At 45.0% G+C, this 57,671-nt stretch carries 42 protein-coding genes and 1 pseudogene (1 of these 43 running past the window's edge); 23 read left to right on the top strand and 20 right to left on the bottom strand.

The features are described 5' to 3' along the window. From AC04Q6_RS10180 to AC04Q6_RS10165, 4 genes and pseudogenes are all read right to left on the bottom strand, one after another. On the bottom strand, positions 1-137 hold the beginning of the coding sequence (locus tag AC04Q6_RS10180; RefSeq protein WP_028086462.1) for an AlkZ-related protein. It extends 595 nt beyond the left edge of the window; only the first 137 of its 732 coding nucleotides appear in the window; it begins with the start codon at positions 135-137; its stop codon lies beyond the left edge, outside the window. A 15-nt stretch (positions 138-152) separates the two neighbouring features. Next, entirely contained in the window at positions 153-791 is a 639-nt protein-coding gene (locus tag AC04Q6_RS10175) for a hypothetical protein (RefSeq protein ID WP_080656483.1), read from the bottom strand. A gap of 1 nt (position 792) precedes the next feature. Next, entirely contained in the window at positions 793-1,206 is a 414-nt protein-coding gene (locus AC04Q6_RS10170; RefSeq protein ID WP_028086460.1) for a hypothetical protein, read from the bottom strand. Beyond that, positions 1,158-2,890 (bottom strand): annotated as a pseudogene (locus AC04Q6_RS10165) (recombinase family protein); the annotation flags it as partial. The gene AC04Q6_RS10170 and the pseudogene AC04Q6_RS10165, both read right to left, overlap by 49 nt. Positions 2,891-3,054: 164 nt before the next feature. Here AC04Q6_RS10165 and AC04Q6_RS10160 point away from each other — a divergent pair. The 17 genes from AC04Q6_RS10160 to AC04Q6_RS10080 all read left to right on the top strand — a co-directional run bounded on the left by AC04Q6_RS10160 (position 3,055) and on the right by AC04Q6_RS10080 (position 21,569). Then, entirely contained in the window at positions 3,055-3,273 is a 219-nt protein-coding gene (locus AC04Q6_RS10160; RefSeq protein ID WP_002604486.1) for a hypothetical protein, read from the top strand. A 128-nt stretch (positions 3,274-3,401) separates the two neighbouring features. Next, on the top strand, positions 3,402-4,346 hold the full coding sequence (locus tag AC04Q6_RS10155) for a DUF6017 domain-containing protein (RefSeq protein ID WP_055143522.1): 945 nt from the start codon (positions 3,402-3,404) through the stop codon (positions 4,344-4,346). Between the two features lie 36 nt (positions 4,347-4,382). Beyond that, positions 4,383-4,856 (top strand): PcfB family protein, encoded by a 474-nt coding sequence (locus AC04Q6_RS10150; protein WP_006775667.1) that lies wholly within the window; start codon positions 4,383-4,385, stop codon positions 4,854-4,856. Between the two features lie 5 nt (positions 4,857-4,861). Then, entirely contained in the window at positions 4,862-6,637 is a 1,776-nt protein-coding gene (locus AC04Q6_RS10145) for a VirD4-like conjugal transfer protein, CD1115 family (protein ID WP_476389726.1), read from the top strand. Positions 6,638-6,700: 63 nt separating this feature from the next. Beyond that, positions 6,701-6,916: a Maff2 family mobile element protein gene (locus AC04Q6_RS10140; RefSeq protein ID WP_003431213.1), complete on the top strand. Its 216-nt coding sequence runs from the start codon at positions 6,701-6,703 to the stop codon at positions 6,914-6,916. A gap of 82 nt (positions 6,917-6,998) precedes the next feature. Continuing rightward, positions 6,999-7,850, top strand: coding sequence for a VirB6/TrbL-like conjugal transfer protein, CD1112 family (locus tag AC04Q6_RS10135; RefSeq protein ID WP_003431220.1), 852 nt, complete (start codon positions 6,999-7,001; stop codon positions 7,848-7,850). Positions 7,851-7,866: 16 nt separating this feature from the next. After that, positions 7,867-8,763, top strand: coding sequence for a radical SAM protein (locus AC04Q6_RS10130; RefSeq protein WP_007860209.1), 897 nt, complete (start codon positions 7,867-7,869; stop codon positions 8,761-8,763). A 1-nt stretch (position 8,764) separates the two neighbouring features. Then, the gene (locus AC04Q6_RS10125) at positions 8,765-9,157 is read left to right on the top strand and encodes a PrgI family protein (protein ID WP_007860207.1); all 393 of its coding nucleotides are present in this window, start codon (positions 8,765-8,767) and stop codon (positions 9,155-9,157) included. After that, positions 9,117-11,513 carry a VirB4-like conjugal transfer ATPase, CD1110 family gene (locus AC04Q6_RS10120; protein WP_055143062.1) on the top strand — a complete coding sequence of 799 codons (2,397 nt, stop codon included), beginning with the start codon at positions 9,117-9,119 and terminating at the stop codon, positions 11,511-11,513. The genes AC04Q6_RS10125 and AC04Q6_RS10120 overlap by 41 nt, the downstream gene beginning before the upstream one ends. Then, complete coding sequence (locus AC04Q6_RS10115; protein ID WP_055143064.1) at positions 11,510-12,466, top strand: DNA-methyltransferase; 957 nt, start codon at positions 11,510-11,512, stop codon at positions 12,464-12,466. The genes AC04Q6_RS10120 and AC04Q6_RS10115 overlap by 4 nt, the downstream gene beginning before the upstream one ends. Then, entirely contained in the window at positions 12,463-14,433 is a 1,971-nt protein-coding gene (locus AC04Q6_RS10110; protein ID WP_055143066.1) for a C40 family peptidase, read from the top strand. Before AC04Q6_RS10115 ends, AC04Q6_RS10110 begins: the two co-directional genes overlap by 4 nt. A 21-nt stretch (positions 14,434-14,454) precedes the next feature. Next, positions 14,455-14,721 carry a DUF4315 family protein gene (locus AC04Q6_RS10105; RefSeq protein WP_003508256.1) on the top strand — a complete coding sequence of 89 codons (267 nt, stop codon included), beginning with the start codon at positions 14,455-14,457 and terminating at the stop codon, positions 14,719-14,721. Next, on the top strand, positions 14,711-15,442 hold the full coding sequence (locus AC04Q6_RS10100; RefSeq protein ID WP_055143068.1) for a DUF4366 domain-containing protein: 732 nt from the start codon (positions 14,711-14,713) through the stop codon (positions 15,440-15,442). Before AC04Q6_RS10105 ends, AC04Q6_RS10100 begins: the two co-directional genes overlap by 11 nt. Next, positions 15,439-17,514: a type IA DNA topoisomerase gene (locus AC04Q6_RS10095; RefSeq protein ID WP_002584963.1), complete on the top strand. Its 2,076-nt coding sequence runs from the start codon at positions 15,439-15,441 to the stop codon at positions 17,512-17,514. The genes AC04Q6_RS10100 and AC04Q6_RS10095 overlap by 4 nt, the downstream gene beginning before the upstream one ends. Then, positions 17,511-17,879, top strand: coding sequence for a cysteine-rich VLP domain-containing protein (locus AC04Q6_RS10090; RefSeq protein WP_002584962.1), 369 nt, complete (start codon positions 17,511-17,513; stop codon positions 17,877-17,879). The genes AC04Q6_RS10095 and AC04Q6_RS10090 overlap by 4 nt, the downstream gene beginning before the upstream one ends. A 125-nt stretch (positions 17,880-18,004) precedes the next feature. Further along, positions 18,005-21,355 (top strand): YodL domain-containing protein, encoded by a 3,351-nt coding sequence (locus AC04Q6_RS10085; RefSeq protein WP_117471272.1) that lies wholly within the window; start codon positions 18,005-18,007, stop codon positions 21,353-21,355. A gap of 4 nt (positions 21,356-21,359) precedes the next feature. Further along, a complete protein-coding gene (locus AC04Q6_RS10080) occupies positions 21,360-21,569 on the top strand; it encodes a transposon-transfer assisting family protein (RefSeq protein WP_002584960.1) in 210 nt (69 codons plus the stop codon). A 201-nt stretch (positions 21,570-21,770) separates the two neighbouring features. Here AC04Q6_RS10080 and AC04Q6_RS10075 read toward each other — a convergent pair whose 3' ends face one another. The 3 genes from AC04Q6_RS10075 to AC04Q6_RS10065 form a co-directional block, all read right to left on the bottom strand. Continuing rightward, positions 21,771-23,105 (bottom strand): relaxase/mobilization nuclease domain-containing protein, encoded by a 1,335-nt coding sequence (locus tag AC04Q6_RS10075; RefSeq protein ID WP_055143071.1) that lies wholly within the window; start codon positions 23,103-23,105, stop codon positions 21,771-21,773. After that, positions 23,066-23,395, bottom strand: coding sequence for a plasmid mobilization protein (locus AC04Q6_RS10070; protein WP_002584958.1), 330 nt, complete (start codon positions 23,393-23,395; stop codon positions 23,066-23,068). Before AC04Q6_RS10070 ends, AC04Q6_RS10075 begins: the two co-directional genes overlap by 40 nt. A 201-nt stretch (positions 23,396-23,596) precedes the next feature. Beyond that, a complete protein-coding gene (locus AC04Q6_RS10065; protein WP_002584957.1) occupies positions 23,597-23,953 on the bottom strand; it encodes a helix-turn-helix transcriptional regulator in 357 nt (118 codons plus the stop codon). Between the two features lie 398 nt (positions 23,954-24,351). Between AC04Q6_RS10065 and AC04Q6_RS10060 the strand changes: the two genes are divergently transcribed. The 6 genes from AC04Q6_RS10060 (at position 24,352) to AC04Q6_RS10035 (ending at position 29,057) form a co-directional block, all read left to right on the top strand. Beyond that, positions 24,352-24,537, top strand: coding sequence for a cysteine-rich KTR domain-containing protein (locus tag AC04Q6_RS10060; protein ID WP_003431289.1), 186 nt, complete (start codon positions 24,352-24,354; stop codon positions 24,535-24,537). Positions 24,538-24,553: 16 nt separating this feature from the next. Further along, positions 24,554-25,537, top strand: coding sequence for a 23S rRNA (adenine(2503)-C(2))-methyltransferase RlmN (gene rlmN, locus AC04Q6_RS10055; RefSeq protein ID WP_002584956.1), 984 nt, complete (start codon positions 24,554-24,556; stop codon positions 25,535-25,537). A 473-nt stretch (positions 25,538-26,010) separates the two neighbouring features. After that, positions 26,011-26,448 carry a sigma-70 family RNA polymerase sigma factor gene (locus AC04Q6_RS10050; protein WP_002604474.1) on the top strand — a complete coding sequence of 146 codons (438 nt, stop codon included), beginning with the start codon at positions 26,011-26,013 and terminating at the stop codon, positions 26,446-26,448. Then, complete coding sequence (locus AC04Q6_RS10045; protein ID WP_002604473.1) at positions 26,432-26,674, top strand: helix-turn-helix domain-containing protein; 243 nt, start codon at positions 26,432-26,434, stop codon at positions 26,672-26,674. The genes AC04Q6_RS10050 and AC04Q6_RS10045 overlap by 17 nt, the downstream gene beginning before the upstream one ends. 458 nt (positions 26,675-27,132) lie before the next feature. Further along, positions 27,133-27,306: a transposon-encoded TnpW family protein gene (locus tag AC04Q6_RS10040; RefSeq protein ID WP_002604472.1), complete on the top strand. Its 174-nt coding sequence runs from the start codon at positions 27,133-27,135 to the stop codon at positions 27,304-27,306. Positions 27,307-27,383: 77 nt separating this feature from the next. Next, the gene (locus AC04Q6_RS10035) at positions 27,384-29,057 is read left to right on the top strand and encodes a recombinase family protein (protein WP_002604471.1); all 1,674 of its coding nucleotides are present in this window, start codon (positions 27,384-27,386) and stop codon (positions 29,055-29,057) included. Here the strand turns inward: AC04Q6_RS10035 and AC04Q6_RS10030 are convergent. The 13 genes from AC04Q6_RS10030 to AC04Q6_RS09970 form a co-directional block, all read right to left on the bottom strand. Continuing rightward, complete coding sequence (locus tag AC04Q6_RS10030) at positions 29,054-30,871, bottom strand: phospholipase D family protein (protein WP_242996963.1); 1,818 nt, start codon at positions 30,869-30,871, stop codon at positions 29,054-29,056. The two genes, AC04Q6_RS10035 and AC04Q6_RS10030, sit on opposite strands and share 4 nt — an antisense overlap. Then, a complete protein-coding gene (locus AC04Q6_RS10025; protein WP_073106984.1) occupies positions 30,864-32,066 on the bottom strand; it encodes a DUF6361 family protein in 1,203 nt (400 codons plus the stop codon). The genes AC04Q6_RS10030 and AC04Q6_RS10025 overlap by 8 nt, the downstream gene beginning before the upstream one ends. 12 nt (positions 32,067-32,078) lie before the next feature. After that, a complete protein-coding gene (locus tag AC04Q6_RS10020) occupies positions 32,079-35,156 on the bottom strand; it encodes a type I restriction endonuclease subunit R (protein ID WP_073106987.1) in 3,078 nt (1,025 codons plus the stop codon). Positions 35,157-35,159: 3 nt separating this feature from the next. Further along, positions 35,160-36,437 carry a restriction endonuclease subunit S gene (locus AC04Q6_RS10015; RefSeq protein ID WP_073106989.1) on the bottom strand — a complete coding sequence of 426 codons (1,278 nt, stop codon included), beginning with the start codon at positions 36,435-36,437 and terminating at the stop codon, positions 35,160-35,162. Then, the gene (locus AC04Q6_RS10010) at positions 36,434-38,167 is read right to left on the bottom strand and encodes a type I restriction-modification system subunit M (RefSeq protein ID WP_118062574.1); all 1,734 of its coding nucleotides are present in this window, start codon (positions 38,165-38,167) and stop codon (positions 36,434-36,436) included. The genes AC04Q6_RS10015 and AC04Q6_RS10010 overlap by 4 nt, the downstream gene beginning before the upstream one ends. Positions 38,168-38,191: 24 nt before the next feature. Next, on the bottom strand, positions 38,192-38,407 hold the full coding sequence (locus AC04Q6_RS10005; protein ID WP_028086451.1) for a helix-turn-helix domain-containing protein: 216 nt from the start codon (positions 38,405-38,407) through the stop codon (positions 38,192-38,194). A gap of 300 nt (positions 38,408-38,707) precedes the next feature. Beyond that, on the bottom strand, positions 38,708-41,458 hold the full coding sequence (locus tag AC04Q6_RS10000; RefSeq protein ID WP_119247874.1) for a YodL domain-containing protein: 2,751 nt from the start codon (positions 41,456-41,458) through the stop codon (positions 38,708-38,710). Positions 41,459-41,539: 81 nt separating this feature from the next. Further along, positions 41,540-48,871, bottom strand: a complete 7,332-nt coding sequence (locus AC04Q6_RS09995) for a DEAD/DEAH box helicase family protein (RefSeq protein WP_119247873.1) — start codon at positions 48,869-48,871, stop codon at positions 41,540-41,542. 3 nt (positions 48,872-48,874) lie between these two features. Continuing rightward, positions 48,875-49,183: a hypothetical protein gene (locus tag AC04Q6_RS09990; RefSeq protein ID WP_026648905.1), complete on the bottom strand. Its 309-nt coding sequence runs from the start codon at positions 49,181-49,183 to the stop codon at positions 48,875-48,877. 73 nt (positions 49,184-49,256) lie between these two features. Next, positions 49,257-50,357 (bottom strand): DUF5688 family protein, encoded by a 1,101-nt coding sequence (locus AC04Q6_RS09985; RefSeq protein WP_026648906.1) that lies wholly within the window; start codon positions 50,355-50,357, stop codon positions 49,257-49,259. A 6-nt stretch (positions 50,358-50,363) separates the two neighbouring features. Beyond that, the gene (locus tag AC04Q6_RS09980; RefSeq protein WP_164651566.1) at positions 50,364-50,504 is read right to left on the bottom strand and encodes a hypothetical protein; all 141 of its coding nucleotides are present in this window, start codon (positions 50,502-50,504) and stop codon (positions 50,364-50,366) included. Between the two features lie 72 nt (positions 50,505-50,576). Then, complete coding sequence (locus AC04Q6_RS09975) at positions 50,577-56,873, bottom strand: SpaA isopeptide-forming pilin-related protein (RefSeq protein WP_119247872.1); 6,297 nt, start codon at positions 56,871-56,873, stop codon at positions 50,577-50,579. Positions 56,874-56,941: 68 nt separating this feature from the next. Beyond that, the coding region (locus AC04Q6_RS09970; protein WP_476389671.1) for a DNA topoisomerase at positions 56,942-57,671 on the bottom strand (730 nt) is incomplete at its 5' end.

Raw genomic sequence — 57,671 nt, 5'->3', positions numbered from 1 at the left:
CCATCTATATCATTCTTAAATAATGGTAAAAAGCCAAATTCATTTATATACTTGATTGCTTCATCTACAGAATGGATACATTCCGGGTTGTCCCACTTCATGCCATGCATAATCCATTCACCTGATTCGTTTCCCATAATATATGTACCTCATTACTCAGCGTACTTGTCAATCCAATTTTCGCCATCATATTCATCAATCTGTTTTACTAATCTCGTAAGATAATCTTGTAACCGGCTATCTTCTTCACTTGCATACCACACATTTGCCCGTCCAAATCCATAAGCCCAACCATTTGATTTTCTTGGGACTTCCCATTGTACCTTTCTTGATCTGATCCCTGCAGGAAGTAAGACACAATCAGATGAGTTTGCAATTGCATTGTAATATTGTATATCTTCTGGAGCAAACACTGCCTCTTGATAATGTCTGTAAACTGTAGCATGTTTATACCATCCCACGACCGTCGTAAACTTATGTGCCGGATGCTTTGCACAATAAACAACAAGCACATCATCTACTGATTCTTCTTTTTTTAATAGTTCACAACCTGCAATATTCTCAATCCGCATTTGATTGACATCTTTACCATTATGTGATTTTGTCTCAAAAAATCCCAGACAATATAAGCCTTCCCTTCCCTCCATATTCACCGGTGTAAAATTATATTTTTCATGAGCATCTCCTGTCTCATCAACATAGCTTCCACCATTTAACGGAATATCCTTTCCATCTTCATTTCCTCGATACTCCTTCATCCACGCTATGTTACAAAAAAGTATTCTCATCATATCAACCTTCTTTTCCCTTTGAAAATGGACTCAAGTCGATAAACAATTTCTTCAATCCACTTGTTTCCTTGAACTCTTTGAATAAATACTCCAGAAGTTCTTCCTGCCTTGCCTGCCCTAATGTAAGCCGGTAAAGAGACAGAATCTTTATCAGCCTTTCATAATTAACCTCATCCTTACTCATAGGATACATTGGCACAAGCCTTTCTATTTTTACACTCTGATTTTTTCCGAAACACCAGAATGGTACAAGCTCTGACTGGTCATTCTGCTTTTCCGCTTTAGCAGCTTCAAACATTTCTGTCCATATGTCTCGCTTAAATGTGATACCATCTGCCTTACCATATTTATCAGCAACATTCTGTCTTATTGCCAGACACTTAAATCTATTGATTCTGCCTTCCCTTTGTTCCAAATCAGTCGGTCATTTTTTGCGGACAGTTCATACATGCTATCCTTTTCTGTTCTCTGCTCCTGCGTTTGCTCTCGTTTGATTTCTCCCTCCGTATCTTCTTGGCACAAGCAGGACAATACCTTGATGCACCAGAGCCCGGGACATATTCAACGCCGCACACCGTACAATTTTTAGCGGGCATTGCTGCCCACCGTTTTGTAGGTATGATATGTAATTCATCGACAAAGCCGATGAATTTATAGTAAATCTTGATTTCCTGCTTCACTGTTCCGTCTGCCATCTTCTCACGCTCCGAAACAAGTATCTTGTCTATGAGTGCGTTTATAACTGTTGCATCCAGTTCTTTTAAGCCTTGATAATTTCGGATAAGGGCGAGGAAGTCACGGATTCCCCGTGATTTCTCGTAGCTTTCATTAAGAGTTTCCGTCACCTCTTTCAGCCTTGCTTCAATTTCAAGCTGCTCTTTCTGGTATTTCCCCGACATCATCTCAAAATTCCGCTCGGTAATACGCTCCATGACCTTATCCTCGTAGAGAGAGGAAAACAGCCTGTCCAGTTCCGCAAGGCGTTTGTTCAGCTTCTTACGTTCTTTCTCTAATGCTTTCGCCCTGCTCTGGTCTGTTTCCGTGAGCCGCTTTTCTATGGCCCTGACCGCCTTTTCATCATTCACTGCCATATCCGCAAAACAGTTGATGTCGGCAAGAACGGCATTGAATAAATCCCTTGCTTCTATATTGTGGGCACTACACTCGCTTCTTCCGTTTCTTGCATAATTATTACATGAATACTGTACACAGTCGATAATCTCTGGGCGTTTCCTCCTGTGTACGTTCATTGCCCGCAGAGCACATCCGCAGTCCACACACTTGATAACGCCTGCAAAAATATTTACAAATCCTCCCTTGTTCTGTGGAAGCCTACGACTTGTAATAAGCTGTTGGACAATATCAAATTCCTCCTGCGTGACTATTCCCTCATGGGTATTGGGTATCACTTCCCATTCTTCGGGCAGCTTAGAGGGGCGTTTCTTGCTTTTCATATTGGCGGCAATCCGTTTGTAGCCTACAAGATTTCCCGCATATATCGGGCTTCTTAAAATGCTCCTCACGCTGTTCCCACTCCAAATATAGCGTTTGTCCTCGTTCCCCTCAAAATGACGTTCAAAGCCTGTTTCGCCACGCTCCGCCGCATAAGCGGCAGGGCGTAGGATATGCTGTTTATTAAGATGTCTGCAAATTTTGGCAACTCCATTCCCTTTTAATGCAAGGTCGAATATCTCTTTTACAACATGTGCCACTTTATCATCTATCAGCAGATGGTTGTGGTCGGCAGGGTCTTTGATATAGCCATAAGGGGCGGTAGTTCCCATGAATTTCCCCTGTTGAAACCTCGCCCGATATGCCGATTTTATCTTAACAGATATGTCAGCGGCATACATTTCGTTTAAAATGTTGCGGAAAGGCGTGATGTCCATAGCAGATTTATTCAAGGTATCTACGCCGTCATTGACCGCTATATACCTCACGTTATGCTCTGGGAAGAAAACTTCCAGATATAACCCACAATCAAGATAGTTTCTCCCCAGACGGGATAAATCTTTCGTAATCACGCAGTTTATCAGACCGCTTTCAATGTCTTTTATCATATTCTGGAAACTTGGTCTTTGGAATAATGAGGTGTGATAGCGATAGCGGCAAAAAGCTAATAAAATCAATGGTTTTGCGGACAGCGGATAGACAGGGAATGTGTTAAAAACTGAATACGCACACAAACGGCGTTACCTTAACCCCTTTGGGGGAGAAAGTAACGCCGTTTTTTTATGCCCGCAGGAAAGGAGGTGCAGCCGGAATGTATTTCACAAAGGGCAAGCAGCGGGCGTTTGAATTGCTCATGCAGCAGAAGCCGGGATTTGACCGCTATCAATCCGGTTGTGCCGGAGATGATGAAGATTGCGGCACTTGCCGTTTCTACCGCCCCGGGTGGAAATATGAGTTTTGCGTTTTCAAAGAGTGTCCCTATTGCCCCGGCAAAAGGACGCGGAAAACGCACGCCAGCATGGACAAATAGACGGGCAAAAGCCCTTGTGCCATGCGGCTTTGCAGACGCGAAAACGGCAAAGGGCATATTGCAATACCAAAACAGCCGAAAACGGCTTTCTAATTGTCCACGCATACCAAGAGAGGAAGTGAGGAAATATGGCAGTTTTCAGAGTGGAGCGAAATACGGGATATACCGTTATGAGCAACCACCACTTGCGAAACAAGGAATTGTCCTTAAAGGCAAAGGGCTTGTTGTCGCAAATGCTTTCGCTGCCCGAAGATTGGGATTATACCCTTGCGGGCTTATCCCATATCAACCGGGAGAAGATCGACGCAATCCGCGAAGCGGTCAAAGAACTTGAAAAAGCCGGATATATCGTCCGCAGCCGGGAACGCGACGAGAAAGGACGTTTGCGCGGTGCGGATTATGTCATATACGAGCAGCCGCAGCCCAAAGAGCCGGAAGCAGCTACCAGCAGCGAACAGCCGCCTACATCGGATTTACCTACATTGGAAAATCCAACATTGGATAATCCAACGTTGGAAAAACCTACGTTGGAAAAACCTACGTTGGAAAATCCAACGCAATTAAATAAAGATATATCAAGTAAAGAACAATCAATTACTGATTTATCAAGTACCCATTCCATTCCTTTCCATTCCCTAAATCCCTTGCCTTATGAGCAGGACGAAGCGGCTACGCCGCCGGAAAGGAAAAGAACGGAAGCGAAAACAAACAGCGCAATAGAGATTTATCGGGAAATCATCAAAGACAACATCGACTATGACATTCTCATTCAAGACCCCAAAATGGATAAAGACCGTTTGGACGAGATTGTAGAAATCATGCTGGAAACCGTCTGCACAGCCCGAAAGACAATCCGTATCGCCGGGGACGACTACCCCGCCGAACTTGTCAAATCAAAGTTTATGAAGCTGAATAGCAGCCACGTTGAGTTTGTTTTGGACTGCATGAGGGAGAACACAACCAAAATCCGCAACATCAAGCAGTATCTAAAAGCGGTGCTGTTCAACGCACCGAGTACCATTGACAGCTACTATACCGCCCTTGTCAATCACGACTTTTACGGCAGCAAATGAGCATAGCCGCAGTTTACCGGGAAAGGAGTTGATACCTTGCAGGAGGAAGTAACCCAAAAAACGATTGCCCTATCCGTCAATGTGGGAAAAGGCGCGGCAAGGCTTACCGAACAGGCGTTGCAGAAAGCAATCAAGAAGTTTTTGGAGCAGAAAAGCAAAGCCCCGCATGGGAAACAGACCATGCGGCAGCTTATGAAGCAAAATGCGGGTGTTTCCAACATCGAGATCACCGACAGCAATATCAAAGCCTTTGAGAGTACCGCGAAGAAGTACAACATAGATTTTTCGCTGAAAAAGGTTAAGGGCGAACAGACCCGTTACCTTGTGTTTTTCAAAGGCAGGGACGCGGACGTTATGACCGCAGCGTTTCAAGAGTTTTCCGCAAAGAAGCTGAACAGGGATAAAAAGCCCTCTATCCGCAAAGCCCTTGCCGCAGCAAAGGACAAGGCGAAGCAGCTTAACGCCGCCCGCGACAAGGTAAAGAAAATAGACAGGGGGCGCGAGATATGAAGCAGATGAACTACAAAAAGTTGATAATCCCGAATATCCCCTATGTGTTCTTTGTCTATCTCTTTGATAAGGTGGGACAGGCGGTGCGGCTTGCCCCCGGCGCGGATATTTCCGAAAAGATACTCAATATCACACAGGGATTTTCCGAAGCGTTTTCAAATGCCTTGCCGAGCGTTCACCCGTTGGATTTGCTTATCGGCATTGTCGGCGCGGTGGTTATCCGTCTGATTGTCTATGTCAAAGGGAAAAACGCAAAGAAATACCGCAAGGGCGCAGAATACGGCAGCGCACGTTGGGGCAACGCCGAAGATATAAAGCCCTACATCGACCCGGATTTTCAGAACAACATCATTTTGACGCAGACCGAACGCCTTACCATGAACAGCCGCCCGAAGCAGCCGAAATATGCGAGAAATAAAAACGTCGTGGTGATCGGCGGCAGCGGCAGCGGCAAGACAAGGTTTTTCGTAAAGCCTAATTTAATGCAGCTTCATTCTTCCTACGTCTTGACCGACCCAAAAGGCACCGTCTTAATCGAGTGCGGAAAGCTCTTGCAGCGCGGCGGCTACAAGATAAAAGTGCTGAATACGATAAACTTCAAGAAATCCATGCGATATAACCCCTTTGTGTATATCCGCAGCGAAAAGGACGTGTTAAAGGTTGTCAATACCCTTATTGTCAATACCAAAGGCGAGGGAGAAAAAAGCGCGGAAGATTTTTGGGTGAAAGCCGAGAGATTATTATATTGCGCGTTGATCGGCTACATTTGGTATGAAGCCCCCGCCGAGGAAATGAACTTTACAACGCTGCTTGAACTTATCAATGCAAGCGAAGCACGCGAGGACGACGAGGAATACCAAAGCCCCGTTGATCTGCTCTTTGCCGATTTAGAAGAACGCAGCCCCGACCATTTCGCGGTGAAGCAATATAAAAAATACAAATTGGCGGCGGGCAAAACGGCAAAGTCAATCCTTATTTCTTGCGGTGCGCGTCTTGCCCCTTTTGATATAGAGGAACTCCGGGAACTCATGTCCTATGATGAATTGGAACTTGATACATTGGGCGACAGGAAAACCGCGCTTTTCCTCATAATGAGCGATACCGACGACACCTTTAATTTTGTTATCGCTATTCTGCAATCGCAGCTTTTCAATTTGCTTTGTGATAAAGCGGACGACAAATACAACGGCAAATTGCCTATTCATGTCCGGTTTTTGCTTGATGAATTTGCCAACATCGGGCAGATACCCCGCTTTGATAAGTTAATTGCGACCATTCGCAGCAGGGAAATGTCCGCTTCTATCATTCTGCAATCGCAGAGCCAACTAAAAGCCATTTACAAGGACGCGGCAGAAATCATACTTGATAATGCCGACAGCACCTTGTTTTTGGGAGGACGTGGGAAAAATGCAAAGGATATTTCGGATAACTTGGGACGGGAAACAATCGACAGTTTCAATACTTCCGAAAATCGCGGCACGCAGGTTTCTCATGGACTTACTTATCAAAAATTAGGAAAGGAGCTGATGACACAGGACGAAATAGCAGTTATGGACGGTGGGAAATGTATTTTGCAGCTACGCGGTGTGCGTCCCTTTTTAAGCGACAAATACGACATCACGAAACACCCGAACTACAAATACCTTTCCGACTTCGACAAAAGAAACGCTTTTGACGTGGAACGGTATATGTCTACCCGTCCGGCAATCGTAAAGCCCGATGAAGCCTTTGACATATACGAAATAGATTTGTCCGACGAGGACGCAGCCGCCGAGGAATAACGGCGGCATTTTCATTTTCAACAACTTTTTTTGAGCCGCACAGCGGCAGAAAGCGAGGTTTATATGGAGTTTTTCAACAGCGCAGTTGGTGTATTGCAGACTTTGGTTATCGCGCTTGGCGCAGGTCTTGGCATTTGGGGTGCCATTAACCTCATGGAGGGTTACGGCAACGACAATCCGGGCGCAAAGAGCCAGGGCATGAAGCAGCTCATGGCGGGCGGCGGCGTCGCTTTGATCGGCGGCACCCTTGTTCCCCTGCTTTCTCAACTTTTTGGATAATGCCTAAAACAAATACCACCCGCCGCGCCCTCTCGGAAACGGGAGGGCGCGGGAAAGGAGGGATTAACTTTTGATATGGCAGATGATTGAAGATTGGTTTCGCGGCATTTTGACAGACGGGATTTTATCGAACCTTTCCGGCTTGTTTGACAGCGTAAATACAGAGGTTGGAGAAATCGCAACACAAGTCGGCACGACCCCCGCCGGGTGGAACGCGGGCATATTCAACATGATACGCAGCCTTTCGGAAAACGTCATTGTACCGATTGCGGGCGTTATCATTACCTTTGTCATGTGTTATGAACTAATCCAGCTTGTAATTGAAAAAAACAATCTGCACGATCTCGACACTTGGATTTTCTTCAAATGGATTTTTAAGACCTTTGTTGCGGTGCTGCTGGTAACAAACACTTGGAACATCGTCATGGGAGTTTTCGACGTTACGCAGAGCGTCGTCAATCAGAGCGCGGGGGTTATCATATCCGATACAAGCATAGACGTTACCACCGTCATTACCGACATTGAAGCAAAACTCGACGCTATGAGCGTGGGCGGTCTTTTGGGGTTATGGTTTCAATCCCTCTTTGTAGGGCTTACCATGAAAGCCCTGTCAATCTGCATTATGCTTGTGGTGTATGGGCGCATGATTGAAATATATCTTGTAACGAGCGTTGCCCCTATCCCTATGGCAACAATGGTAAATCACGAATGGGGCAGCATGGGACAGAATTACTTAAAATCTTTGCTTGCGCTTGGTTTTCAGGCGTTTCTGATCTTGGTGTGTGTCGGCATTTATGCGGTGTTGATACAAACAATCGCAGCGACCGACGACATTTCCGGCGCGATCTGGGCTTGCATGGGCTATACCGTCCTCTTGTGCTTTACGCTTTTCAAAACGGGAAGCCTTGCAAAGAGCGTCTTTTCGGCACATTAAGGGGGTGAGTTATGATTTGAAAATCGGTTTAATCGACGTTGACAGCCATAATTTCCCCAACCTCTGCTTGATGAAGCTATCCGCGTATCATAAAGCAAAGGGGCATACGGTGGAATGGTGGAACGCAAAGGGGCGGTACGACCTTGTATATAAAAGCCGCGTCTTTACGGACACCTATTCCAAAGACACGATAACCGTTACCAACGCGGAACAAGTTATTTTCGGCGGTACGGGCTACGACACGAAAAACCGCTTGCCGCCGGAAGTGGAACACAGTTACCCGGATTATTCTATCTACCCGCAGTTTTTCGGGATTGCCTACGGCTTTTTAAGCCGGGGTTGTCCGAGAAATTGCGGGTTTTGCATTGTCAGCAGTAAAGAGGGACGCAAAAGTGTTAAGGTTGCGGATTTGTCCGAGTTTTGGAAATGGCAGCCGGAAATAAAAATCATGGACGCTAATCTGCTTGCCTGTCCCGACCATGAAAATCTCATTGAGCAGCTTATACGAAGCCGCGCATGGGTGGATTTTTCGCAAGGGCTGGATATTCGCCTTGTGAACAGGGATAATGTCAGCCTGTTAAATCGGGTACGGATAAAAGCGGTACATTTTGCATGGGATAATCCCGACGAGGACTTAACCGGGTATTTCCAACGTTTTTTGGATTTGACCGCCATTAAGAGCAGCCGCCAGCGGCGCGTGTATGTTCTTACCAACTACGGCAGCACTCACGAACAGGATTTATACCGCGTGAACACCTTGCGGGCTATGGGCTTTGACCCGTATGTGATGATTTACGAGCGTCCAACCGCCCCGCCTGTTACCCGCCATTTGCAACGGTGGGTAAATAACAAACGGCTTTTCTATGCTGTCCCCCGTTTTGAAGATTACATTCCGGGCAGAAAGGAGGTTTGAAATGGCGTATGTAACCGTCCCAAAGGACTTAACAAAAATCAAAAGCAAGGTAATGTTCAACCTTACGAAACGACAGCTAATTTGTTTCAGCGCGGCGGTAGCAATCGGACTGCCGCTGTTCTTTTTGGTAAAAGACAGCGTTGGAACAACCACAGCGGCATTGTGCATGGTGCTTGCCATGCTGCCTATGTTTTTGCTTGCCATGTACGAGAAAAACGGGCAACCGCTGGAAGTGATTATTCGGCAATTTGTGGAAGTGAAGTTTCTTCGCCCCAAAGAGCGACCTTATCAGACCAACAATTTTTATGCCGCCCTTGCGCGGCAAGAGCAATTAGATAAGGAGGTACGGGCGATTGTCAAAGGAAAAGAAAAACACCCAAAACGAAAAGCGTAAACTTTCCCGACAGGAAAGAAAACAGATAGATACCCTTATCCGACAGGCAAAGGGCGACGGGAAGCCCCATACGGCGCAGGACAGCATACCGTTTGAGCGAATGTATAAGGACGGGATTTGCCGCCTTGCAAACGGGCGGTATTCCAAGTGCATTGAGTTTGAGGACATCAACTATCAGCTTGCGCAGCCGGACGACAAAACCGCCATTTTTGAAGCCCTTTGCGATATGTATAACTCGTTCGACGCTTCTATCAGCGTGCAGCTTTCCCTAATCAGCCGCCATGCGAACAAGGACGATTTCAAGAACAGTATCACGATTGCGCCGCAGAATGATGACTTCGACAGTATCAGAGCAGAATACACCGAAATGCTTAGGACGCAGCTTGAACGCGGAAACAACGGGCTTATCAAGACCAAGTTTCTCACCTTTACCGTTGAAGCAAAGGACATTAGATCGGCGCGGGCGCGTCTTGCCCGCATTGAAACGGACACCCTCAACCATTTTAAGGTGATCGGCGCGGCGGCGCGGGTATTGGACGGGAAACAGCGTCTTGAAGTGCTGCATGGGATTTTCCACCCGGACGGGGAACGCTTTAACTTTGCGTGGGAATGGCTACCCGCAAGCGGTCTTTCTGTCAAAGACTTTATCGCGCCGTCCTCTTTCCGATTTGGCGACGGGCGAATGTTTCAAATGGGCGGCAAGTTTGGCGTAGTTTCCTTTTTGCAGATCGTCGCGCCGGAACTCTCCGACCGTATGCTTGCCGACTTCATGGACGCGGAAAACGGGATTATCGTCAATCTGCACATTCAGAGTATCGACCACAACGAAGCAATCAAGACGATTAAGCGCAAGATTACCGACCTTGACCGTATGAAAATCGAGGAACAGAAAAAAGCAATCCGCAGCGGCTACGACATGGATATTATTCCGTCCGACCTTGCCACCTACGGCGGGGAAGCAAAAAACCTACTCCGCGATTTGCAGAGCCGCAACGAAAGAATGTTTCTGCTTACGCTGCTTGTCTTAAACCTTGCAGATACCAAGCAGAAATTGGATAACGAAGTATTTGGAGCGGCGGCAATCGCGCAGAAATACAACTGCATTTTGACCCGCCTTGACTACCGGCAGGAACAGGGGCTTATGTCCTCTATCCCGTTGGGGGAAAACCTTATCCATATCCAGCGCGGCTTGACGACCAGCAGCACCGCCGTTTTCGTTCCCTTTACGGTGCAAGAGCTGTTCCAAAGCGGCGAAGCATTGTATTACGGCTTAAACGCCCTTTCCAACAACATGATTTTGTGCGACCGAAAGAAGCTGAAAAATCCCAACGGCTTGATACTCGGCACACCGGGCAGCGGCAAAAGTTTTTCTGCAAAACGCGAAATCACAAACGCTTTTCTTATCACGTCCGACGACATTATCATTTGCGACCCCGAAGCCGAATATTACCCCCTTGTCGGACGTTTGAAAGGACAGGTTATCAAGGTTTCGCAGAACAGCACGCAGTACATTAACCCTATGGATATTAACCTCAATTACAGCGAGGGCGACACGCCCATAGCCTTAAAGAGCGATTTTATCCTTTCCTTTTGTGAGTTGATTATGGGAGGTAAAAACGGGCTGGAAGCTGTCGAAAAGACCTTGATTGACCGCGCTGTTATCAGCGTGTACCGCAACTACCTTGCCGACCCGAAGCCGGAGAATATGCCGATTTTGGGCGACCTCTACGACGAGATCAAGAAGCAGCCGGAAAAGGAAGCGCAGCGTATCGCGGCGGCATTGGAACTCTATGTAAACGGCAGCTTGAACATTTTTAACCACAGGACAAACGTTGACATTCATAATCGCCTTGTCTGCTTTGATATTAAGGAACTCGGTACGCAGCTTAAAAAAGTCGGTATGCTTATCGTCCAAGACCAAGTATGGAACAGAGTAACGGTAAACCGCAGCGAGGGCAAGGCGACGCGGTATTACATCGACGAATTTCATTTACTCTTGAAAGAGGAACAGACCGCAGCATACAGCGTCGAGATTTGGAAGCGTTTTAGGAAGTGGGGCGGTATTCCGACAGGTATCACGCAGAACGTCAAAGACCTTTTGACGAGCAGAGAAGTTTCAAACGTTTTTGAAAACAGCGATTTTGTCTATATGCTCAACCAAGCACAGGGCGACAGGGAAATCCTTGCAAAGCAGCTTAACATTTCGCAGCAGCAAATGACCTATGTAACCCATTCCGACGCGGGCGAGGGGCTTATTTTCTACGGCAACGTGATTTTGCCCTTTATTGACCGTTTCCCGCAGGATACGGAACTGTACCGCGTCATGACGACCAAACCCGGCGAGGTGTCGGCATGAGGATAGAAACGGACAAAATCTATTGCGGCGACAGCTTGCAGGTGCTTCAAACCTTGCCGGAAAACGCAGTTGATTGTTGCGTAACGTCCCCGCCCTACTATGCCTTGCGGGACTATGGCGCAGACGGGCAGATCGGACGGGAAGCAACGCCGGAAGAATATGTTTCCCGCATTACGGCGGTATTCCATGAGGTAAAGCGGGTGCTTACGCCGGAGGGGACTTGTTGGCTGAATATCGCGGACACTTATTGCGGCACAGGCAGCAAAGCCGACCACCAAGACCCCAAATATCCCAAAGGCAGGAACGGGCAGCAAGTGGCGTTCAACCACCGCGCCCCCGGCTGTAAGCCCAAAGATTTAATCGGTATTCCGTGGCTTGTAGCCCTTGCCTTGCGGGGCGACGGTTGGTATTTGCGCAGTTCTATCATTTGGCACAAAACAAACCCCATGCCAGAAAGCACGCGGGACAGGCCGACCCGCTGCTATGAATATGTGTTTCTGCTTACCAAGTCAAAGAAGTATTACTACAATTGGCAAGCAGTAGCCGAGCCGATAGCCCCCACAACGGCGGGGCGGCTGAAAAGCGGAGTTAGCAAAGGAAACAAGTATAACGTTACTGTTCCGGGGCAAAACCAGCCGCAGAAAATCAACCGCCCCCGCGAAAAGGGCGCATACGCCGACGAGTTGATTTGTCCCGTCCGCAGCCGTCGCAACGTTTGGCAGATCAACAATGTCGCGTATCATGGCGGGCATTTCGCAGCATACCCGCCCAAACTTGCGGAAACGTGCATTTTGGCGGGCTGTCCCGTGGGCGGGATTGTCCTTGATCCGTTTTTAGGCAGCGGCACCACCGCAGCGGCGGCAAAGCACCTTTCCCGCCGCTATATCGGCATTGAGTTAAACCCCGACTATTGCACCCTTGCAAAACAGCGGATTGGAGGTGATGAAGATTGAGCAAGGAATGGAAAGCCCCCGACAAGGTAACGCAGAAAATGACCCGCGACGGGGCGGTTGCGGAAAACCTCACGACGGGCGAAACAACGAGTATCAGCGAAAGGCCGCAGGAGGAAAACTATTCCCAAGCCCCTACCGCAGCGGCAGAAAAGGCTGTTGACCGTATCGGCGCAGAGGTTGAACGGCAAGCGGCAAAGGGCGCAGGGAAAAAAGCCCTTGACGCGGCGCAGCTAAAAACCCATACTTCCCGCTTGCAGTTTTCCGAAGCGGAACGGGCAACGCCGGAATTGCAGAAATCTATCCGTAAATCCGAGAAAGCGGCAGACCGTTTAGACGCAGCGCGGGCGGCTATCCCCAAGCAGACCAAAATCAAGAAAGAGCGCGTTTTTGACGAAGCGAAAGGCAAGGCAAAGACGCGCCTTTCCTTTGAAAAGACGGATAAGCCCCCAAACGGCAAGTTGCGGCATAACCCCTTGTCCCGTCCGGCGCAGGAGTTGAACAGCACCGTACATGGGAAAATCTACGAGGTTGAGAAAGAAAATGTCGGTGTGGAAAGCGGGCACAGGGTAGAACTTGCGGGCGAGAAAGCGGGCGGTATGGCGGCGCGGACGGTAAAGCGCGGCATACGCAGCCACAAGCTGAAACCCTACCGGGCAGCGGCGGCAGCCGAGAGAAAGGCGGTAAAGGCAAACGCCGATTTCCTCTATCAAAAGGCGCTGCACGATAACCCCGCCCTTGCGCACTCAAACCCGATTTCCCGTTTTTGGCAGAAGCAGCGCATTAAAAAGCAGTATGCAAAGACGCTGAAAGCGGGCGGCAAAGTGAAAAAGACCGCCGAAGCCACCGCAAAGGCGGCGAAGAAAACCGCGCAGGAAACCAAACGGGCGACGTTCTTTGTCGTCCGGCACTGGAAAGGCTGCTTGCTTGTGGGCGGGATTGCCTTTATCGTGCTTCTGCTTTTCGGCGGCTTGTCCTCTTGCTCCCTCTTTGGCGGCAACAGCGGCAGCGGCTTAATTGCGTCGTCCTATCTTTCCGAGGACGCGGATATTACAGGCGCGGAAAGCGCGTATGCCGCTATGGAAGCCGAGTTACAAGATATGCTGAATAATATCGAGCGCGAATACCCCGGCTATGACGAATACCGGGTGAACGCGGACGAGATCGAGCATGACCCCTATGTGCTAATCTCTATCCTTTCCGCGCTGCATGAGGGCGTGTTTACCCTTGATGAAGCGCAAAGCACCCTTGAAATGCTCTTTGAGAAACAGTATATCTTGACCGTTGAGGAAGAAGTACAGGTACGATACCGCACCGAAACGAGGACGGACAGCGAGGGCAACGAATATGAGGTTGAAGTACCCTACAACTATTACATTCTCCATGTGGATTTGGAAAACTTCAACCTTTCCCATGTCCCCGTCTACATCATGGGCGAGGAACAGCTATCCATGTACGCTATGTATATGTCGTCGCTGGGAAACCGCCCCGATTTGTTCCCGTCGTCCGGCTATGTGTCTAAATACTATGAAAACCCGCCCGCCGATTATGAAGTACCCGCCGCGCTGCTTAATTCCGATGAACAGTTTGCGCGGCTCATAGAGGAAGCGGATAAATACGTCGGCTTTCCCTATGTGTGGGGCGGCAGCACCCCGGAAACCTCTTTTGATTGCAGCGGCTTTGTGAGTTATGTATTGACGAACAGCGGCCTATACAATACGGGCAGACTTGGGGCGCAAGGGCTTTACAACATTTCAACCCGCGTTTCCAACCCGCAGCCGGGGGATTTGGTTTTCTTTACGGGTACATACGACACGCCGGGGGTATCTCATGTGGGTATCTACGTTGGCGAGGACGGGGACGGAAGCCCCGTCATGCTGCATTGTGGCGACCCGATACAATACGCAAAACTTGATACAAGCTATTGGCAATCCCATTTTTACGCCTATGGGCGGCTACATTACAACTGACTTTGAAAGGAGTTTATTTCTATGGCAAACACGAAACTTGACCGTATCGAAAGGGATATTGAGAAAACGAGGGCGAAAATCCTTGAATACCAAAAAAGGCTGAAAGACCTTGAAGCGCAGAAAATCGAGGAAGAAAACGCGCAGATCGTTCAAATGGTGAAAGCGGTACACCTTGACGGGGCGCAGCTTGCCGCGTTCCTCTCCGCTTACGCCAGCGGCGAAATTGCCTTGCCACAGCCGGACGCAGACTACACCGACGAACAGGAGGAAACCGAAGATGAAGCATAAAAAACTGTTCCGCAGCGTTACCGCTTTGCTTGCCGCCCTTGTACTCATGGGCGGCTTTTCTGTTACCGCTTTTGCGGGCGGCGGTGATGTGAGCGACGAGCCGCCTACCCCCGTAACCGAAACCGAGCCGGAAGAAACGACGGGCGGCTATGAGCCGCAGCCCTTAACGCCGGAGGGCAACATGAGCCTTGTGGACGACATAACGGGCGAAGCGTCCGGCGATAAGCAGTTTATTACCGTCGTTACGAAAAACGGAAACTATTTTTACATCATCATTGACCGCGCCGAGGACGGGGAAAATACCGTCCATTTCCTTAACCAAGTGGACGAAGCGGATTTAACCGCCCTTATGGAGGACGGGCAGACCGAAGCCCCCGTTTGTAGCTGTACTGAAAAATGCGTTGCCGGAAGCGTCAACACCGATTGTCCCGTTTGCAGCGTCAACATGAGCGAGTGCGCGGGCAAGGAAGCCGAGCCGGAGCCGGAAGAAACCGAGCAGCCGCCGGAAGAAGAAAAAGGCGGCGGCATGGGTATTCTGCTTGTCGTGCTGCTTGTTGCCGCAGCGGGCGGCGGCGCGTTCTACTACTTTAAGATTTTGAAGCCCAAAAAGGACGCGGCGAAAGGCAGCAGCAGCCTTGACGACCTTGATTTTGACGAGGACGACGAGGAAACGGAAGTAGTCGAAACCGAACAGACCGAGCAGGAGGACGATAATCTATGAAACTTGTAATTGCAGAAAAACCGAGCGTCGGGGCGGCGATTGCCGCCGTTATGGGCGCGAATGAAAAGCGCAGCGGATATTTTGAGGGCGGCGGCTACCTTGTGTCGTGGTGTATCGGGCATTTGATTAGCCTTGCAGACGCGGCGACCTACAATGAACAATTCCGTAAATGGAAGTACGACGATCTTCCCATTGTCCCGCAGGAGTGGCAGTTTATTGTTGCCAGCGGCAAGGAGCAGCAGTTTTCCATTCTCAAAGACCTTATGCACCGCAGCGACGTTACCGAGATTATCAATGCTTGCGACAGCGGGCGCGAGGGGGAACTCATTTTCCGCTTTGTCTATGAACAGGCGAATTGCAAAAAGCCCTTTTCCCGCCTTTGGATTAGCAGCATGGAAGCAAGTGCAATCCGCGAGGGCTTTTCAAATCTCAAAGACGGGCGCGGCTATGACAACCTCTATCAATCCGCGCTTTGCAGAGCAAAGGCCGATTGGCTCATTGGCATTAACGCGACCCGCCTTTTCTCTATCCTCTACCATAAAACATTGAATGTCGGCAGAGTGCAAACGCCCACCCTTGCTATGCTGGTAAACCGCGACTATGCAATCAGCAGCTTTAAGAAAGAGAAATATCATGTCGTCCGGCTGGACGTTGGCGGCGTTGCCGCCCTTTCCGAAAGGCAGGACGACGAAGCGGCGGCGCGGCAGATGAAAGCGGCTTGCGAGAAATCGCAGGCCGTTTGTACTTCCCTTAAAAAAGAGAAAAAGACCGCAGCCCCGCCGAAACTGTTTGACCTCACCGCCTTGCAGCGGGAAGCAAACCGTTTGTATGGGTTTACGGCGAAACAGACCCTTGACTATGCGCAAGCCCTTTATGAAAAACGGCTTTTGACCTATCCCCGCACCGACAGCAAATATATCACTTCCGATATGGAGGGCAGCACAAAGGAACTTATCACCGGCCTTTGCGCTGCTCTCCCCTTTATGCAGGGCGTGAAGCTGCAAGCCGACCTTGCGAGGATTTGCGACAACAGCAAAGTAACCGACCATCACGCCATTTTGCCGACAGCGGAGTTTGTGAAAACGGGCTTTTCTTCCCTTGCCGAAAGTGAGAAAAAGCTAATGACCCTTGTGTGCGCAAAACTGCTTTGCGCCGTTGCCGCGCCCTATGAGTATGAAGCGGTTACGGCGGTTTTCACTTGCGGCGGCTATACCTTTACCGCAAAGGGCAGGACGACGCTTTGCGAGGGTTGGCGCGAGATTGAAAGACTATCCCGCGCCGCGTCCGGGGAACAGGACGAGGACGCAGAGCCGGAAGCGGTTTTACCCCCGCTTGCCGAGGGGCAGACCTTTGACAATCCGGCAGCGGAGATCTCCGAACGTTACACGCAGCCCCCAAAGGCATTTACCGAAGATACGTTACTTTCGGCTATGGAGAGTGCGGGAAAGGAGGACACGCCGGAGGACGCGGAGCGCAAAGGGTTAGGCACCACCGCGACGCGGGCGGGTATCATTGAAAAACTCATTAGCGCGGGCTTTGCCGAGCGCAAGGGCAAAAAGCTAATCCCCACAAAGGACGGGTATAACCTTGTCGCTATTCTGCCCGACAGCCTTACGTCCCCGCAGCTTACGGCAGAATGGGAAACGCGCCTTACCGGGATTGCAAAGGGCAGCGACAGCCCCGCCGACTTCATGCGCGGGATTGAGGAAATGACAGCGGGGCTTGTCAAGACCTATTCCGCGATTTCCGAGGATAAAGCGAAGCTGTTTACCCCGCAGCGGGAAGCAATCGGCACTTGCCCCCGTTGCGGCGCGGCGGTTTACGAGGGCAAGAAAAACTTTTACTGCTCCGACAGGGCTTGCAGCTTTGTGATGTGGAAGAATGACCGCTTTTTTGAGCAGCGCAAAAAGGCTTTCACAAAGGCGATTGCCGCCGCCCTTTTGAAAGACGGAAAGGTAAAAATCAAAGGTATGTACTCGACCAAGACGGGAAAGACCTTTGACGGAGTTGTGCTGCTTGCCGACACAGGCGGCAAGTATGTAAACTTCCGCGTCGAGCAGAACCGAAAATGATAAGGCTTGATGAAAAGCAATACCGCGCCGTAAAGAAAATGACCCGCGCCGCTTGTGCAAACAACGATTGCGGGAATTGTCTGCTGCTGGACGACGGGGAAACTTGCGTTTGTGTGCAGAGTATCAGCTATTCGCTGCTATGCCGCTATTTCCGCGAAGCGGTATTACCCGCCGACAGGCAGCTTTGCGAACAGATCACCCGCAGCGGGGAAACCGATTTGAAGCGTTGCGCGGTATGCGGCAGCACGTTTGCGGCGGGCAGCAACCGGGCGAAATACTGCCCCGATTGCGCGGCAAAGATACGCCGCAGACAGAAAGCCCAAAGCGAGAGAAACAGGCGTTTACGGATAAAAACAACTACATAGCAAGCACAGCAAACGAGTACCCGTTTGCGAGAAATGCCCGCGCTTCCCATAGAGAGCGCGGGCATTTTGCTTGTTGGGATAGTCCCAAACCCTTATATGACCGAGAAAGGACGTGATGAAAGAATATGCCGTATTCCTCATACGACCATGACAAATTAGAAGCCGCCGAAACCATGCGGATAGAACGCCGGATATATTTTGAAGCAAAGGACAGGGAGATTGCCCCTTATGCTTCCTTGCCGATTGCGCAGCTACTTTCCATGCGCAGCGAAAGCGCGGCGGCAGAACAGGCGATTTTTGACGACCTTAAAGAACGCGCCGCCGCATGGGAAGAACAGGCGGGAAGAACGCTTTTGCTGGATAAAACACTTGAATATGTGAGAACGCCGCACGTCCAGCACACCGCTAACGAGTGGCAGACCACCGAGCATAACCGCCATATTCGCAGCAACCGGGTATATCAGATGAATTACCACATTTACGAAAACACCCGTTACGACAGGGAGAAGCAGCAAAGCGTCCCTTACTCCTATTCTCTCACATGGGGCGTTTATACCAACAGCCCGAACAGGAACGGGCAAGCGAAGATTGCCGGACAAGATAGAAAGGTTTTCACCGACAAGGCAGCTATGGAAAAGTATCTGAATGGGCGTATCAAAGCGTATGACCGCTTGTTTACGGAAATCTCCCCGCCTATCCCGCAGGAGTACGCCGACTATTTCAAAGTAAACGGTATGCTCATGCCGGACTACACCATAGAGGGCGAAGAACCCCCGCAGCAGCAACAGGCGGCAGCTATCCCCGAAAATACCGGGCAGGAAAAGGAGCGTGAACACATGAGCGAACAGTTTTCTATTATGATAGGCAACCGCAGCCGCTTTGACGCGGGCGACCCCGGCGGCTATTGGTTGGATATGCCCGCCACAAAGGAGCAGTTGCACGAAGCTATGCGGAACGTCGGCATTACCGCCGACAACCCGCAGGATTTTTCCATTCGCGGCTATTCCGACGACCCGGAGAAACATATTGCCTTGCCTTATGAAATGGTATGCGCCGCCGACGTGGACGAACTCAATTTTCTTGCGGCGCGGCTCGAACAGCTTGACCCCGCCGAGGTTGGCAAGCTGAACGCAGCTTTGCAGCAGAAAAACGGGCTTGCAAATATTGGACAGGTAATTGACTTCACCTACAACGTGGATTTTTACGTCCATATCCCCGAAGTACATAACTACCACGATTTGGGCGACTATTACTTAAATCAATCCGGCATGGTACAAATGCCCGAAGAATGGAAAGGCGGCATTGACCTTTCTACTTTTGGCAGGAACGCTGCCGCGCAGGAAAAAGGCGCGTTTACCGAGTACGGCTATATCGTGGAAAGCGGCGACGAGTGGGAACGGCAGTTTGAGGGGCGCGAAGTGCCGGAAGAATACCGCATTATGAGTTACCCGCAGCCGGAGCGCGGCGAACAGGACAAAGCCTATATGGACGCAGCCGAAACGCAGCAAGCAGACGCACAGGCCGCAGAGCCGCAGCAGCCCCGCCCCGTCGTCCCCATTATCCTTACTTCCGAAAAGCCCGCCGAAAAGGTAAAGGAGATCACCGCGCGTTTGGAACAGGGCGTACAGGCGATTTTTGACAGCGACCGCTACAAAGAGTTTCTAACCGCTATGTCAAAGTTCCATGATTATAGTTTGAATAACACTATCCTAATTGCTATGCAGGGCGGCAATTTGGTAATGGGCTTCCGTCAATGGGAAAAGGAGTTTGACCGCCATGTAAAGAAAGGCGAGAAAGGCATTAAAATCTTTGCCCCCGCGCCCTACAAGGTGAAAAAGCTGGTTGATAAAATCGACCCCGAAACGAGAAAGCCCATGCTTGACCGCGAGGGAAAAGTGGTAAAGGAAGAAAAGGAAATCACCGTCCCCGCCTTTAAGGTTATAACCGTCTTTGATATTTCGCAGACCGAGGGCAAGGAGTTTCCCGACCTTTCCGTTAAACCGCTGCTTGCCGATGTGGAGCAGTACGAGGATTTTTTCGCCGCCCTTGAAAAAGCGTCCCCCGTCCCGATTGCATTTGAGCAGATCACAAACGGCGCAAATGGGTATTTCAGTTTGACCGACAAGCGTATTGCAATCAAAGAGGGCGTGAGTGAATTACAGGCGGTAAAGACCGCCATTCACGAAATCGCCCATGCGAAGCTGCACGACGTAGACTTAAACGCCCCGCCGGAGCAGCAAAACCGCGTTGACCGCCATACCTGCGAGGTAGAAGCGGAAAGCGTCGCTTATACGGTTTGCCAGCATTTCGGCCTTGATACTTCCGATTACTCTTTCGGCTATGTGGCTGGTTGGAGCAGCGGCAAGGAAATGACCGAGTTAAAAGCGTCCCTTGAAACAATACAGACCACCGCAAAGGAACTCATTACCGAGATTGAGGGGCATTTTACCGAGTTGCAGCAGCAGCGGCAAGCCGAGCAGGAGCAGGGCGATACCTTTTCCATTTATCAGTTAAAGCGCGGGGACGAAACAAGGGACTTGCGCTTTGAGCCTTATGACCGTCTGCAAGCGGCTGGACTTACCATTGACCGGGTAAATTATGAACTCGTCTATACTGCACCGCTTACAAAGGATATGACGCTGGGCGACATTTGGGAAAGGTTTAATATCGACCACCCCGCCGACTTTAAGGGGCATAGCCTTTCCGTTTCCGACATTGTTGTGCTTCATCAGAACGACGAGGACACCGCCCACTATGTAGACAGTATCGGTTTTCAGCAAGTGCCGGAGTTTTTGCAGGAGCAGCAGACCCCCGTATTTGACAAGCTGCCGCCCGAACAGCAGCAAGCCTTGTCCGACACCGTACAAGACACTTTGCAAATGCTGGTTGACGCAGACAAGCGGATTTATGGCGACGTTACGGGCAAGACCCTTGAAGCAATCGCGGCGCAAGGATATTCCTACAAGGACGGGCAGCTTGAAAAGCAGCAGCCGGAAGCGACCCCCGACAGCCTTTTGACGGGTGAAACCGTTAGAACGCCGAGGGGCAATTTTCATATTACCGATATGAGCCGTGAACAGATCGAAGCGGCGGGCTTTGGTTTTCATCATGCGTCGGAGGACGGGAAGTATCTCATTATGGGAAATGGCACACAGGCTTATGCCATAGCCGCCGAGCAGCCGCAGCGGGATAATCCCTTAAAGCACGTCGAGGACACCATAGAGCAGAACGACAACAATTTTGACGGGCTTATCAATAATACGCCGCAAACGCCCACCGTCGCGGATTTTGAGCAGCGGGCAAAGGCGGGGGAAGCGATTTCCGTTACCGACCTTGCAAAAGCGGTAAAAGCCGAGAAACGGGAACAGCCGCAGAAAAAACCGTCCATTTTGAAGAAGCTGGACGAATACAAGAAACAGGCGGCGCAGCAGCCGAAAGATAAACAGAAAGAGCATAAAAAGGATTTGGAGGTTTGATAGCATGAATACCCGCTTTACCATTGAGGAAGAAAACATTGTTGCGATCTACGCCGAGGACAGCCGGGAAACAACGCTTGAAAATATCCTTGCCGCCATGCCCTACATGGACGAGGATATGCGCCAGCTTGCCGCCGCAGCGGTGAACAAGCTGCAAGCCATGACGGACAGCGAGTTTTCCGAAAGGGAGTTTATCTTGACCGACGAGGAATAGCCCATAGAGAACAGGGGCGCGGTTGCCGATTTCCGGCACCGCGCCCCTGTTCTTTTTTTGTCCTTGCGTGGACAATTAGAAAGCCGTTTTTGCGGGTTTGAATATACTTTATCGTCTATGTCGTTTTCATGCGCTGGAAGCCGCAGAAACACAGGCGTTTTCAGCCCTTAACATTCCACTTGCCACCCCATGTTTTGCGCCTTATCGCTCCTGCTCCCGCGCCCTGCTTTGGGACGGGTAAAGAATACTATCGACGTTCTTTTTGACAACGCCGTATTCCTGCATTTGCTTCTTGGCTTGCCGATAATCTTCATACAATTTGGTTTTCCTGTCGTTTAAGCTTCTATACTCCTTGCGCAGCGCGGCGAGATCGGGCAGCTTCTTTATCTGCATTTCCTTTAATGCCCTTGCCGCAGCTTCAAACAGGATAATTTCGCTTTCATGTCCCCGCAGATACTTTTCCTTGTCCGGCGATTTTCGGTATTCATCGTAAATCGGTTTTAACTGTCGGTATGTGGTGGTGTGCTTGATAAGCAGCGACAAATCAGACATACGCTGTTCCACTTCCTTAACCGCCTTTGCCGCCGCGTCATGGGCGGTCATAATATCCGCGATTTTGCTTTCAAGTTCGCTGTAATACTCAATCTTATTTTCGGTTAGGAAGTTCATGCTTTTAGCAGCCTGTTTCAGATTATGGATTTTCGCCCACCGTTCATAGCCCGCCGACTGTTGGGCTTTGATACTGTTTTCAAGATCAACGACAAGCCGGATTTTTTTATCTTCCCGCAGCGTTTTTGTTTTGGCAACATACACGCCCTTGATACGCTCCTTTATCGCTTCTTCCGTATAGGCCGCGCCGAGCGTCTTTGTGCGGGTAAACCGTTCCTGTCCGGCGGCGCGGAAAGAAATGTATTTGCCCTGTTTGATTTCATATCCCATTTCCTGCAAGCGGCGCAGCAGTTCGTCAAAATCTTTCACTCGGGGAATGAGGTTATCTATCGCCGTTTTCAGCTTGGCTTTATAGCTTGTACCTTGCTTTTCGGCGGTATATTCCGCATAGCTTTTCCCTCTGTCCTGTCCCGGCACGACGACGGATAGCCCATGCTCTTTACATATCCTGTCGCTGGTGCGCCGGATATGGTAATAGCTTTGTTTGTTGGAATGGTACTTTTTGTAGTCAACGAAGCTGACCGAGTTAAAAATCAAGTGATTATGCAGATGGTCTTTATCGACGTGAGTTGTCAAAACAAACTCATACTTGCCGCCTAATACCGCCCCGGCAAGTTCCATGCCGATTTTGTGCGCTTCTTCCGGTGTGGTTTCTCCCACCGCAAAGGATTGTATCAAGTGCCGCCCTAAATGTGTGCCGCGATCTCCGGCAGCTTCCCGCGTCCATGCAAACTCAATATCGGCGGTTTCCAGCCCGCAGCCGAAAGAGGACGCAAGCAGCTTCCCGTCTGTCTTTTCGGGATTTAAGATATAGTCTATCGCAGCCTTTAAGGTTGATTTAATAGGGTGCGTCTTTGTAACCGCCATATCTCGTCCACCGCCTTTTTAATGTCCTCTATATCCTGCCTGTAAACCGTCCCCGTCGCATTGGCGCGTTTTGCAATTTGGTTGATGTTCCGGCTCACCGCTTGCAGTTCCCGGATATATGCTTTTGTGTCGCTTCGGTCAACGACAAGAATATACCCGTCTATCGCCATTTTACGGAAGTATGCCCCATACTGCTTTATGGGAAGCTGCTTCATCTTCTCGTCGATCAGCCGCTTTTCTTCTTCCGTAACGTAAAACTTCATCTGTATATTTCTCTTTCGGTTTTCCATTTCCGCACCGCCTTTCGGTATAAGGGTTTGGGATTATCCCAACAAGCATTTTCCGCAAACGGGTACTCGTTTGCTGTGCTTGCTATCTACTCCATACCCCCACCGAAAGGCGGTATTTGTTGCGCGTTCCTTTGATTTTGGACGCAAAAAAAGATTGCAGCCGCCATGCGCTGCAATCTCCCGATTTCTCATATTGTGAGGTTAATCCTCTGCTTTTTCGACTTCCGTTATCTCCCTTGCTGTTGCGGTTACAATCCGTATGCCTTTATCGCTCATACCGTCCAGCAGCGCGTCAAGCTGCCGCCGCCCGGTGGATTTCTCCGCATTGCTGTTCGGGAAGAAAAATTGATCTACCGAAATATGATACCGGGTTACAAGGTCATAGAATACCTGTAAACTCGGCTGTTGTCCCTTGTTCTCGATATTCGCAAGGTAGCGCGGGGAAATATATAACTCGTCGCTTACCTTTTTGCGGCTCTCGCCGTATTCATTTCTCGCGGCTTTTATAGCTGCCCCGAAAGCCTTAAAGTCGTACAATGGTACGGGTCTTTTTGCCATTTTCATTCACCCTGTTACATTTTACAGTTCACCTTTCTTTTTGGATATGTCCACACAATTCATATCATTAGGTTAAATACTTCCTGTTGTGTATTGACAGTAGACTGATTTTCTGATAAAATAAAATTTATGTAAAAGGAGGCGGCGTTTATGTTGCATAGCATGCGTATTAGATAAGCATTGAAAAAAAGGATTTTCCCATTTTCAACATGGGCTTTTTTGTCATGCTTATTTTGCGGATGCTATACAAAAAACTAACGACGTATAGATATAATATAGACATAGTGCAAGCTATGCCTTAGTTTTGTTGTACTGCTCTGTGCATTATAAATGCAGGTCAATGCTCATGTTGAGGATTGACCTGCATTTTTTTGTGTAAAAAGGACGAGTGAAATATAATGCTTAAAAAATATTGGATAAAATGTCCGATTTGTAACGGAAAGACGAGAGTTCAAGTATTTCATAATACTGTATTAAAAGATTTTCCTCTTTTCTGCCCTAAATGCAAATTGACGCATATCATTGATGTAGAAAAATTAGAGATTGTAATCAAAAATACAGAAAAACAAACTTTTATTATTTAGAAGAAAGGATATAAAAATGAAACGTTTACCTAAATATACGCCTGCGGAAGTACGGAATGATCCATACGGATTTACTTACAAAGAAATGTCGGAAGTTATTGGCGAGAATGAAGCAAAAGCCTTATATGAAGAATTATATAAGCAATTACCACGCAAAAAAAATCTATCAATGTTGGTAAAAAATATTTGCAAAAGCAGTGATACTGAAAAGTATGTTTACGAACTGAAAGACAACAAATACATTGAAACGGTTTTTATCAAGCGGCGAGATGGTGGAACTGTTTGCGTGAGCACACAAGTCGGTTGTCCTGTTGGTTGTATTTTTTGTGAGTCCGGGCGAAATGGCTTTGTTCGTAATCTAACATCGTCAGAAATCGTACAACAGATTATATTGTTGCGTCGAAAAGTAAACCGTATCGTTTTTATGGGTATGGGAGAGCCTTTATTCAATTATGACAACTTGATAAAAGCAATCCATATTCTCCGAGATAGATATGGGCTCAACTTTCCAACCGACGGCATTACCATATCAACAGTTGGTCCGGTCGATCAATTAAAAAAATTGCGCGAGGAACATCTTAAAATTCAGTTGACAATATCTTTACACGCAGCAACACAATCTGCAAGAAATCGTATTATTCCTCACATGCGCATATATGCTATTGAAGATGTTGTTAAGCAAGCCTTATCCTATTCTGAAAGGCATAATCGCAAAATTGTCTTTGCGTATTTGCTTTTACCGGGTATAAATGACCGGCCCTCAGATGTAAGACAACTTGCAAAATGGTTTCGGGGCAAAAAAGTTATGATTAACGTGTTACAATACAACCCAACAAGCAATTCAAGAATTAAAGCACCACAGAAACGGGAAATAGTTGCATTCAAACATCAATTAGAGCAAGCAGGACTTGAAGTTACTATGAGAGTTTCTCATGGCAGAGAGATTAACGCGGCTTGTGGACAGTTAGCTAACACATATAATAAATTCAAAAAAAAATGATTAAAAGTGCCAGACGCATAGACGCAGAGCCGATAACGCATTAGGTCAAAAAACCTATGTGTTATCGGCTTTTTTATTTAATATTGCGCAAAAGCCGCTGTTCCCTATTATAGAATGGATTGCGGGTAGTGTATTAAAGTCGCCCTTTTTTAAGGATACGGCGGTATCGGGGAGGTATCGCCGTGTCCATTTTTATTTACTGTAACCCGCCTAATGCTTTGCGGTCAAAAAAAGCTATGCTCCGCAAGCGGGATATTCCGGCTATGAATGTGAACTGTCAATACATTTAGCTACTGCTTACATTTCCTTTGCGCCCGTCCGCGTCTTGCGGACGGGCGCATTTTGCTTTTTTCAACTTTTTTCTGAAAAGCGCACTCAAGAGCCATCTCCCGAACGGGTACGGAGCGAAAGGGGCAGAGAGGACAAGCCCTTAACTCCCGTCCTCTACTCCACGCGGGAAGGAGGTGAACTCTATGGAGCTATCTTCTTCCGACAAGGAAAGAATACAACATCAGTACGACGCATTAGCAAAGAAAACTTTGGTCGGCGAAGCGAAAAGCCACCGCCGCACTCTTGCGAAACGCGCAGCACGCGAAGTTACTTTTTCGGATTTGAGCGAAAGCGAACTCGCGCAGCTTTTCACAACGGACGAATACGAAAGCGATTATTTCCGTTTTCAAGTGTCCGGCTTTGATGTACTCGTCAAAAATGAACTGCTTGCCGAAGCCCTTAACGCTTTGCCCGAAAGGAAACGCGACATTATCCTTTTGTCCTACTTCTTGGATATGAGCGACGCGGAAATTGGCGAACTGCTGAATGTTGTACGCACGACGGTTTTCCGGCACAGGAAATCCGCGCTTGCGAAAATCAAACAGTATTTGGAGGGAAAAGCAGATGATGAATACCGTTAGGAAGTCTGAAAATCTGTTGCCGTTCCCTGTCATTTCCGCAGCGGCAAACGGCGACACAACCGCCATGTGCGCGATCTTGAAGCACTACGAGGGTTACATAGCGAAACTTTGTACCCGCACGCTGAAAGACGACGCGGGCAATACCTATTCCTATGTGGACGAGGAAATGCGTAACAGGCTGCAAGTGCGCCTTATTACCCGCACCCTTGCTTTTCATGTAGGATAATCTTTTAGCCCATGCGGGGAGCGTGTCCCCTTTCCACGCTTCCCGTTATGGGCTATTTGTCGTTCCGCAAAAGCATATCCGCTGTTGATGTGCTTTTGCAGGCCGACAAAGCCTATTGTTCTTTGACAAAGAAAGCGGCCTTTGGTGCGCAGCATAACAGGCAAACGGGTACATTCCGTCTGTACCGAGCCAGTCGGCGGGTACGCCATGACAGCTTTTCCCCATAGGGGAAAAGCCGAGCGAGAACTACCGCGCCGTAAAACAGGTTTAGCAGCTTGTGGGCGACGACATACAAGGCGGCACAATGATACTCCCGCGTTGAACACCCTCAAAGTATTGCGCGGCGCACCCATAAGCATGGGCCGGGGTGAAACTCCCGTGAGGTTGCAGCTAACAACCGCCCGTTTTTGCCTTTTGACGAATATAGTTTATCCATACAGGAAAAGGAGGTTTTTCTAATGGATAAAAAACAGACAATTACAACCGAACGCAAAATAGGGAAAATCACCTATCTTGTTCAAGCGTTGCCGAGTGAAAAGGCAACCGATACAATCCATAAAAAGATTGAGAAACTCATTGTAAAGGATTTGCAGAAAAAGCCCGGAAATCCGGGATTTTTAGCGTCCGAGTAGTGCATTAGGCGGCGGGATATGGTATAATGATAGCAACACATTATACCTGTTTATTCGGCTGTCGGAAAGGAGGACTAATGTTACAGTCGAATAAAATCACCGCCCTTTACTGCCGTTTAAGTCAAGAGGATATGCAAGCCGGAGAAAGCGGAAGCATACAGCACCAAAAAATGATACTTCAACGCTATGCGGACGAACACCATTTTTTGAACACAAAGTTTTTTGTGGACGACGGATTTTCCGGCGTGAGTTTTGAGCGCGAGGGGCTGCAAGCGATGTTGCAGGAAGTGGAAGCCGGACGAGTGGCGACGGTCATTACCAAAGACCTTTCCCGTCTTGGCAGAAACTATCTGAAAACGGGCGAACTCATAGAGATTGTATTTCCCGAAAACGGAGTACGCTATATCGCGATCAACGACGGAGTTGACACAGCGCGGGAGGATAACGAGTTTACCCCCTTGCGGAACTGGTTTAACGAGTTTTACGCCCGCGACACAAGCAAGAAAATCCGCGCAGTTAAACAGGCACAGGCGCAAAAAGGCGAGCGCGTCAACGGGGAATATCCATACGGCTATATCCCAGACCCGAACAACCGCCACCACCTTATACCCGACCCGGAAACCGCGCCGATTGTCAAACAGGTTTTCGCTATGTTTGTTAGCGGCGTGCGTATGTGCGAAATCCAAAAATGGCTTGCGGAAAACAAAGTCTTGACGATTGGAGCGTTGCGCTATCAGCGTACAGGACAGGCGCGGTATCAGCGGGCAATGATCGCCCCCTATACTTGGCCGGACAAAACGCTCTATGACATATTAGCAAGGCAGGAATATTTAGGGCATACCATAACCGCGAAAACTCACAAGGTATCCTACAAGTCGAAAAAGACCCGGAAGAACGAAGAAGAACAACGCTATTTCTTCCCAAACACCCATGAGCCGCTTGTTGACGAGGAAACCTTTGAACTTGCGCAAAAGCGGATTGCTACCCGCCACCGCCCGACAAAAGCAGCGGAGATTGATATTTTTTCCGGCTTGCTGTTTTGCGCTGGTTGCAGACATAAGATGTATTACCAACAGGGCGTAAATATCGAGCCGCGCAAGTTTTCCTATTCTTGCGGCGCATGGCGCAACAGGGCAAGGACAGGCAGCGAGTGTACCTCTCATTATATCCGCAAAAACGTACTTCTTGATTTAGTGCTGGAAGATATGCGGCGGGTTTTGCGGTATGTTAAGGAACACGAACAGGACTTTATCTGTAAAGCTACCGAGTACGGCGACATGGAAGCGAGAAAGGCATTAGCGCAGCAGCAAAAGGAACTTTTCAAAGCACAGGCGCGTATGACCGAACTTGACACGCTTTTCCGCAAGCTGTATGAGGACAACGCATTAGGCAGACTGACAGATGAACGGTTTGTGTTTCTAACTTCCGGCTATGAGGACGAAAAGAAATCCCTTGCCGCAAGGATAGACGAGTTACAACAGCAGATCGCAACCGTTACCGAGCGAAAAAGGGATATATCAAGGTTTATTCAGATTGTCGGGAAATACAGCGACATACAGGAATTGACCTATGAAAACGTCCATGAGTTTATCGACCGTATTTTGATACATGAATTAGACCGGGAAACCAACACCCGGAAAATCGAAATCCATTATAGCTTTGTCGGACAGGTTGATACCGAGCAGGAGCCGACGCAAGTTGTCAACCATGACCGCCGCAACATGGTAGATGTAAAAAGTATCGCTATCTAACCCCAGCAAAATTTGTACCAGAATAACCATCGTCCACATACGTTTTTGCTATGTGCCATCCCTGCTTTTTCACATAATCCGTGAGGATGGTCTACAGATGTCTTTAACATCTTTTCATAGAGTGCCGGCATTGCATCACTCGAATTGGCAAAAAAGCCGGATTCTCCCATCTGCTTTCCTTCAAGCATAGATGCTACATAATCATCACCAAGTACAAACGCTATGTACTCAACAAATGATGCCCTATCTTTTACCACACTGTTTACTGCAGCACTTTCTCTGTCATCCGGGAAACCACTTGTAGGGATCATAATAATTCTGCGAATTGTATCATCACCTGATCTTGCAGTAATCTCATAGAACTCTGATAACTGCAAGATCTCAAGCTCTGAAAACTCTATATGTTCTGACAATGTCTGCTCCTGCTTTGAATTAAATGGTGATACTGTAACCTCACTATCAGATTCAATACCACTGAACTCAACCTCTATCTTGTACTTTCCAGCATTCTCATTATCTTCTGAAATTACAGCCTGCCTTTTCACTCGGCACAAGTCCTTAATTTTCTGCTCCAGCAGATTTCTATTGTCACTTTCTGTTTCCAAAACAGCATCCGCTACTGTAACCTGCTCAAATGGATTCTTTGCATCTCCTACCGGTCCACAGAATATATCCTCTAAGAATTTATCCCCATTCAGATACATATTCTTTGTACCAAGCCACAGCATCATTTCAACATTTTTATTAATTGCAGAATAGGAAGCATTCATGGAACCAAGATACAGGTCAACATCTGAATATTTCCTTCTCAGATAGATTTTTGCATGAATATCCTGTTTCTTTTTATCTGCGAGTTCATCTGAAATTTCTTCCTCACCATCTATAATCTCATCCTTTAATGCATAGATGGTAAAATTATCTACATCTGATGCTTTGAGTTTTCCAAGCTCAGAACGTCTCGTAACAAGTGTTCTCTTACAGTCCGACAATGCCCTGTCTGTCAGGTTAAAATCTGCAATCACACTTTCTGATAAAAACGGAGACATCACTACAAGCTCATTAAATGTCGAATTGGCATTTCCTCTTTCCTTGCAGAATAGGATATCCTCCTGCATCCGGTAAGCATTTTTTCCAATACCAAGTGGAAGCACTTCAAAATCCTCTCCAAATATTTTACTATCAAGTGAAAAGGATACATCCTTAATGTCTGCACATAATCCACGAATCAGGTTTCTTTTCTTTCCGGCATTATTGCTGGTATTATGCACATTCATTACAAGATAATCCAGAAAATCACAGATAGGCTGAGTCTTTTTCTTCTGTCTGACATTTTTACTGCTATCCATTGCAAAGCTGATATCCCAGCTCCTGTCAAAAGTCAGATTTCTGCTCATTACCACAAAACGATATTTTTTATCTCCATCAGCGTTTACATATGCTAATACCCATGTTTTCGGATGAAATGACGGATATCGACCAAGCTGTCTATCTTTTGGCAGTGCGACCTCTACTACCATTTTCTCTAATAAAATAGATAGTGCAGTCGGTTTTGTTGGCACTTTAATCTGTCCTGCTTCACAAAACAGCACGATTTTATCTGATACCTTCTGCAATGCATTCAGCATACCAATTGGATTTTGCATAAGCTTACTATCTGTTTCTTCAGATAATCCAAGACATATCGCCACAGCTGTGAGTGCTTCCAGGTCAAGTGAATATGTAGTGCCTACTGCTCTGTCCAATCTATATCCGTCCGGAGGCATCAAAATACCGCTGTAATCCGTTCTATCTCGGTTTGAATCCGGTCTAAACATCAGCACTCACCTCCCCGGCATAGATGTCATTCACAATTCTTCTGGCATTCGAGAATCTGTAATCGAGCATTCCACCGCCTACCCATTTTGAATGATCAAATTCCTTTGTTCTGCTTAACTTCGCTCTGGCTGCTCCTTTCAGGCTCCGTTCCCTCTTGCGAATCAGTTCATCAGCCATATCAATATCTAATGTAATAAATGCTGCTTGTATCCCACATAGAAAGCTCTTTGCCCTTGGATTGATCAACTGGAATTCTCCAAACACTGCATCCAGATCTACTGTCGCATTATGCCTTATATCCGGAAGCAACCTGCTCCATTCATCATTTGCGTATGTATTCTCGTCTTCTGAAAGCATGACATTGTATCTTACTCTCGCCATATACACCAGATTATTAAAATCGCAGGCAAGCTTCATCATATATGCCAGCTTTTCACCTACTTTTTCCGATAGTTCAGCCGTTAAAGAAGCAAAATCATCATATTCATTCAAATCAATACGATTTTTCAATACATATTCCAAAAGAGACCCTTTCGTTGACTTCTGAATCTGCTTATCCAGATAGAATGCTTCCTCCTGCGTCAGCTCTATTGTAAGGTTGTCTCTCCAATCATCATGATAAATCGGAAGATTCCAGAATCTAATATTGCCGATGTCTCCTGCATCCGAATCATCCTTATCATTTTCCTCTGCATCATCATTCCTGTTTCCCAACCGGCTGACAGACTTCTGTTCTTTTAGCTTTACCGCCAATGAAACATACTCCGGTATAGACAGACCATAATCACAGAATATTCCAAAGGTACGAATTCCATTCCAGTAGATATCTGATGGTTTTCTTGCCACCCAGCCCTTTGGCAATACACGACTTCCAATAACACCTTCTGCCTTGGGATCTGCTTCTAACAATCTGATGCCACAATCTTTTTCAGCAGAATCTATAGCTCTTAAAACTCTATTTGCATCCTTTCCATACCTGCCATCAACAGCCTCCCTTAACATATATGGAACAATAAGGAAGTACTTTGCTCTAGTCTGGATGGTAGATGTCCCCGGAAAGAAATAATTGGCAAAAGCATCACGAATAACGCCGATTCCAAGTTCATCGACTGCTCCCTGTTCACTCAGAAGGTTAATCACATCGAATGCCTTCTGCCGGTCTTCTTTTGAAAAATCTATCCATCCTAACTGCATGTTTTCACTTCCTTATTTCTTCGTCAAATATGTATCTTCCACATAAGTCTCCGGTGTCGCCTCTTCAATTACTCCCGACTTTGGATCAAAGATATATTTCTTCTTCAATCTCTCATACAATACAGAACCTACAGTCTCCATTACCTGCCTCATCATATCAGGATCATCAAACAGTTTTCTGAAAAACTGGTCATTCTGCTCATATCTGTCTGCTGCCATATTCGGAAAATCCTTTTCAAATAACAGCATAAATGTTGCCCTGTCATTGTTCTTTGCGTAGCTCTGCCATTTCTCCTGATTGGCATAATCATTTTCCATCTGAACAAGAACTTTATCCATCTCTGTAAAATGAGTGCCATACTTTTCGTTTATCTTATCAATGATTACTGTCAACGGGTCTTTCTTAGGCTCTCTATGACCGGAATCACCGGAGATAGGTGTATATCCGCCTTCTGTGCTTTCAAGCTCTATCGGACCTTCAAAGTCTTTTTCCAGCTTATAGTATTCAAGAAGAACTTTGTCATCAATATTTATCTTCTCTCCACCATGTCCCTTAGGAAGCATTGTGTATAAGAATTTTGAATAAATACTGAATCTATGAATATCCTTGTCAAATAATCTGCATACCTGTGTAATATAGGCATACACACGGTTAAAACTTGCCAAGGTAGACTTAAATATATCCTGTTTTTCAACCTCAAGCACTTCATATCTGTCTATTGCTGGTCTTAACTGTCCCTGAAGCTTTCCAAGATCACCAGCTGATTGATTCTCATTCTGATAGAAAATATCCGCAAATTTATCCACTTCTGATTTCTGATATACCCTGAAATCATCCAAGGTATTCTTCATATCATATACAACATTAGGATCTGTTTCCTCCAAGAGCACAGTTTCCTCATAGAATGGCTCAAAAGATGCTTTGATATCCTCTGCTGAATTCACAAAATCAAGTACAAAGGTATCTACTTTTCCTCTTGTAGTACGATTCAGTCTTGATAAAGTCTGTACTGCCTTTACACCGGACAATTTCTTATCCACAAACATGGTGTGAAGTAGTGGTTCATCAAAGCCTGTCTGATATTTTTCTGCAACAACAAGGATTCCATAATCATCTGCATGGAATGTTTCCGGCAAAGCCTTTTCTTTTATTGTCTTGCCTTCTTTATCCTTGTTCATTCCCTCTTCGGTAAACACATCATCGTTATCTTTCACTTCACCGGAAAAAGCGACTAACACTTCAAGGTCATTCAGTCCTTTTTCTTTTATCTGTCTCTTAAATTCCTGCACATATCGTACTGCATGAAGTCTGGATGGTGTAACAACCATAGCCTTCGCTCTGCCACCTATCTTATGTCTTGTGACATTCATAAAATGTTCCAGCATAATGGCAGTCTTCTGAGAGATATTATGTGGATGCAGTGTCTCATAATTTATAATTGCCTTTGAACCAGCTGTTGTATCAAATTCCGGATTATCCTCAATAATCTTGGCAATCTTATAGTACATTTTGTAGGTCATATAGTTCTGCAAAACATCCAAGATGAAATGCTCCTCTATTGCCTGTCTCATAGAATAAATATGGAAAGGTCTGTAGATTCCTTCCGCATCCTTCTGACCAAACAGCTGCAATGTTTTTCCTTTTGGCGTTGCTGTAAATGCAAAGAATGATAAGTTCTTATGCATCCCCTGTGCTGCCAGTTCGTCTAATAGCTTGTCCTCATCATCCTTGCGGTTTCTCTCGTCCTCATCTTCCATCTCGGCATACTCTTTCAGAATTTCTTCAGTATCAGCTAATGCTCTTTTTAACTTTTTCGCTGCATCTCCGGTCTGCGAAGAATGTGCCTCATCAATAATAATCGCAAATCTTTTTTTTGCAGAATCCACTTCTTTATAGATTACCGGGAATTTCTGTAATGTAGTAATAATAATGCCTACACCATCATTGATTGCATCTCTAAGCTGTCCCGAATTTTTATCTACTTTCTTAACCACACCTTCCACATGGTCAAACTGATATACTGTAGACTGTAACTGACTGTCCAACACTCGTCTGTCAGTAACGATGATTACTGACTGGAAAATCTTATTGTCTTCATAATCATGGAGTCCGGTAAGTCTGTGTGCCAGCCATGCAATCGAATTGGACTTTCCTGAGCCTGCACTATGCTGGATCAGATAACTCTTACCTGAACCATTCTTTTTTACATCTTCCAACAGCTTTGTAACAACATCAAGCTGATGATACCTTGGGAAAATCATAGTCTCTTTCACAAGATTTCCATTTTTATCGTACTCCTGCTGCAAGTGCATATATTTCTGTAAAATTTCCATCAGACTGTCTTTGCAGAGTACTCTTTCCCAAAGATAAGCTGTATCATATCCATTTGGATTTACCGGATTACCTTTGCCACCTACTTTTCCGGCGCCATTACTTCCCTGATTAAATGGCAGGAAATAAGTGTGTGCGCCCTCAAGTCTTGTAGTCATATAAACATTGGTAAGGTCTACAGCGAAATGTACCAATACCCTTTCCTTAAAGGCAAAAATCGCATCCTTACCGGCACGATCAAACTTATACTGATTAATCGCATTTGTTGTATCCTGTCCTGTAAACTGACATTTCAATTCCATAGATACCACCGGAATGCCGTTTGCAAAAAGAACAATATCAATGCTGTTTTCATTATGTACAGAATAATGAAGCTGTCTGGTACAATGAAGGATATTCGCATCATACTGCATCTGTGTAGTCTCATTCAAAGAGGTCTCCGGCTTCCAGAAAATCGGATAAAACTTGATTCCTCTGTCCATAAATCCATGCCGCATCACATTCAAAAGATTCGTTGTCTTTACTTCTCTTTTAAAACGTTCGATGATCTGTTTCTCGGAATTCTCCGCATAAATTTTTACATATCTTTCCCATTTCTTAGGCTGACTTGTCTTAATAAACTCAACAAAAGTATCTTCTTCAAGTCCTGATTCACGATTAAATTTCTTTGGATCACCTTTGGTATATCCACCATGATGAGTCAGATAGTCTTCGATATCTTCCTCAAATCGTTTCTCTTTTACATCAAAATCAGACATGAGCTACACCTCCTTTTTGCCTGTGACAACTTCGTAAATGAGGGATTTTTTGTATTCTTGATATTTCTTAATAAGTTTATTTCTTTTATCAATCTCAACTTCAATATGATTTACCTTATCAGTTATGTAATCAGCTATTTTCTTCTGCTCATCATATGGTGGAATAGGAATATAAAAATTCAAAAACTTATCTGCTTGTAGTCTCCATCTTCCCATACCACTTACACCTTGTCCTAATCCATAAAAAATTCGTGCACTATAACACATTTGCATCATATACAAATAATACTTTGGACACATACCATTCTTATCATTTAATACAAAAACCCTATAATCAGGACTTGTAACTCCTTCGTACTTTGAAATATCTACCCAACCGGTCAGCAAATCCATATGATTCATTGCGAAATCACCTTTATGGACTAACTGATAATTTGCATAGCTATTTGCAAACTGTCCTTCATTGTTAGAAAAATCTTTAGGAATTATTCCTCTTTGTGTAATTGACAAAACAGTATGTCCTTCTTCTCCTGCAATATCTTTCTGAATATGGAATACATACTTTAATCTTTTCATTTCCCAATTTATAGGAATATTTCCAAACCATACACTTCCGCTATCCTTCATCTCTACATCTGGATTTATTCCACTGGTTACTGCTTCCGTAATAATTGATAATTTGTATTCCTCTAATTTTTCAATTATCACCTTCTGCTTTTCTACAATTTCATCAATCTTTGAACACTTGGCATCCAGATATTCAACTATTTTATTTTGTTGTTCTATATTTGGTCTAACCAACGGAAGTAAAAATAACTTGCTTGATTTTATTCCAGTTGCTGTTGAACCAGTAGATAATGAATGTAAAAACTGCTGGAATCCCTCGTTCAACATCCAATACTTCAAATAATAGTTATTAACAGTACTTAATGCTCTAAATTTTATAATACGTTGTGCTAAGGCAATATCAGTTCTATCTACATTAGCCACTTGCCCCAATGGAGCCTCTGTAGTAAATAGTATATCGCCAATTTGTGGTATTCCTCGATGCATTATCTCCTCATAATCGGCTTCACGAACGTATTCTTTTGATAACTCATAGCATATTTTCCCATCTTTTATATTCTTTGCAGTTACTAAAAAAGTTCCTTCTTCTGTTTTTTCTGGTGTTTTTCCCCTATAATCGACAATTGAATCTAATTGCTTTGTTAAGGGAACAATCTCCCAATCTTTTGGTATCTTCCCAATCCATTCCACTCCACTATCCTTCATCTCTCTCATAGGTCAAATACCTCCTCAAGACTTCCAGATAGTTCTGTCTCTAAATCCATAATCTCTGCCATAATTTCTGCTGATGGTCTTGGAGCTTCATACTTATAGAAATATCTCGTAAACGGAATCTCATATCCCACCTTTGACTTTTTCTCATCTACCCATGCATCCGGTGCAAATGGAAGTACTTCTCTTTCAAAGTACTCTTTGATATCCTCTTTTAACGGAACATTTTCTGTATCACGAAGACTGGTATCCGGCTGTTTCTTTCCCTTTTTCAATACCAGATTGCCTTCTTCATCACGAAGCGGTCTTTCTACTGTAATCTTGGTATAACCAAAATCCTCGTCATCATAAATCTGGCTGATTTCACTCTCTTTAAAATCACCATATATCTTTGTAATCTCTGCAATATCTTCCTTAGAGATATCATTTCGCTTATTTCCTAATGCCTTTCTTCTCTTCACGAACATCTCATTGGCATTGATCAGCTGCACTTTTCCTTCTCTGACTGTACCTGCCTTTTTATTTGACAATACCCAGATATAGGTTGCAATTCCTGTGTTGTAGAAAATATCATTCGGTAAAGCAATGATTGCCTCAAGCAAATCATTTTCGAGAATATATCTTCTGATTTCAGAAGGTCCACTTCCTGCATCTCCTGTAAAGAGTGGTGAACCATTATGAATGATTGCTATTCTGCTTCCACCCTTATCAATATCTTTCATTTTTGATATTGCTGTCATAAGAAAAAGCATCTGTCCGTCACTTGCAGCCGGAAGTCCTGCTCCAAATCTTCCTCCGAAGCCAAGCTTTGCCTCTTCCTCTACTTTTGCCTTTTCATTCTTCCACTCACGTCCAAACGGAGGATTTGAAAGGATATAGTCAAATGTACTGCCTGCAAACTGGTCATCCGATAATGTGTTGCCATCCTTAATGTAATCAGCATTGTTACCCTTAATCAGCATATCAGCCTTACAGATTGCAAATGTCTGGTCATTGATTTCCTGACCGAACGATACAAGCTCTGTAGATGCATTCAGACTATGTAAATATTCCTCTGCTACAGAAAGCATACCTCCGGTTCCACAGGCAGGATCATAAATCGTCTTTGCCACATTATTGCCAGAAAGGATGTCATTATCATCATAGAAGAGAATATTAACCATAAGTTGGATAACTTCTCTTGGAGTGTAATGCTGTCCTGCATCTTCATTATGAGACTCAGAGAATCTTCTTATAATTTCTTCAAAAATATATCCCATTTCAAGGTTAGAGATTTCATTCGGATGAAGATTTCCTCTGTCTGTTGTATATTCCTTTAAAACAATATACAGAATCCCCTTATTTGCCATCGTTGTGATGTGTCCATCAAACTTAAATTTTTCCAGAATATCCCGCACATTTGCTGAAAATTTATTCAGATACTCTCTAAAATTCTCCTCAATGTGGTCAGGATCATCCATAAGTCTTTCAAATGTATATTTACTTGTATTGTAAAAATCCTTTTTTGAAGCCTTACGAAGTAAAATATCTTTCATTGGAAGATTCTTTACTTCATCGTATTTCTGTAATACCGCATCCTTCGTATCTGAGAGAATACAGTCAAAACGTCTGATTACTGTAAGTGGTAATATAACATCTCCATATTCATGTGGTTTATATACACCGGTAAGCTTATCTGCTATTGCCCATATTAGGTCTGCTTTCTGATCTATTTTTGCACTTCTCGTAGCCATTTACATTTTCCTCCATAAGGTAATTTACTTTTCTTTGTTATCTGGTACATAGTCAATCAAATCTCCAAAGTTACAATCCAACTCTTTGCAGATTTTTTCCAAAACAGATAGTTTCACCGACTCGCAGTTTGTCATCTTTGCTATTGTACTGGAGCTAAGACCAGTCTTGGCACACAAATCTCCTTTTTTCATTCCGTGGTCAATTAACTGTTTCCATAATCCATTATAACTAATTGCCATCCTCTTTTCCTCCGTTTAATGTGCAATCAATATCAAAATTATTTTATCACACAAAAAACTCCTTGTACAATTCGCATTTACAAATATCACATATCTTTTTTCAAATATTGAATATCTTTTTTAATTTATTCACAAACCTTTTGAATTTATCTGCTACAGATACTCTTTTCCTAATTGATGTGGTTAGAAGAAAAACATCTCCAATCTGCTTTCATTATAACGTTCAATCCATATTTACGCATTAAAAAAGGATGCAGGGATTGACTCCCTACATCCTTCATTAGAATTATAATATTATACTTATCTCACACCCCGATCAGCCCCTCTCTCCGGCTTATCTTTTCCCTGCTTTTCTTGAATAATCCTCTTATTAATCTCAAGCCGTTCATGAATGGATAATTTCTTATCTTTTCCAACTACCGCCTGCTTCTGTTGTACCTGTTTCCTATCTGCTTTTCCTGCATCCTTGACCACTGCATTCGCTTCGGTACTTGTTCCCCGCTCATCTGCTCTTCCTTCATTTCTTTCCGTTATCTGCTGTTCTCGTCTCTCTTTCACACCTTTTTCTTCCAGATTGCAAAAGCTCTGCAGATACGGAAGCACATGATTCTGCATGTCTGTCAGATCTTCCATATATTTTTGGAACTCTTCACTTCCTTTACCTTTCTGGTAATTGATCCAATACTCATCTGTAAGCTTCATTTCATTATCATACTTCAACTGACTCACAATACCGCCATGTCCATTTCCAATATCTATTGACTTCTTGAAATGATGCAGCATCTGTTCACCTTTTTCCGCATAATATACAGTCACATATATCTTTGTGATTTTTGTAGGTTCCTCTGTCTTCGAATCACGTTTTGCATACCATTCTTTATCCATTTCTGCTGTTTTTGCATCCAGCTCGGATAACTTCTGACATCTTGGATTCATGAGAGCACTTTCTTCACAATAGTTTACATACACCATTGGTTCCAGATTCTTTGGAAACTCCGGCTCATAGACTTTCAGTCTTTCAATCAATACACCTGCACGCACAGACTGGTCACATTCTTCGTCTACAATATCCTTCAGATAAGAAATATAAGAATGTGTATTGCCACTCTGCAAATCCAACATCACCTCTTGTACCGTATTTTCTCCCGTCTCCACATTATCTCGATACTCATACGGATCAAAAGCTTCTGCAATCTCATCCAATGCCTCTGCCAACTGTTCTGTGGTCATCTTCTCTGGATACATTGCTTCCCGAACATCCCGCATTGGTACATACTTATAGTCCGGCAATGCATCATGAATTTTCTCAATCCCTTCCCGTATCAGTGCAAGTTCTCCATAAAATCGAACATCGTCCATCAGATTTCCAAGTACTGTATTTCCTTTTACGATTGCAAATTCAGCATCATCATAGTAACTGTCTTCCGGATCACGATAGATAATCCCCATACTGCATACTCGATAGGCATTCTCAGGATTCTCCCTATATTTTTCATAAACCGCAGCAATCTGATTAACATCGGTACTTTTTTCATAAGCTCCCATATCATGGAACTCATCACATTCTGCGGCAAAGTATTCCAGATACGGTTCTTTCTTCGGTGGCATATTATTGAGGACATTATCAATCATGTTATAATTTGCCTCTTCCAGTTCTTCTACCTTTGCCAATGGCTTATATTCGCCCTGGCTTTTCTGAATCTCTGCCATTACAACCTCATCCATTTCTTCTACCTTTTCCATCAACTGATCATAATCCCCACGGATGCGTTCTCCAGTCCATCCTTCGTCTTCCAAAAGTTCCTCTGCCGCTTCTTCAATAGAAATTTCACCATTTTCATAGACGCCACCATCCATCAGGCGGAAATCTTCATCGTAAAAGGAATAATCATATCCTCCTTCTGTTCTCTGAATAGCAAAGTAACGTTCTCCTACCTCATATGCCAGTTCACTAAGAACCTGTTCTTCCAGATTCAGGAAAGAATCTAGCTGTTCAAAACTGATACTGTCTACAAAATGAGCGGTTACCTTTCCCCCCTCATTCAGAACTACGATATCACTGACAGACAGGGAATGTCCTCGAAAGTCTTCTGGTCTGTCGATGTTGAATCGTTCAAATATATCATCTAGCGACATATTTCCAAATAATTCTCCCACATAGACCAGTTCATAGTCTTCTTTTTTAATCTGCATCCCGTGACTTTCAATGAAGCTCATATTCATAAACGCATAGTTTTCACCTGGCAAACCATCTCTTATTTGATAAATACCGAATGTTCGTCTTGTCCCTAATAGCAGATTTGCCTCTTTCAAAGACTGAATCTGCGGATATTTCTGCATCTCCCATTCCAAATTGCGGAATCGTTCCAGTTCTTCTGTAGACATCTGATAATGCTCCGGACCTCGTTCAATCTCCATTCGCTCTGTAACATAGATTGGTGATGAAAAATTGGTAATCAGATAGATATCTGCTCCGGCATCATATAATTTCAGAGCTTCTTCCTGTCCAATCACATTCATCGGCTCCTGAAATGCTCCAAAATCTTCATCTGCATAATCCAGATCCTGATCCCTTATCCGTTCCCACATCTGTGATTCCATGCTAAACAGCCCTTCATGTGCCTGTATCATTTCTTTACTTGCATACTCTCCCTTGCTGCCATCACTACCCAGGCAATAGATTTTAGAACCCATTCTGTGATAATCCAGGGCTGCTGCTTTTCTAAGCGGCACCATATCCTCTGCTGTATATCCATAATCCCGAAGTTCCAGCTTGCCTATGGTTGGATCTGGTAAGTCCTGAATATCCATTTGGGCATCATCCAGAAGTTCCTCTACTCTATCTTCATCTGACCGATTGACTGCATCTGCCAGATTTCTTACCAGCGTCCTTACTTTCTCTTCTTCGCCAACCAGATTTGCATATTCAAAAATCTGTTCTTTTACGTCCGCTGGAATTGCTATTCCCATGTGTTCTGCACGGTCTATTTGTTCCTGTGTATATTCCTGCATTTTCTGCGTTTCTATTCCTGTTATCATGTTTCTCGCCATATAAGTTCCTCCTGTATTCCCAAAAGTGGCATAACCGGCAGAACATTCTTTCTACCAAATTATGCCATCTTTCCTGTTTTCTTATTCCAGACCGAAGTCCCTTTTTCTATCTTCCCTGCCATTCTCGCTTTCCCGCTGGCTTTTTTCTTTATAAATCTGCAATTTCTCATGGATAGAACCACGTGCCGGTCGTTCTTCTTTCTCTTTCGATTCTGACTGCTCTGCTTCTGTGTCTTCCCGTTCATCCATATTAAGAAGGGCATTTAGTTCTGACAGTCGCTCCAGTTTCTGGTTCAGTTCCTCTTCTTTTGTGAATGGCTTTCCAACTTCCTCTTTGGCATTTGTAAGCTGCTCCTGTACCGTTTCCAATCGTTGCTCCGCTTCTGCCAGTTTCTCCGGATAGCTTTCCAGAAGATTATTGATACGGGTGATATTTCCCAGGGCATCTGCTCCCAGATGAACTTTCGATACCGATTCATGCTTCACAGACAGAATAAACTCCTTACTCCAGCTGTCGAACTGGATTCTCATGTTGAATCCCTGATAGTTTCCGATATCCATTGCTGCATCGACTGCTTTCATGTCCTTGCAGACTGCCAGTAGTGCCGCTCCTGCTTCTTTCTTTTCTGTAAATACTTTGCCGCTGATCTCCATGGAAAACTGTTCTGGATCTGTGATTTTATGCTCCTGATAATGGGCAATATCCGCTTTGTAGCTATCAATAGTCTCGGTCAATTTTGCAATCTGCTGTGGAAAATTTCTTGCAATATCATCTTCCAGACGGTACTGGTTATTCATGTGATTGGCTTTTAAAAGTTTCAGTTTTGCCACATCCACGTCCAGTGCCATCTTTTCTTTTACTGCCGGATTTCCAGTTGCCAGTGCCTTAACCTCTGCATAGGACAGTGCCGCTTCGTCCACATCTTCGCAGCTTCTGACCGGTGCTTTGCTCGTCATAATCTGGGAGATGAACTTCTGTTTATTTTCGATCAACTGCCACATGTAGCTGTCGAAGGTGGATTCTGTCACATACCGAAAGATATGAACCTTTTTATTGTGATTTCCCTGCCGGATGATACGTCCTTCCCTCTGCTCCAGATCAGACGGTTTCCAGCCAATATCCAGATGATGCAGAGCAATCAGACGATCCTGCACGTTGGTACCGGCACCCATCTTTGCTGTTGAACCAATCAAAAAACGAACCTGCCCAGATTTTACTTTTCCAAACAGCTCCGTCTTCTTTGCTTCGGTATTTGCATCATGAATGAATGCAATTTCTTTTTCCGGTACACCTTTCGCCATCAGCTTCTGTTTCAAGTCATCGTAAACATTGAAACTGCCATCGCCTTTCGGTGTGCTCAAGTCACAAAAAATGATCTGCGCCGATTTCTGTACAACTGTATCTTTCCAGATTTCATAGCTTTTTTCTGCACAGACCGACACTTTACTGCCCGGATCGTCTGGCAATAGTTCATTGACCAATCGCTGATCCAGTGCCAGTTTTCTTCCGTCATTGGTAATTTTCAGCATATTGTCTACACTAGCATCTACGCCACCGTTTCTTACCACTTCCGCACGCTCTCCTAGGCTTGCTACGATTTCTTTCTGCTGTTCTGTTGGTTTCAATACTACAGTTTCGTATTCCGCTTCCGGTACTGGAAGATTCAACTGATCCGAAGTCTTGATATCTGCAATCTCCTTGAACATATTCATCAGTTCCGGGATATTATAGAATCTGGCGAATCTGGATTTTGCTCGGTATCCGGTTCCTTCCGGTGCAAGTTCAATGCTGGTCACAACCTCTCCAAACGTGGATGCCCAGGAATCAAATAATCCCAAGCCCATATTCTGTAATTTGCTGTTCTGCAGATATCTCTGCATGACATAAAGTTCCGTCATGCTGTTGCTGATCGGTGTGCCCGTTGCAAAGGTAATGCCTTTTCCACCGGTAATCTCATCCAGATACTGACATTTATTAAACATATCTGCTGATTTCTGTGCTTCGTTCTGGGCAATTCCGGCTACATTTCTCATTTTTGTATAAAGGAACGCATTTTTATAACTGTGTGCCTCGTCTACATACAGATGATCCACTCCCAGTTCTTCAAAGGTAACTACATTATCCTTTTTCTCTTTCTGATTCAGCTTCTCCAGTCTTGTCATCAGCGTTTTTCTGGTCTTTTCAATCTGCTTTACCGTATAGCGGCCGCCATCCTGCTCATATCTTGCACTCTGGATTGCGATTTCCAGATCGTCAATCTGCTTCCGCAGCATGGCTTCCTGCCTCTCATCAGAGATTGGGATACGCTCAAACTGGGAATGACCGATGATAATCGCATCATAGTTTCCCATAGCGATTCTGGCACAGAACTTTTTCCGGTTCGCCGGTTCAAAATCTTTCTTGGTTGCCACCAGGATATTGGCTCCCGGATATAACTGCAGGAACTCGGCTCCCCACTGCTCTGTCAGATGGTTCGGCACGACAAATAGATTCTTTTGTGATAATCCCAGACGTTTGCTCTCCATTGCAGCCGCTACCATCTCGTAGGTCTTCCCAGCTCCTACTACATGAGCCAGAAGCACATTATCCCCGTAAAGCTGATGTGCGACAGCATTTTTCTGATGTGGGCGAAGTTCAATTTCCGGGTTCATTCCTGGGAAAGTCAGATGACTGCCATCGTATTCACGGGGACGGATACTGTTAAACCGTTCATTATAAACTCTTACCAGTCTTTCACGTCTCTGTTGATCTTTGAAAATCCAATCCTTAAATGCTGCTTTCATGGCATCCTGTTTCTGTGATGCCAGCATAGTTTCTTTTTTATTGAGGACACGAATCTCATCCCCATTTTCATTGACACTCTTATCATAGATACGAACATCTTTCAGATTCAGTGTATCTTCCAGAATCCGGTAAGCATTTGCCCTCTCGGTTCCATACGTTGCATAGGCAAACGCATTTCTTGGACTGTCTGCATTTTTCCCGGTAATCCGCCACTCACCATTCACCTCAGAATATTTTACCTGTATCTCCTTCTGCGCAAGATACCACGGAGTATGAAGCAGTTCCCTCATAAAGTCCTGATAATCCGATGGTTCAATCCAGGTTGCCCCAATCCTTACTTCGATTTCAGATGCTTCCAGTTCTCTTGGCTGAACTGCTTCCAATGCACGGACATTCGGTGTTAATTCCGGGTGATTCTCTGCAAAGGTTCTTGCTGTGTTTAACTTCTCCCTGACATTTCCAGATAAATACTCATCTCCACTCTCCCACTGGTCTGTCAGTGGGTTCTTAAATATAACTCCAACCAGTTCCTCCGTGATTTTTTCTTCTGTCTTTCCTGTCAGCTGTGCCATATAGGACAGATCCACCTTTGCTCTTTCATTCAATGATAATGCTAAGGCTTCTGTCGCAGTTTCCACACTGGTTACCGCCACTGCCTTTTTGATGGTTCGTTTCGTAAACATGTCTGCTTTTCGCTTCAATGTTCCATCTTCGTTCAGGTCTTCCAGAGAACACAACAGACAATAAGAAGCGTCATCAGAAAACGCCCGCTTGTTTGCATTACTTCCGATGACTCCATACTTTGCTGTGTAAGCATCATATACTTGATTCAATTTCTCCTGCTGTTTGTGAATTTCTTCATCTGTTACGGATTCTTCCATCTGCATGGCAATCAGTTCACGCACCGTGTCTCGGATCTCCACCATACCTTTTACACGTTCTGCAGTAGCGGCAGGCATCTTTACCTGATTCATCAGAGAGTTAACACGGTAATATACCTGATCATCTACAACCGCATAACTGTAATTACGAACATTCGGATCTGCCGGGATACTCTCTGGTACATCATCCAGTTCTGCATCCACATCAACTGCAGGTGCCATATTTCCATGAATATTCCTGACAGCTTCTGCAAGCTGGACTTCAAGATCAGCACCTTCTATCGGCATACAGGTTGTTTCCATACCATACGGACCGGATACCTCTTTCATCTCACCCAGAATCATTTCCGGATGGTCTGCAAAATACTGATTGACCGTAATTCCATTGGCATCACTTCCAAGATTCACCCACTCCGGCATCTCTTTTGTCATGCTGTCACGCTTCTGGAAGAATAAAATATCTGCACTGACTTCCGTTCCTGCATTTGCTTTGAATGCTGTGTTCGGCAGGCGGATGGCTCCAAGGAGATCGGCACGTTCTGCCAGATACTTTCGGACTTCCGGTGATGCTTTATCCATGGTTCCTTTTGTTGTGATCAAAGCTGCCACACCACCCGGACGCAACTGGTCGATTGTCTTTGCCAGAAAATAATCGTGAATCATAAAATTATAGCGGTCATATTGCCTGTCATTCACTTTATAAGCTCCAAATGGCACATTTCCGATTGCCACATCGAAGAAATCATTCGGATAATCTGTCTTCTCAAAACCTTTAATCTGGATATTGGCATCTGGGTAAAGCAGTTTTGCAATTCTACCGCTGATACTGTCCAGTTCCACACCATAGAGTTTTGACTGGTTCAGCTTCTCAGGAAGCATTCCAAAGAAGTTACCAACACCCATGGATGGCTCCAGGATATTTCCTTTTGTAAATCCCAGATTTTCCAACGCCTGATACATACTTTCAATCACGATTGGCTGTGTGTAATGGGCATTTAAGGTAGAAGCTCTGGCTGCTGCATATTCTTCCGGTGTAAGGACTGTCTTTAATTCCAGATATTCCGTCTCCCATGCGGATTTTGTTTCATCGAAAGCATCAGCAAGACCTCCCCAGCCTACATATCGGGATAAAATCTCCTGTTCGTCTGGTGTGGCATTGCGGTTTTCTTCCTCGCATTTCTTTAAAAGCTGGATTGCCATGATATTAGCACGGAACTTTTCCTTTGGTGTTCCCTGTCCCAGTTCATCATCTGTGATATGGAAGTTTGTTGCTGGAATATCAGACTGTTCTGGTGTTATATCTTCCTTTTTTTCTGCATCTTCTACTGCTTCCGGTTGTGTCTCAACTTCCGACGGTTCCTGATTTTCCTCTCGTATTTCCTGCTGATCAGAGCCTTCCTGCTCCACTTCCAAAGCCTGCTGAGCTCCTTCCAGATCCGCCTGTCTCTGTGCTTCCTGCCGTTCTTCATACTTTTCCAGTTCTTCCGGTGATAAGAAATCATCGGTGCGAATCAGCTGACGGACACGTTCTGCAACCTTATTCCACTTTAATAGAACTTCTACATCTGGACTGCCAATCTTCCCTTTCGCAAGTTTTAATCCTTTCGCATCATGGGAAGCATCGGATTCATACGCTCCCGGTATCCCAGGTGCTGCTCCACCTGTACCATACTCATTTTTCAGAAACTCAGCTGCATCCTTTATATCGTGATGTTCCATGAAATACTCATAGATCCGATTCCGTCCTCCGGCAGTGATCCCGCCTCTTCTAAGGACTGCATCTATCTCATCCTGTGTGATAAAGGAAAGGGCCGGACGTTCGACCGTAAATTTCTGGTCTACCCAGGAACGCTCCCTCTGGAGATCCTGAAAACGCTGGAAATATTCCGGATTATGCTGAATCTCCCACCTGCGATAATCTTCTGGATTCTCATCCATATCTTTCTGCAGCCATTCAAAGCGATGGGCAATTGCATCTGCTTCCGCTGAATCTGTCCAAGCTTCCCGCACGACATCCTGCCAATCCGAATATGATTGCTGCTCCTCCCGGTTTCTGCTGGTATCCCGAAAATGGAGTGCAAGAAGATTGGTCATTTCTTCCTGCTCCTGTTCAATGGCGTTATTGGAAATCAGATTATCCACGTAACTTCTATCCTCATACATATCCCGGATTCTGTCCGCCGCTTCTTCCCACGTAACCATGCGATCAAAGTTTCTTCTGGCGGAATCTCCCCGTCGGATACGGATACCATCATTGTCATACCAGATACTGATTTTCTGTCCATCTATGGTAAATCCTTTTCCACCTGTTTCATATTCCTCCTTCAGGAAGTTCTGCATTTCTTCATTATCCAGACCTTCAATCAGTCTTGCCGTAATATGAAACAGTGTATTTTTCTGTCCACTTCCCGTGCGGAGAATATCATCTACTACTTCATCAGAAATAAGAAAAGCGGCTGGCTGTTCTAATGCAGCTGCCGCTTTCCTTATTTCTCCTAACTGTTCCTCTTCTGTCGGGAACAGACTTAATTGTAAATAATCTCCTGAATTACCAGTTCCTCTGCCTGTGCTTTGATCTGGTTCATGTGTCTGGTCCATGCCATCCCGTCTGCCATTTTGTCCGGTGCCGGGTTTTTCTCCAGAAGTTCTGACATCAGGTTGTCTACTCTCTGCCTTGCCTGGCTGTCGATTTCCATCAGATGACTGTCCAGACGGTTCTGTAAGGTCAGAATGTTGAATCTGGCTACTTTGTGGTTTCTCAGATACTCTTTCCTCATCAATCCGTACTTCCCGATCGTTCCTCTCGTCTCCTCCAGACTGATATCCGGAATCTGGTACTCTCCATTCTGGCTGTAAGTGATCTCTCTCATGCTCTGTTTCCTCCTTATTTTCTCCTCTATCTTCTGTGTTCCTTGTTTTACTTTCACGAATTAACGTGTTAAATTCATTATAAGCTACTTCTTTTTCTTTTGCAACCGTTTTCAGATCTTTTTCCAAGTCATTCAACACATATCGTCCAATCTGCATCAATACCGGTCTGCTGATCTCATTCACAGAACTTCCAAGGTGTCCAATAACCTTTAACTGGTTAAAATCTGTAATATGACGAAAATCCTCTGCATCAAGATATTCCTGCACATCCAGTCCGCATCGGTTCAGTAACACATACCAGACACTGTTTGTCATCAGTTCCCGGAACTCCACTTTCTGATTCTGTTCATCCAGATCTTCCAGAAAAGTGCCGGCTACATCCATTTGCAGTTCGTCGAAAGCATCCGGCAACCAGGCCTGCACACTTTCTTCTGCCGCCTGGTGAAGAACCTCTGCTAATCCTCCCTCTGTTGCTTCCAGTGCCAGCCGCTCCTGCAGATAATCTGCCACCAGTTGTTCTCCTTCTGGATTAAGATTCCATAACTGCGGATCTCTGCCCAGATTTTTTACCTTATAAGTATCCTGCACATCAAAAACATATCGGAGTTTCGTTTTTGGTCCGGATGTGTTATCTATCAGGGCAATTCCTTTAGAACCCTTTTTAATCCATCGGTACATCTTCTGGTTCCAGATTTCCATGGATGTCACGGCTGTTGCTCCCGGACGCTGTGCATAGATCAAGAGCTGTTCCGGAAAAGTGTACCGGTACAGCCTGGATGCAGTATTTAGAAACCGCATCCATTCCTGCGGATTGGCAGCAACATCCTTTGCCACTTCCTCCGTCAGAAGTTCCATTGCATATAATTTATTTGCCATCTGTTACTCCCTTTCTTCTTCCCACTTTTCTTCTACAACATCGGCAATCCGTTCCATTGCCCTTGTCATAGAAGGAAAATTACTACTGTTACTTGCTTTTCCAATCTGATCAATAAGAAATTCCGGCATATCTGCAAGTGCTCCGGCAATCATAGCCTTTACCCGGATATCCTCCAGCATAAGAAGCTCTTTTACACCAAATTCTTCACCAAATACATCCTGATATCTCCGTAAGTCATCCAAAAGATATTCCGGTTTTAAATCTCTATCCATTTCCTTTCTTTTATCATCACCATATAAACACCAGTCCATATTCTTTTCTCCTCCATCTTCATAAAATTAGGGACTGCTCACACAGTCCCCTCAAAATCATCGTTATTTCTCGTTATAATACTGAGGCAAGGTCTTTCGCCCTATTCTTTGGGATTGTATCTGTCCCTTTTGCTTTGATCTCCGCCTTGGCTTTCTCCAGTTTTCCATGGATTCCACCTTTTGCTTCTGTTCTCCCAGTTGCTTTTTCTGCTGCTTTTTCTTTCTCCAGACGTGCTTCCCTGCGTTCGGCATTTTCCATAACTGCTGTCTTTCCATCACAGAACTGAACCTTATCCGAAAGCTGTTCCTGCCTCTCTACCTGCGTCTCATTGACTTCCTGTACCATGGCATTTAATTCCGGTACTTCAAACATTCCGTTATCAGGAAGAATCAGCACCTCATGAATTGAAGAGGGAAGAACAAAATAATCACTTCCCAGGCATTCACCGATCTGCTTACGAATATCTTCCTGCAGTAACAGTGATGCACCATTCATTTTTTGTGCATTTGAAAGACAGAACATTGGATTTTCCATTGCTTCAACATTCAGTTTTTCATTCAAAAGATTTTCTGCTTCTTCACCAAAAATCATGGATTTTATCATTTCATTCATGTCCATCAAAACAACACCACGATTTCTGTCTGCCGCCACTGCATCTGCCTGGATTTGTTCTGCTGTCACACCCCATTCATTCATAAGATTGACAGTAACCGGAATACTACCAATTCCTCCCTCGTTTTCTTCCACATTCACTGCGTAATATGCTGCAAAATCTCCATGTTCGGTAACAACTTTATCAGCCAGGCGTTCTTCATTCCATTCCCGGTCACAGATTCTCACCTGTAATTTGTCCTTCATTTTTTCATAATCCAAAATATCCGGAAGACCCATATTGATAAATGCCGCTTTGTCCTGCACTTCAATACGCATATCTGCCACATCACCCACACAGGAATCCAGATTTTTTCCATTGACATATTCCATATAAAGAGAATCCAGATATACCATCGGCACAGCTCTTTGATCACCCTGTGGAATTGAAATGCCAGTCAACCTTAATCCATTATTTTTTGCAACTTCTTCAATACGGATTTCTCCATTCTGATATGAATCCGGCAAATAGTCTTTTACATTATCTTTGACATATTCATAAAATTCTTTTCTGTTCATCATACGCTTTTACCCCTTTCTGATCATGTGATGGTTCATTCTTTTCCTGCTGACCATCTGCTCGGCTTTTTTCTGATAAGCCATCATTCTTTTTAAAGTTCTCTCCTGGTTCTTTCTTGCTTCCTGTCTCTTTTCCATTGTTTTCATCATATTTTTCTGTCCCTTTCTGTGAATTTTTGTATTTTAAAGGGAGCCCTGATTCAGGGCCCCCTTTACTGAGGATTACTGTTTTCTGATTTTCTTTCTGCTGATATAAAGTCCTGCCATGCCTCCGGTAGAGATAAGCAGAAGCAGAATCGGCAGCCAGATATTTGTGTTATCTCCTGTCTTCGGTGCATCTGATACCTTCGTCTCTTCATGGGACTGCGGCACATCTGGTGTGCTTGGTGTTTCCGGAACTTCCGGTTTCTCATTTGTCAGATTGAAAGTAACTTCTACAACCGGCGTACTGTCGTCTGCGTAGGCAAATGTCACTTCATGCTTAGTCTGATCCAGTGTGTATCCATCCAGTGTTTTTGTCTCCACCAGATAATACTTGATTGCTGTATCATATTTGCCGTTCTTGAATGCGGCAATCTCATACAGCTTACTCTCGGCATGACCGGCAGCATCTGTTTTTAAGGTTTCCAGGACCTTTCCTTTGCTGTCACGGAATTCAAATTCTACTCCTTTCAGCGGTTCCCCAGATGATTTATCTGTCTTATTGAGAATGACTTTTCCCTTGGCAGTATCATCTTTCATAACCACTTTCTGGATTTCTCCAGTATCCTTCACCTCAAATGTCACATCCGATGTCAGAAGATATCCTTTTGGTGCCTGTTCCTCTCGTAAGGTGTATCTACCAATTGGCAGTTTTTCAATATAGTGTGCCTCCTCTGTGGAAGTCCAGCTCTCTACTACCTGATCGTCCTTATCAAGAATCGTTAGTTTTGCACCAGGAATCTCTGTATCTCCTGTGATATCTGTCTTGCTGATCTGAACCTTGGTCACATCATCTTTCATCTCATGCTTCTGAATCTCAGCTGTATTCTCAACCGTAAAGGTAATGCTCTCTGCAGTAACATATCCGTCTGCCGGTTTTGTTTCCGTCATGGTATACTCATTACCTACAACAAGTTCTTTGATCACATGAGATTCTTCTGTAAAAGTCCATTCATCCACAACATTTCCATCTGCATCCGTCACTTTCAGGTGTGCACCTGGAAGTTCTTTGCCTGTGGTCAGGTCTGTTTTTGTCAGTTCCACTGTGGTCGGCTGATTTTCAAACGTAAAATCATAGCTTACTTCTGCCTGATCTTCTCCGGCATATTCAAAGGTAAACTCCTGCACTTCTTCCGTTGTCACAAATCCGTCCGGTGCACTGTTCTCTTTTACATAATATTTTCCATCTACTGGAAGATCTGCCGCAAAAGTGATCTGTCCTTTCTCATCGGTTGCTTTCTGCTCGATGAGGGAATCTTTCTCAAGCAACACATCTCCGTTTACATTTTTGATATCTTCACTGGTATAAAGGCCGAAGACGCCGCCTGCAAGAACACGGTCTGTATCTTTTTCTTTCTTCAGAACAGTAACCTTTACTTTCTGACGGGTATTCTGCCATTTTTCATCATAAGTGATTACCGGTGTGTCCTGATCACGGTAGGAAAGATCAACATATCTCGGTTCTCCATCCAATACATAGCCATGGGCAGTTTTAACTTCTTTCACATAGTATTTGCCTGCCGGGAGATTATCCATCTGTGCAATACCATTGGAATCTGTAGTAATAGTTCCTACTTTTTCATCTGCTTTGTAATAATCTTTGCTGACACCATCTGCCGCTTTGATATCTTCCGCAGCAAATACATCGAAAGTCACATCTGTAAGGCTTCCGGTTACATATTCGAAGAGATGCTCCACAGTGCCTTTTACATTGTCCAGAAGTGTCACTTTATCCAAAAATTCTCCATTTTTGTTGATGATTAAAAGTCCTGTCGGCACTTCATCTTTCATCTCTACCTTCTGAATCTCTGCGGTATCTTCCAGTGTGAACTTCACATCCGTTGCTTTCAGATATCCATACGGTGCGATTTCTTCACGAAGGGTATATTCCTCCCCAACGGTCAGTCGTTTAATCACATGTGGCTGGTCTTTTACAGAAGTCCACTGATCTACGACATTCCCCTCTCTATCAAGAACGGTGAGTTTTGCTCCATCCAGTTCCACACCTGTTGTCACATCTGATTTTGTAATTTCAACCGTTGTCGGCTGATTCTTCTTCACTGTTTTCAGTTTTACTGTCTTCACGTCCTGTCCCTGATAAGAAGCATCCAGATTCAGAACTTCATCGGAAGAAACGAATCCTGCCGGTGCCTTTAACTCTTTTACATAATACTGTCCGAGTGGCAGATCCAGCGTACAGGAAGCAATTCCATCTTTATCAGAAGTCATTTCCTGTAACAGGGTATCAGCGTTGACAATGACTTTGCCTTCTGCTTTGATATCATCTTTGTTATAAATGCCAAAGACTGCACCTTCTACCGTTGCTCCGTTTTCTGCATCCTGTTTTTCTACCTGGATTGCAACTTTCTGTCTGTCATCACCAACAGTCACTTCCTGTTCGATCACAGGTGTATCCTGATCTGCATAGACAAATGCTACATCCGATCTGTCATGGTTCAGAACAAATCCTTCCGGTGCTGTTTTTTCTACCACATAGTAAGAACCAAGCGGCAGGTTATCTGCAACTGCTTTTCCGTCTTCCCCGGTCGTTACCGTTGTTACCAGAGCATCTTTTGCATAAATCAGCTGTCTGTTTCCATTTTCATCTTTCTGATAATCCGGTGTGTAGATATTTTCCGCTGCATAGACGTTAAACTCTGCACCTTTCAGATATTTTTCTTCATAAACAAAATCCTTTTTGAATCCACTCAGCATCTCACCTTTTTTATAGATCGTCAGCTTTCCTTTTACCGGATGATTCTCGTAATCAACTGTGATAATGGCATCGCCGCTTTCTGAATCCATCTGATAAGCAGTGTTTGCATCAACAGCAATCTCCATATAATTCTTGTTGATTGTGTACCCTTCCGGTGCGTTGACTTCCTCAATCCGGTAATGTCCGATTTTCAGGTTCTTTGGCATGATCAGATAACCCTGACTGTCTGTAAAATAGGACTTGTGTGTGGTTGTCACAGGATAAGTAGTTACCTGCTCCACATATTTTTTGTTATCCAGGTCATATACCTTAAATTCTGTTCCTGCAATCAGGACGGATTTCTTTGTTTCATCGTCTTTTTTCACAATTTTCAATTTTGCCTTGAACTCTTTGTCCAGAAGCACACGCCAGATCTGTGGCTCATTCGGATGGTTCTCTGTGATATTCACTTCAAAATCATCGACTGGCTTGTAATTGTGTGGTGTTGTTGTTTCACGGACAATATAGCTTCCAAATGGTAATGGAATACTGCAGGCATAACCTTTTTCATCTGTAAAAATCTCAGTAGCTCCGTTTTCTCCACTCACTACTGGTTTAGCAGAATCAAAATCATAGCTTCCATCTGCTTTCTTTGTAAGGGAAGATTTCAGATAAACTGTAAATCCGGCTCCGGATAACAGATCTGCATCGGTCTTTCCATTGTTGGCTGCTTTGATAATCTGGAACGGCTGCTTGATCACCTGTTCACTGGAAATGCATTCTCTTTTTACTTCTGCAGTCATATCACCTTCATAACTACATTCAAGATCATGTTCTTCTGTATCTGCCAGGTATCCGGTCGGTGGTGTGATCTCCTTGACGTAATATTTGCCAAGATATAAGCCATCTACAGAAGCCTGTCCTTTTTCATCCGTTGTAAGAGAAGCCACCTGTTCCCCTGCTTTATAAATCACACCGGTTGCTCCATCCGGATGCACGATATCTTCACGGGCATATAATCCGTAGACTGCACCTTTCAGTGTTGCATCGCCCTGCGGAACGGCTTTTCCTGTTTCTTTATCAACTTTGAATAAATTGATTTTTGCTGTCACACGGTCATTGCTGAAGGTATGGGCGAAAGATACGGTTGCTTCTTTATCATTGGTGTAAGAGAACTTGAACGTATACACGTCTTCTGTATTTCTTACATAGCCTTCTGGTGCCTGGTCTTCTTTTACGGAATAGGAATGATTGATAGGCAGATCTGCTGTGAATTTTGCCTTTCCATCCTCACCGGTAGTGGCTTTCTCAATCAGGGTGCCTTTCTTTACAACAACTACACCATCTGCATTTTTGATATCGTCTGCCGCATACAGGGCGAAAATACCACCTTCCAGCGGTTTCTTTGTATCTTTATCCTGTTTTACTACAGTGACTTCTGCTTTCTGACGCTCATTGTTGAAGGTGACATCCGCAAATACAACTTCTTTATTCTGTCCGGCATAAGTCAGCGTCACTGTCTTTTCTTCGCCGCCATTATAGAAGTTGTCCGGTGCTTTTGCTTCTTTTACCACATAAGTTCCTAGATGGAGATTCTTCAGGGTAACAGAGCCATTCTCACCTGTTGTCAGATTTTCTTTCACCAGATCACCTTTGCTGTACACTTTTGTACCATACGCAGTCACAATATCTGCTCCGGCATACACGTTGTAAACAGCATTTTTCTGTCTGCGGTTCTCATAATGGAATACGGTTCCACTCTCACTGACTTCTGCTCCGGTAAGCACCTGACCTTCTTTATAAACAGTAAGCTCTGCAAGCTGCTCCTTATTTTCCACGGTTACAGCTGAGGTCTTACTTGCTACCAGTTTTACATTTGTTGCCGTTGCATTTACTACATATCCCTGTGGTGCTGTGATTTCTTTCAGATAAACGGTATCCTGTGTCTTGATAATCGTAACAGAGGATTTTCCATTCTTATCTGTTGCAGGCATCTGAGTGATCAGCTTTGTACAAGCCTCATCGCTGTAAACGCCAAATACTGCACCTGCAAGATTGACATTCGCTGTATCGTCTTTCTTTACGATTTCGATCGTAGCCTGTTCAATCCATGACACCTTTAAGCTTACATATTTTTCATCAGCAACACCTTCTCCAAATACAAATGCCAGATCCTGAACACTTGCATTCGTAGTCAATTTATATGCTGAATAATCTTTTGTAATACTTCCCTTCATTTTTGCAGAAAAAGTATCACTTACATCTCTTGTCTGTGTCAAAGGAGCTGAGAGATAAAACGTGGTTCCTCCTCCAATTGTTACGCTTGCACCTGCCGCACTTACGGTTCCAGTAGATACATTATGGAGCTTTACTCCTTTTGGTAAGTCCATTGTGATTTTCTGCTGGGAAGATGCGTTGAACTTAATGTTCTCCGTTCTCTGAACATTTCTATCTACATAAGCTTTTACATCCGGCTTTGAAAATGACATCGCTACATCTGGTATTTCCGGCTTATTCACACAATAATTATAGAGTTCTTTTGCCAAAGCCTCTCCTGTAGCATTGGTTCCGTAAAATGCATCACTGCTTCCGTTGGCATATGATGCAGCCATGTGAATGATGATGAATCTTTTTCCTTCTGAAAAATCCGTGTGTTTATTCGCAAAAAAGCTTTCGCTCCCTGCGGCATCTGTGCCGTAATAACACACTTTTGCTAACGCCTGATTGTCTCCAATCTTTGTAATTGTATAATTTCCAGATCCAGGTCCTGGCTTAGCTGGCTGTACACAATACGCAATTGCTCTGACGTTTCCGTAGCTGATATAGTACGGCTCTGTCAGATAGGTTCCAAGATTATAATCTGCATATCTATACAGTGGTCCTTTTTCAATTGTTACCTGCTGTGTACTTCTTGCTGAATAAGCTGAAACTGCTTCAAATGTTGCAATCTCTCCCTCTTCCATAGCATCAAGATCCACACCTTCGTCTCCTGCCTGTTCCAAAACATCATGAAGCTCTAACCCTGATTCTTCATCATAGGTATCCTGATTCTGTGCCTGCTCTACTAAATCATCAAATTCATCAGCGTCAATATCGGTAATCTCCGAGTCTGCTTCTGAATCCTCCGCTTCCTCTGTCTGCTGTTCACTGCCAGCGGTTTCTGATTCGGTCACTGCTTCACTCCCTGCAGTTTCAGTCTGAGCTTCTGTTGCTTTCTCACGCACAATCAGTTTTCGGCTGATCTGGTACTTCGGATGCTCTTGATTTACCGGTTCCACATAATAGACCGCTTTGTAAGTGTCCGCATGATCTGTCGTAAAATCCTCATCCTTGTCATTCTTTGCTTCCTCAAATGTGACTTTGACCTTGTTATCATCCTTGATTTCCAGTCCCGTGTAATCTGATTTCACATCAAATACACTGCCTGTTTCAATTTCATAATCTTTGGCAGTCACCACCTCATCTTCATCCAGAAGGTCTTTCACTTCCTCATAAAGTGGAGGTTTTTCCTCTGGCTGGATCTCCGCTGCATATGCCGTCATCGGAGACAGCACTGTACTAAGCATTGTCATGCCTGCCAGCAAGCCAGATACTACTTTTCTAAAATTACCTTTTTTCTTCATGCTAAGGTCCTCTCTTTCATATATTTGTATTAAAACAGACAGTCCTTAGACTGCCTGCAATACACTACTTATCGTTGTGGAAAAATAAGATTGAACTGTACATTTCCCTCTCCGGGATCGACCATCTCCACAGTTGCTTCATACTGTCTCCCTGTTTTTCTTGATACCAGATCCTTATAATGGATTTTTCCTTTAGACAGGAACTTCTTTGCTGCCACCTTATCCATCTTTTTTCCCTGGCTTGCAAGAAATTTATCATTTTTCCATAAGGTAAAAGCACATTTCCGGTCAGAACAGTAAAAATTTACTTTTCCTTCCCTGACATCTGCTCCACAGCGGGGACATTTGCCAATGACTTCTCCTTTTGCCTTTCCCTGAAACTGATTTTTCTTCTCTTCTGAAATCCCCTGATACCTGGCAACCAGTTCCTGCATCAGCTCTGTAATCCCATTTAGGAATTCATCTGCTGTCTCTGTATTCTGGGCAATATGATTCAATGCCATTTCCCACTCTGCGGTCATCTTCGGAGATTTAATCTCATCCGGTAGAACCGTAATCAGCACATTTCCATCATCTGTCGGCACCAGATTTTTCTTTTCCCTTTTCACAAAGCCAGACTGAATCAGTTTTTCAATGATTGCTGCCCTTGTTGCAGGAGTACCAAGTCCTTTCTTTTCTGTATCTTCGGTCAGCTCTTCATTCCCTGCACGTTCCATCGCAGAAAGCAGGGTATCTTCTGTGTACTGTTTCGGTGGCTGTGTAAAATGCTCCGATACAAAAGAATCACAGGGACCATAA

The sequence above is a fragment of the Blautia sp. HA9023 genome, from assembly GCF_056504095.1.
Note: the sequence above shows the minus strand (reverse complement) of the source record. Positions and strands in the feature narration are given on the sequence as shown.

What these genes read in the sequence shown, in the direction of transcription:
- AC04Q6_RS10080 (WP_002584960.1), top strand. Translation starts at nt 21,360, where the DNA reads ATGAATACCCGCTTTACCATTGAGGAAGAAAACATTGTTGCGATCTAC.
- AC04Q6_RS10065 (WP_002584957.1), bottom strand. Translation starts at nt 23,953, where the DNA reads ATGGCAAAAAGACCCGTACCATTGTACGACTTTAAGGCTTTCGGGGCA.
- AC04Q6_RS09980 (WP_164651566.1), bottom strand. Translation starts at nt 50,504, where the DNA reads ATGATGAAAACAATGGAAAAGAGACAGGAAGCAAGAAAGAACCAGGAG.
- AC04Q6_RS09995 (WP_119247873.1), bottom strand. Translation starts at nt 48,871, where the DNA reads ATGGCAAATAAATTATATGCAATGGAACTTCTGACGGAGGAAGTGGCA.
- AC04Q6_RS10100 (WP_055143068.1), top strand. Translation starts at nt 14,711, where the DNA reads ATGAAGCATAAAAAACTGTTCCGCAGCGTTACCGCTTTGCTTGCCGCC.
- AC04Q6_RS10015 (WP_073106989.1), bottom strand. Translation starts at nt 36,437, where the DNA reads ATGAGAGAGATGAAGGATAGTGGAGTGGAATGGATTGGGAAGATACCA.
- AC04Q6_RS09975 (WP_119247872.1), bottom strand. Translation starts at nt 56,873, where the DNA reads ATGAAGAAAAAAGGTAATTTTAGAAAAGTAGTATCTGGCTTGCTGGCA.
- AC04Q6_RS10090 (WP_002584962.1), top strand. Translation starts at nt 17,511, where the DNA reads ATGATAAGGCTTGATGAAAAGCAATACCGCGCCGTAAAGAAAATGACC.
- AC04Q6_RS10005 (WP_028086451.1), bottom strand. Translation starts at nt 38,407, where the DNA reads ATGGCAATTAGTTATAATGGATTATGGAAACAGTTAATTGACCACGGA.
- AC04Q6_RS10095 (WP_002584963.1), top strand. Translation starts at nt 15,439, where the DNA reads ATGAAACTTGTAATTGCAGAAAAACCGAGCGTCGGGGCGGCGATTGCC.
- AC04Q6_RS10085 (WP_117471272.1), top strand. Translation starts at nt 18,005, where the DNA reads ATGCCGTATTCCTCATACGACCATGACAAATTAGAAGCCGCCGAAACC.
- AC04Q6_RS09985 (WP_026648906.1), bottom strand. Translation starts at nt 50,357, where the DNA reads ATGATGAACAGAAAAGAATTTTATGAATATGTCAAAGATAATGTAAAA.
- rlmN (WP_002584956.1), top strand. Translation starts at nt 24,554, where the DNA reads ATGAAACGTTTACCTAAATATACGCCTGCGGAAGTACGGAATGATCCA.
- AC04Q6_RS10140 (WP_003431213.1), top strand. Translation starts at nt 6,701, where the DNA reads ATGGAGTTTTTCAACAGCGCAGTTGGTGTATTGCAGACTTTGGTTATC.
- AC04Q6_RS10145 (WP_476389726.1), top strand. Translation starts at nt 4,862, where the DNA reads ATGAACTACAAAAAGTTGATAATCCCGAATATCCCCTATGTGTTCTTT.
- AC04Q6_RS10050 (WP_002604474.1), top strand. Translation starts at nt 26,011, where the DNA reads ATGGAGCTATCTTCTTCCGACAAGGAAAGAATACAACATCAGTACGAC.
- AC04Q6_RS10010 (WP_118062574.1), bottom strand. Translation starts at nt 38,167, where the DNA reads ATGGCTACGAGAAGTGCAAAAATAGATCAGAAAGCAGACCTAATATGG.
- AC04Q6_RS10135 (WP_003431220.1), top strand. Translation starts at nt 6,999, where the DNA reads ATGATTGAAGATTGGTTTCGCGGCATTTTGACAGACGGGATTTTATCG.
- AC04Q6_RS10040 (WP_002604472.1), top strand. Translation starts at nt 27,133, where the DNA reads ATGGATAAAAAACAGACAATTACAACCGAACGCAAAATAGGGAAAATC.
- AC04Q6_RS10000 (WP_119247874.1), bottom strand. Translation starts at nt 41,458, where the DNA reads ATGGCGAGAAACATGATAACAGGAATAGAAACGCAGAAAATGCAGGAA.
- AC04Q6_RS10115 (WP_055143064.1), top strand. Translation starts at nt 11,510, where the DNA reads ATGAGGATAGAAACGGACAAAATCTATTGCGGCGACAGCTTGCAGGTG.
- AC04Q6_RS10020 (WP_073106987.1), bottom strand. Translation starts at nt 35,156, where the DNA reads ATGTCTGATTTTGATGTAAAAGAGAAACGATTTGAGGAAGATATCGAA.
- AC04Q6_RS10045 (WP_002604473.1), top strand. Translation starts at nt 26,432, where the DNA reads ATGATGAATACCGTTAGGAAGTCTGAAAATCTGTTGCCGTTCCCTGTC.
- AC04Q6_RS10125 (WP_007860207.1), top strand. Translation starts at nt 8,765, where the DNA reads ATGGCGTATGTAACCGTCCCAAAGGACTTAACAAAAATCAAAAGCAAG.
- AC04Q6_RS10030 (WP_242996963.1), bottom strand. Translation starts at nt 30,871, where the DNA reads ATGTTTAGACCGGATTCAAACCGAGATAGAACGGATTACAGCGGTATT.
- AC04Q6_RS10025 (WP_073106984.1), bottom strand. Translation starts at nt 32,066, where the DNA reads ATGCAGTTAGGATGGATAGATTTTTCAAAAGAAGACCGGCAGAAGGCA.
- AC04Q6_RS10155 (WP_055143522.1), top strand. Translation starts at nt 3,402, where the DNA reads ATGGCAGTTTTCAGAGTGGAGCGAAATACGGGATATACCGTTATGAGC.
- AC04Q6_RS10070 (WP_002584958.1), bottom strand. Translation starts at nt 23,395, where the DNA reads ATGGAAAACCGAAAGAGAAATATACAGATGAAGTTTTACGTTACGGAA.
- AC04Q6_RS10175 (WP_080656483.1), bottom strand. Translation starts at nt 791, where the DNA reads ATGATGAGAATACTTTTTTGTAACATAGCGTGGATGAAGGAGTATCGA.
- AC04Q6_RS10035 (WP_002604471.1), top strand. Translation starts at nt 27,384, where the DNA reads ATGTTACAGTCGAATAAAATCACCGCCCTTTACTGCCGTTTAAGTCAA.
- AC04Q6_RS10105 (WP_003508256.1), top strand. Translation starts at nt 14,455, where the DNA reads ATGGCAAACACGAAACTTGACCGTATCGAAAGGGATATTGAGAAAACG.
- AC04Q6_RS09990 (WP_026648905.1), bottom strand. Translation starts at nt 49,183, where the DNA reads ATGGACTGGTGTTTATATGGTGATGATAAAAGAAAGGAAATGGATAGA.
- AC04Q6_RS10075 (WP_055143071.1), bottom strand. Translation starts at nt 23,105, where the DNA reads ATGGCGGTTACAAAGACGCACCCTATTAAATCAACCTTAAAGGCTGCG.
- AC04Q6_RS10060 (WP_003431289.1), top strand. Translation starts at nt 24,352, where the DNA reads ATGCTTAAAAAATATTGGATAAAATGTCCGATTTGTAACGGAAAGACG.
- AC04Q6_RS10160 (WP_002604486.1), top strand. Translation starts at nt 3,055, where the DNA reads ATGTATTTCACAAAGGGCAAGCAGCGGGCGTTTGAATTGCTCATGCAG.